This is a genomic window from Vibrio variabilis (assembly GCF_003263785.1).
Lineage (GTDB): Bacteria > Pseudomonadota > Gammaproteobacteria > Enterobacterales > Vibrionaceae > Vibrio > Vibrio variabilis.
The window spans coordinates 1-46,514 of the sequence record NZ_JYJK01000128.1 but is presented as its reverse complement, the minus strand read 5'-3'; the positions used below and the strand labels follow the sequence as shown (position 1 = coordinate 46,514).

Below are 46,514 nucleotides of genomic sequence, written 5' to 3'. Positions count from 1 at the left end.
CGGAACGGCTGTGCCAACGGCAGCGAGGTTGAGTATTGGTAGAGAAACGCTGGTGGAACAAACAGATCGACGATTCCATGCGAAGATCAGCAAGATCGAGGTAGAATCGCGGGAGATCGGCCGGCATACACAGACCTTTGTAGACGATCACCTGGGTCGACAAACTACAAATATAGAAATCTTCATCTTCCGTAATGCGCTTTTCAATGCGGCGCTTCGCGATGTAAAGACGCCTTTCTACATCTTGCTCACGCCATCCAGCGGGGCAGAGATAAAAACCTGAACAATATTGGGTAGCGAATTCAGCGCGATTGGGCCGAGTACGTCTTCATTGGTTGGCACGTCGCGCCAGCCAGAAATGGTGAGCGTTTCTTTAGACAGTTCTTGGTTGATGATGTCTTTTGCAGATTGGGCTTTAACCGGATCCTTGGAGAGAAACATCATGCCGACGGCATACTGCTTAGCCAAGTTCCATTGGTTTTCTTCTGCAATTAAGCGGAAATATGAATCGGGTTTTTGAAGTAGTAAGCCACAACCATCGCCGGTTTTTCCATCTGAGTTGATGCCGCCACGGTGAGTCATGCGGTCCAGTGCTGAGATTGCGGTGCGAACCAGTTTGTGACTGGGCTGACCTTGCATATGCGCAATCAGGCCAAATCCACAGTTGTCTTTTACAAGACTTGGATCGTAAAGAGCCATTGCCTTTCTCCCTTTGAGCTTGCTGTCATCCTGACAGTAAATTAATGCTTTTTAATGACTTTTTATTGTTATGTGAGTCAAATTTTTAACTGTTAGTTATTAACAAATTGCATTTATTTTATTTTCACGAACTTCACAACGTATAGCTTATGGCAAGAAAGGTCAAGTTTTCAGAAATTTGTTGTGTATGTCTCGAAAAAACAAACAAATAATCTAGTTACTTTACAGTTATTTGCGGTGAAAAAGGAGAGAAGGTTAACAGGTTGCGGGAGACTCATGGCTGCCGCCCGTCAATGATGTGCTTTGGTTGGGCTGGGTCATTGATAGAAAAAAGGCCAGCATAAAGCTGGCCAAATTAGGAAGGAATGCTGTTAGTTACTTATCCGTGTAACTAGACAGTTTGCCTTTAAGCGGAAAGCATCAACGAGTTGGCTTTCGCTTCTAGGTTAGTGTTGCCCATTAGGTATTCATCGATAGCTCGTGCACACTCACGGCCTTCGTTGATACAGCGTACAACCAAAGACTGGCCAGTACGCATGTCACCTGCGGCAAATACACCTTGTTGGTTTGTTTGGAAGTTCTCGGCAGCCACGTTGCCGCGCTCATCCAGTTTGATGTCAAGCTGAGCCAGAACGCCCGTTGGTTCTGGGTGAAGGAAGCCCATTGCTAGGAACGCCATGTCACATGGGATCACACGTTCAGAACCTGCTACTTCCTCAAAGCTTGGACGCTCACCAGGAGCGGCATCTTGCCAAACGATATCAGCGATACGAAGACCCGTGACTTGGCCTTCATCGTTACCGATAAACTCTTTGGTTAGGATGTTCCAATGACGATCACAGCCTTCTTCGTGAGAAGTTGTGGTCTTCATGATCATTGGGTACTGAGGCCATGGCATGTTAGCTGGACGCTTCTCTGGCGGAATCGGCATGATTTCTACCTGAGTAACGCTTGCAGCTTTGTGACGGTTAGAGGTACCTACACAGTCAGAGCCAGTATCACCACCACCGATCACCACAACATGCTTGTCTTTGGCGTGAATCTCTTTACCTTTCAGATCCATATCGTTTGCACGGCGGTTGTTTTGCGCTAGGAATTCCATCGCAAAGTGAACGCCGCTTAGCTCACGACCAGGAACCGGTAGGTCACGAGGCACGGTAGAGCACCTGTTAGCAGCACCACATCAAACTCTTGACGCAGCTGCGCAGCGTTTACGTCAACACCAATGTGTTGGTTAACCTTGAACTCAACGCCCGCTTCAGCCATTAGGTTGATTTTACGGTCAATGATGTCCATGCCTAGCTTGAAGTCAGGGATACCAAAGCGCAGTAGACCACCGACTTTCTCATCACGTTCGAATACCGTTACTGAGTGACCGGCGCTATTTAGTTGCTCGGCTGCAGATAGACCAGCAGGGCCTGAGCCGATAATAGCGACAGTTTTACCGGTGCGAGAGCGAGGTGTTTTTGGTTTCGCGTAGCCTTCACGGTAAGCCGTTTCAACAATGGTCTTCTCAATGTTACAGATGGTGATTGGGTCTTGGTTGATACCAAGTACACAAGCACTTTCACACGGAGCAGGACATACGCGACCTGTAAACTCAGGGAAGTTGTTGGTTGAGCTTAGGATGCGCCAAGCTTCTTCCCAGCTGTCACGGTAAACCGCGTCGTTAAACTCTGGGATGATGTTGCCGATTGGGCAACCGTTGTGACAGAAAGGTACGCCACAATCCATACAACGAGAAGCCTGAGTATTGATCTTATCGCCAAACTCTTCGTTAAGAACGAACTCTTTGTTGTTTTCAATACGAACCGCTGGGTCGAGCTTCCCCGGAAGCTCGCGACCATGTTCTAAAAATCCAGTAGGCTTACCCATTATACTGCCTCCACTTCTTCCGTTTGAGCTTGCTCAGCTTCTGCTTTGCGCTTTAGTAGCACTGCTTTGTAGTCTCGTGGCATTACTTTCACTAGTGATGCAATGCTTGCTTCAAAGTTGTCTAAGAACGACTGAGCGACTTCACTTCCTGTGAACTCCACATGCTTAGTCAGCATGTCTAGTAGTAGTTCGCGATCTTCTTGTTCGATTGGGTCTAGGTCGACCAATTCTGGGTTTAGCTTGGTTTCAAAGTCACCCGCTTTATCCCAAACATACGCCACACCGCCACTCATACCAGCAGCAAAGTTACGACCTGTTGAGCCTAGGATAACCGCTACACCGCCAGTCATGTATTCACAGCCGTGGTCACCCACGCCTTCAACCACAACCTTCGCGCCAGAGTTACGAACACAGAAGCGCTCACCAGCCATACCGCGGATGTAAGATTCACCAGACGTTGCACCGTAGAAACAAACGTTACCGACAACGATGTTATCTTCTGCAACGATGCTTGATTTCGCATCTGGGTACAGTACTAGCGTGCCGCCAGAGAGACCTTTACCCCAGTAATCGTTCGCATCACCTTCCACTTCGAACTTCACGCCCTTAGCTAGGAAAGCACCGAATGACTGACCGGCACTGCCGTTGAACTTCACGTTCATTGGCTTTGGTAGACCTTGGTCTTTGTAAACTTTAGAGATCTCGTTCGACAGCATGGTACCTGCAGAGCGATCCGTGTTGATGATTGGGAACTCAGCATTAACGGCTTCTCCCTTCTCAAGTGCTGGGATAGCCGCTTGAATCAATTTACGGTCCAGAACCTGTTCTAGGTTGTGGTTTTGCTCTGTTTGGTTGTAAACACCGTCTTCCTCGCGCGCTTGTTCGATGTGTAGAACTGGCGATAGGTCGAGGTTCTTGTATTTCCAGTGAGCGATGTCGTCGCGGATCTTCAGTTTCTGAGACTGACCCACCATCTCATCGATAGTGCGGAAGCCAAGCTCAGCCATGACTTCACGTAGCCTTCAGCCATATATTGGAAGAAGGTAACAACGTCTTCTACGCGGCCATCAAAGCGCTCACGTAGCGTTTTGTTTTGTGTTGCGATACCAACTGGACAGGTGTTCTTGTGACACTTACGCATCATGATACAGCCTTCAACAACCAGAGCGGCTGTTGCCACACCCCATTCCTCAGCACCTAGCAGAGTCGCAACGGCAAGGTCACGTGGCGTTTTCATCTGACCATCAGATTGAACCACGATACGGTTACGTAGGCCGTTCTTCAGAAGTGTTTGGTGTGTTTCTGCCAAACCTAGCTCCCAAGGAAGACCAGTGTGGCGGATTGAAGACATTGGTGATGCACCTGTACCACCATCAAAACCAGCGATAAGAACAACGTCCGCTTTCGCTTTCGCTACACCTGAGGCGATAGTACCAACGCCCGCTTCCGATACCAGTTTCACGTTGACGCGACCAGCACGGTTCGCATTCTTCAAGTCGTAGATCAGCTGAGCCAAATCTTCGATTGAGTAGATATCGTGGTGTGGCGGTGGAGAAATTAGACCAACGCTGGAGTGGAGTGACGAGTCGCACCGATCCAGTCATCAACTTTATCACCTGGTAGCTGACCACCTTCACCCGGCTTCGCACCCTGTGCCATTTTGATCTGAATTTCATCAGAGTTGGTTAGGTAGTAAGAAGTCACACCAAAGCGGCCTGATGCTACCTGCTTGATCGCAGAGCGTTCCCAATCACCGTTCTCTTTACGTTCGAAACGTGTTGGGTCTTCACCACCTTCGCCCGAGTTAGATTTCGCGCCAATGCGGTTCATTGCAACAGCTAGAGTCGAGTGAGCTTCGTACGAGATAGAACCGAACGACATTGCACCTGTTGCAAAACGCTTAAGGATGCTTTCGATTGGCTCAACTTCCTCTAGAGGAATAGAACCTGCTGGGTTCTTAACAAAGTCTAGCTGGCTACGCAGTGTTGCTGCGTTGTCGCCTTGGTCATCAACTGCTTTCGCGTATTGCTTAAACTGAGCGTAGTTTTTGTTGCGAGTCGATTCTTGCAGTAGTGAGATAGTTTCTGGGTTAAACAGGTGCTTCTCACCACGCTGTTTCCACTGGTAAACACCACCAACATCAAGAACTTGTACTGGGATCTCACGCGTTGGGAAGCCAACACGGTGACGGATCAGTACTTCTTTTGCGATGTCATCAATGGTTAGACCTTGGATACGAGAAACGGTACCCGTGAAGTATTTCTCTACGACAGATTTGCTGATACCCAGCGCTTCAAAGATTTGTGCACCGTGGTAAGACTGCAGCGTTGAGATACCCATCTTCGAGAAGATCTTCAGAAGACCGCCATTGATGGCTTTGCGGTAGTTCTCGAATAGCTCAGAGATGGTTGCTTCTGGATCCAGCTTCTTAGTGCGCTGCAATTCCACCATAGTTTCGATAACTAGGTATGGGTTAACCGCGTTAGCGCCGTAGCCCACTAGCGTCGCAAAGTGGTGCGTTTCACGAGCATCACCGGTTTCAACCACGATGTCACACTTAGCACGTAGACCCTTACGGATCAGGTGGTGGTGAACTGCGCCAACCGCCAGCATCGCAGGGATAGCTGCGTGGTTAGAGTTCACTGCACGGTCAGTGAGCAAGATGATGGAGTAACCATCGATAACTGCGTCTTCTGCGTATTGGCAGATACGTTTCAGTGCGCGCTCTAGCTTGCCTTCGTCTTCGCTTGCTTGGAATACGATATCCAGAGTCTTCGCTTGTAGGTGCTCATTATCGATAGCACGCAGTTTCTCAAGCTCAGAGTTAGATAGAACTGGAGACTCAAGCTCAACTTTTTGACAGTGCTCTGGCGATTCTGCTAGTAGGTTCTGATCTTTACCTAGGTAAGTGTTCAGAGACATAACCATGCGCTCACGAATCGGGTCGATTGGCGGGTTGGTTACCTGAGCAAACAGCTGCTTAAAGTAGTTGGATAGATGTTGTGACTGGTGCGAAAGAATCGCGAGTGGCCAGTCGGCACCCATTGCAGAAAGTGGCTCTTTGCCATCTTTTGCCATTGGCACAATGATCTCATTCACTTCTTCTGAGCTAACACCAAACGCTTGCTGTTTGTGCAGTAGCTTCTCTGGAGAAGGTTGGCTGAACTCGTTGCTCGCATCTGGCAGCTTCTTCAGGCTTAGTAGGTTCTCTTCCACCCATTTCTGGTATGGCTGAGCACTTGCAATACCATCTTTCACTTCTTCATCAGAGATGATGCGACCCTGTTCTAGGTCAGCAACGAAGATACGACCTGGCTGTAGACGACCTCGGAACTCAACGTTCTCTGGCTCAATGTCGACAACACCAGATTCTGATGCCATCACTAGGAAGTCATCTTTCGTCACAGTATAACGAGATGGACGCAGACCGTTACGGTCTAGCGTTGCACCTACCTGAACACCGTCAGTGAAACACACCGATGCTGGGCCATCCCATGGTTCCATAACGTTCGCGTGGTACTGGTAGAACGCACGACGGGTTGGATCCATGTTTTTGTTTTCTTGCCATGCTTCAGGAATCATCATCATTAGCGCATGTGGCAGGCTACGACCAGATAGAACTAGGAGCTCAAGTGCCATATCGAAGTTTGATGAATCCGAGCTTCCTTCTTGACAGATAGGAAGCAGCATGTCGATTTCTGCTTGTGTGAACAAGTCAGATTCGATGATAGCTTCACGAGCCTTCATCCAGTTCAAGTTACCGCGAACTGTGTTGATCTCACCGTTGTGGGCAATGTAACGGAAAGGCTGCGCTAGGCGCCATCTTGGGAAAGTATTGGTAGAGAAACGAGAGTGAACCAGCGCCAGTGCTGTCACCATCGTTGGATTTTGTAGATCGAGGAAGTATTGAGGCACTTGCTCTGTCGTTAGCTGACCTTTGTACACCAACGTCTTGTAAGACATAGAGTTGATGTAGAAGTCATCACCGATGTTTGACACGCTTTCTAGACATACACGAACCGTGTAGTTACGAAGAACGTAAAGCTTACGCTCAAGTTCTTCTGGTGTGCAGCCTGGGCCGCCGGTTACGAATACGTGTTCAAATTGAGGTTCTGTGCTTAGTGGGTCAGCACCAATCATAGAGTTATCGGTTGGCAGCACGCGGTAGCCAATCACTTCTAGATCTAGGCGCTGTGCATTGCGCTCTAGGATGTCACGACATTGTGCGCGTTTGTGTTCGTCTTTAGGGAACAACACAACACCTACACCGTACTTCTCAAACGATGGCAGCTTAATGCCAAGCTTCACGGTTTCTTCTAGCAGAAACTCGTGTGGCTTTTGAAGTAGGATACCTGCACCATCACCGCTGCATGGGTCACAACCTTGACCGCCACGGTGCTCCATTCGCGCTAGCATATCCAGGGCTTGAGTCACTACATCGTGAGATTTACGGTTTTTTAGGTGAGCAACAAAACCGATACCACAAGCGTCATGCTCCAATTCAGGAGTATACAGACCTTGTGTATTCTGCTCTCTATCTACCATAGATACTTCCTTCCAGTTAAATCTAGACGCAATTAGAGTGTGTGATTGCGTCTTGTCCTTTGTAATTTTGATTCTTGACTGCCAGAGGGGGCAGTGTTCGAGTCCATTCTGCATCTCGCAGGAAAAGTGTTGCGAGAAAAACATTCCGTGGTGATATTCAATGTCTTCATTCCACAATCTAGTGGAATCTGTTGGTGGGAGTAGAATATCGACCCTAATCAACCAATTCGTACTGTAATAAAAACGGCAAATACAGCAGAATTGTGTAAGTATCCTACAATTTTGTCCTCGTTAATTCCAACGAAACTTACGTCTGTTACACATTTTTTTTATCTTGTTTTGAATATATTTTATAACATCGATGCAACATTTCGGGTTTTCTGCTTGTTTTTCTGCATATTTATTGATTTTGATTAAGAGTGTTTAAAACGCCGATTGCTACTATTCATGGTTTTCTTTTGCAGGGATGTAATTTAGTTTCACAAATTAGAGTGAGATTCATTCTTATTAGTAGGTTTTTTGAACATGCAATTACATGAGTTAGTGAATACCATCGGCCAAGATCTGCAGCGCCGATATGGAGAAAAGGTTCACAAGCTAACCCTGCACGGCGGCTTTAGCTGCCCAAATCGCGATGGCACTATAGGCCGTGGTGGTTGTACATTCTGCAACGTGGCTTCTTTCGCAAGCGAAGAGACCCAGATCCAGTCGATTCACGAACAGCTTACCGACCGAGCGGGTGAGGTTAAGCGCGCTAAGAAGTATCTGGCGTACTTTCAGGCCTACACTAGTACCTACGCTGAAGTCCAAGTGTTGAAAAACATGTACGAAGAAGCGCTTAAATACGCGGATATCGTTGGCCTGTGTGTGGGAACGCGCCCAGACTGTGTGCCAGATTCGGTGTTAGAGTTACTTGCCGGTTATGTAGAGCAAGGCTATGAGATTTGGCTTGAGCTTGGTTTGCAAACGGCGAACGATCAAACTTTAAAGCGCATTAATCGTGGCCACGACTTTGCGGTTTACGATGAAATCACCAAGCGCGCTCGCGCTCTAGGCATTAAAGTGTGCACGCACTTGATTGTCGGCCTGCCAAACGAAACTAAGCAAGACAATCTACAGACGCTAGAAAAGGTGTTGGAAACGGGCACCGATGGTATCAAGCTGCATGGCCTTCATATTGTTGAGGGCAGTACCATGGCAAAGGCTTGGCGTGCAGGACGCTAGAGGCACCAACTTTAGAGTTCTACTTAGATGTCGCCAGTGAGATGATTCGCCGCACACCGGCCGAGATTGTTTATCACCGCGTTTCTTCATCGGCAAGACGCCCTACGCTGCTCTCACCACTATGGTGTGAGAACCGCTGGTTGGCGATGACCGAACTTGGCAGAACCCTAACGGCAGAAGGTGCTCAGGGAGCACTGACCGAGAATCCGTTTATTTATCACAAACCTGTTCTCAAATAATTCGCCTTCCGTGTGCAAACTTGGGCTTAGTGATAGACTTAGCCCAGTTGTAACGCACGGAGTGCTGAATGAAACCCATCAAAAATCTCGCGCAATACTATGTCGACCTATTGGTGAAACTCGGTATTGTGCGCTTCTCTATTATATTGGCGCTAGCTCTTGTCGCCCTGGCTGTTGTAGTTCAGGTCGGTATCACCTTGGTACTCAATGGGCGCGTTGATGATATCGACATTGTTCGTTCGGTGTTCTTTGGACTATTAATCACCCCTTGGGCGGTCTATTTCCTCTCCGTTGTGGTCGATCAGCTTGAAGAATCTCGTCAGCGTCTTGCTAAGATGGTGTCTAAGCTCAAGGAGATGCGCTCACGCGACCAAGATCTTAACCACAAACTTCAGCAGAACATTCGTAAGCTCAATCAAGAGATTGAAGAGCGTCAAAAAGCCGAAGAAGCACGTGAAGAGGCGATGAAAGATCTCGAGAACGAAGTCTTTCAACGTGAACGTACCCAGCTTGAACTTGCGGAACGAACCGCACTGCTGCGCTCGTTCATCGATGCCTCACCCGACCTTATTTACTATCGCAATGCAGAAGCGTGTTCTCAGGATGTAACAAGGCCATGGAGGAGCTTACTGGTCGTAAAGAGAAAGACTTGGTTGGTCTCACGCCATGGGATGTCTACTCAGAAGAAATCGCAAAGCAGGTTGTGGAAACTGATCACAAGGTAATGGGTGACAATCAGGCACTGACCTATGAGCAGTGGCTCGAATACCCCGATGGTAAAAAATGCTTCTACGAGCTTCGTAAAGTGCCGTTCTACAGTAAGGATGGTCGTCACCTTGGGTTGGTGGGCTTTGGCCGTGATATCACTGAGCGTAAGCGTCATGCGGAGTCATTGGAGAAGGCGAGCCGAGACAAGACCACGTTTATTTCAACCATCAGTCACGAGCTGCGCACGCCACTCAATGGCATTGTGGGCTTGAGCCGTATGCTCCTAGATGGGCAGTTAAATGGTGAGCAGCGTAAGCAGCTGCAAACGATCAATGTCAGCGCGATTACTCTTGGTCATATCTTTAACGACATTATCGACATGGACAAGTTTGATAGACGCAAGCTGGAGCTCTTCCCAGAGCCGTTAAACTTTGAAGATTTTGTCGCAGAGCTAGAAAGCATCTCAGGCTTAATGGCGGAGCAAAAAGGGCTGCGTTTTGATCTTGAGAGGCTGACCGATTTACCGGAAGGCGTTATCGTTGATGCAACACGTCTTCGTCAGGTCATTTGGAATTTGGTGAGCAATGCCATGAAATTCACCAAGCAAGGCGGGGTGGTAATGACCATCAGCGCGGATATTGAAGATGGCCGCGCGCACATCACGATCGAAATCGAAGATACCGGTATCGGCATTCCGCAAAAAGAGCTCGATAAGATCTTTGCGATGTACTACCAAGTGAAGTCGGGCAAAGACAATCTGCACGCCGTTGGTACTGGTATTGGCCTTGCGGTATCGAAACAGCTGATCCAAATGATGGATGGCGATATTACGGTGGACAGTGAAGAGGGATTCGGCAGTACGTTCACCGTGACCATCAATGTTCCATGCGCGGATGAAATGCAGCTTGCACCGGCTGAAGTGAAGCGACAAGGTAGCCTGCGTATCTTCTTACTGGAAGATATTGAACTTAACATCACCGTCGCACGTTCTTTGCTCGAGAGTCTTGGGCACAGCGTCGAAGTAGCCATGACGGGTGAGGAAGCGTTAGCGAACTTTTGATCCAGCAAGTTTTGATTTAGCGCTGCTGGATATTCAACTTCCAGACATGACGGGTTTTGATGTCGCCCAAGGGCTCAGAGAGCGTTATGCTGAACTGCCACCACTTGTGGCACTCACAGCCAATGTGCTTAAGGATAAGCAGGAGTATCTGACAAATGGCATGGACGACGCCATCAGCAAACCTCTGAGTGTCAAAGCATTGACTGAAGTGATCAATAAATTCCACGGCGATGATGTCATGGAAGAACCACAGCCAGAGGAGAAGGAAGTGACAGAGAACATCAACAGTGAAGTCTTTAATCGCTTGCTGGATCTCGACATGTTGGAGTCATACGTCGACATCGTTGGCAGTGCTCCTGTGCTCGATAGCATCAAGATGTTTGAGCAGATGATGCCAGACTATATCGATATCCTCGATTCAAATATGACAGCCAAAGATCAGCCGGGTATTGCCTCTGAAGCGCACAAGATAAAAGGGGCTGCAGGGTCGATTGGCCTTAAACGTATCCAGTCGATAGCACAAAAGGCGCAGTCTCCAGAGCTTCCAGCTTGGTGGGAGAATATTGAAGATTGGGTTGAAGAGATCAAAAACGAGTATCAGAATGATATTCAGATACTTAAATCGTGGTTGGAAGGTAGGGAATCAAAATGAAAAAAATAGTCTCAGCAGTCGCACTTTCTGTCGCTCTTATCGGTTGTGCGTCATCACCAACAGGAAATGCTATCTGGGCATCCAGCGATACTGTGATGGTTGAAAAAGAAGCCGTGCGTTTAGAGTCGACGCTTTGGATTGATATGATGCCCAAAGTAGGGGAAACGTCGGCGCTGTTAAAAGAGCAAAACCTCTATGGTGCACTTTATCTGCGTACCGACAAACAGTTGCCTGCAGGTATGGACGTGAGTAAAGTCGTACTCAAGCAAGACAATATGGTATGGGAATTCGAAGGTGATGATTTTGAGTTGAGAACTCAATCAGAAAGTCAGTGGGAAGTAGCGTTTAACTGGCAGCTTGAAGTCAACATCACCAAACCTATCGATGTGGCGGTGCAGCTTACCGATAGCGGCCGCGAAATCTGGGTGGTCAACGGCGAAGTGCCTGTGGATACCGTATACTAAGCTTTTCTATTGAATACTCAGAAAAAACAAAAAGGGACGCAAATGCGTCCCTTTTCGATTGTTAACAATCGATGGTCGATTACTCTTCTAGATCACCACAGAAGCGGTAACCTTCACCGTGAATCGTAGCGATGATCTCTGGCGTGCCAGATACTGATTCAAAGTGCTTACGAATACGACGAATCGTTACGTCTACAGTACGGTCATGTGGCTTAAGCTCACGACCAGTCATCTTCTTAAGAAGGTCGGCACGAGTTTGGATCTTGCCTGGGTTCTCACAGAAGTGTAGCAATGCACGGAACTCAGAGCGTGGCAGCTTGTAGCTGTCGCCGCTTGGGCTAACCAGTGAACGGCTATTGATGTCCAGAACCCAACCATTGAACTCGTATTTTTCAACGCTGCGTTTTTCTTCTGTCGCTGCGCCGCTGCTCATAGAGCGAGTTAGTAGGTTACGTGCACGGATAGTCAGTTCACGTGGGTTAAATGGTTTAGTGATGTAATCATCAGCACCAATCTCTAGACCAAGGATTTTATCCACTTCGTTGTCACGACCAGTTAGGAACATTAGAGCAACGTTAGCTTGCTCACGTAGTTCACGTGCTAGCAGTAGACCATTTTTACCAGGAAGGTTGATATCCATGATAACTAGGTTTACAGAGTTCTCTGACATCACCTGGTGCATTTCCTGACCGTCGCTGGCCTCGAATACAGCATATCCTTCTGCTTCAAAAATGCTTTTTAGGGTGTTACGGGTTACTTGCTCATCTTCAACAATAAGAATCTGCGGGCTTTGCATCGGCGGTACCTAAATTAAACTTGTGAAAATTCTGTCTGTAGTAGAATAAATTCTAGGCAAAAAGTTAACATATAGGTAATGTTTCTTGGAGCTTTTACTCACCATCACTGAAACAGTTACGTTTTACGTCGCCATCCATGATGTTGCCAAAAAACGAGAAATCCCTGTAATCTCTTATTATTCTGCTAGGTCATTGAGGCGAATTCTATAATGTTAACAGCATGCTAACAATGGTCAAATGTTAATTCCATGCAGTTTGTTGATTTAAATCAATAGGCGCTTTGTAACAAATATTAATAGTATTGGGCAGAGGCTAAATTTTAGATAGTATGAGTATCGATGCACAACTTTGGCGAGCTTATTCAAACATTGCGATGCGGTTTCTCACTGAGTGGGAATGCGATAGCTACGCTGTTATAACAGCTAGTAACCCACGAAGTCGTAAACTAAGTGATGAAGAAAACTGCATAAAAAACCGAGAGCTAGAACAAAATTTAGCAGATTTTCACCATGTAAGTGTAAACGTCGGCGATCCAAGCTTTGAGTGGGTGGAAGCGAGTTTTGCGGTGGATATCCCGTTTTCGCAAGCGTGTGAGTTAGCGCAAAAATATGAGCAAAATGCCATCTACTGGGTCGAAAATGGTGTACTGTTTCTGGTCTCTTGTGATGAAGATCAGACGAAAAAGAATTTAGGCTTGTTGAGTCAGTACGTGCGTCAATGACCGATTGGCTGGGCAAGTAAAAAGGGATTTTACTTTAATGCTCTCTAAAGGTGCGGCTGGTTTTTGCACCTATTGGGCTATTATCACGGAGGAAACATGAGAGATATCACACCTGATATTTGTGACCAACACGAAGACAAAGTGATGCTGCTGAACTTGCCGCTGCAAAACTTTGGTCAACGCGCCGCCTTTTGGGGCGAGATTGTCACGGTACGTTGCTACCACGACAATTCCATGGTGCGAGAAGTGCTCGGCCACGATGGTAAAGGGAAAGTACTCTTTGTTGATGGGAATGGCTCGTGTGCGAAAGCGCTTTTGGGCGACCAGTTGGCGATCATGGCCATTGAGAATGGCTGGGAAGGCGTCATTGTTAATGGTGCAATTCGCGATGTTGCTGCAATGTCGGAGATGGATCTTGGGGTGAAAGCACTCGCAGCGTGTCCATTTAAGACAGAAAAACGCGGAGCTGGGCAAATCAACGTCACACTGACCATGAACAATCAAATTGTTCAGCCAGGTCATTATGTGTACTCAGATTGGAATGGAGTGCTAATTAGTAAGGAAGCTCTGGAATTTTAGTCTGTGGGCGGTAATCGCTGTATTTACACACTCAACTAAAAACGGAAACCTAGACCGACTTCAACCCCTTGCTGAACTTTTTCAAAGTCAAAGGTGGCGTGAACGTCTAGGTTTTCTGTTAGCCTCATTCGGCTCGAAATCTCGGCCGCCATCGCGCCTTGCGTCTCGTTATTCTCTTCGTATTGATATCCACGCAGCGTACTCTTAACAGAGATACGATCAGACACCTGATAGTTAACGCCGCTCAGAAAACCACGGTCATTAGAAATGTCCGAATTGTTGAGGCGGGCACCAATGTATACGTCTAAAGATTCAAATACAGCGTAAGAGTAGCCGCTATCGACATTCCACACATCGAAAGCGTCTGCGCTGCTGGATTTACTACCAGAAGACAAGAAGAAACTGTGCGGTGATTGATTATGTTGAGAAGGGAGCGCAGGAAGCTCAACAGAGAGTGCTGAGGCGCTGAACAATAAACCACTACAAACCAATAACGCTAGGGCGCGTAAATACACTGCTCTCATGGCACCACTCCTTGGTTATCGTTTTTATAGTTTATTGATTTCTAATTAAAGCACAGAATCTAAGCAAAAAGTTGTAAAACTATATAGCATTTAGTTATGTATAAAGATCCCAACTGCATATAAATGCATTATTATCCTTTTTTATGCTTTTGATAAAAAACTGCTCGCCAAGCAACAAAAGTACAATTTTTGATTGACTAATCGCCAACAAATGCGGTACACGTATGGGTAAGCACATAACAGAATCTGAAGCACGACCTATTATGTTTAATCACCAGCACGTAGTAATGACCACCACCATTATTATTACCGACATTATCGTTGGGGCAGGCTGGTAGACGGAAGAAATTCAAAAACAAGGCCTGTATCACCAAGATACGGGCCTTTTTTTTACCTGTTTTGAGTATTTCGGGAGGAAAGGATGCGAGTACTAAAATTTGGAGGCTCATCGTTAGCCGATGCGGACCGTTTTTTACGAGCGGCGGACATCATCGCCAACAATGCCCAGCAAGAAGACTTAGCCGTGGTGCTATCAGCACCGGGCAAAACGACCAACAAACTAGTAGCGGTCATTGAAACTGCACTTAAGAACAATGAAGTTGAACTGCAAATCTCTGAACTAGAGACGTCATTCAACGAGCTGTTCTCCAACATTAAAAAAGTCCTCCCGAATATCGACAGCACAGATTTCGACAACCAAGTCAAAACGTCGCTGTTCCAACTTCACCAGTTCGTCCATGGTATTCGCCTTCTTGGCACTTGCCCTGACCATGTTAATGCTCGCATCATCTCTAAAGGTGAGCGCATCTCTATCCAGTTGATGAAAGCAGTGCTTATCGCGAAAGGCCAAGCAGCGGATCTTATCGACCCAGTGAAATACCTGTTTGCCAACGGCGACCACCTAGAAGCTATGGTGGACGTTGAAGTATCGACTCAAAACTTCCAAGCGAATCCGCTTGCTGAGGGTGTTGTACACATCATGCCAGGCTTCACTGCAGGCAATGCGAAAGGCGAATTAGTAACGCTAGGTCGTAATGGTTCGGACTATTCTGCAGCGGTACTGGCTGCGTGTTTGCGTGCGGATTGTTGTGAAATCTGGACCGACGTTGATGGTGTTTACAACTGTGACCCTCGATTGGTTGACGATGCGCGCCTTCTTAAGTCTCTTAGCTATCAAGAAGCGATGGAACTCTCTTACTTCGGTGCTTCGGTTCTTCACCCGAAAACCATCGCCCCAATTGCTCAGTTCCATATCCCTTGCCTTATCAAGAACTCCTTCAACCCACAGGGTGCCGGGACTTTGATCGGTCAAGATACTGGCGAAGACAACCTACCAATTAAAGGTATTACCACACTTTCTAACCTCATCATGGTTAACGTATCTGGCCCAGGCATGAAGGGCATGGTAGGTATGGCAAGTCGCGTATTTGGCGCCATGTCATCGGCAGGTGTCTCTATTGTTCTTATTACTCAATCTTCCTCAGAGTACAGCATCAGTTTCTGTATTGAAGAAGAAGACAAGCTCGAAGCTGAGCGTGCGCTTAGTGAAGCGTTCGAGCTTGAGTTGAAAAACGGTCTGCTTGAGCCTGTAGAGTTCATGGATGACGTTGCAATCGTAACGCTCGTCGGTGACGGTATGCGCACTTCTCGCGGCGTTGCCTCTCAGTTCTTCTCATCCCTTGCTGAAGTAAACGTGAACATTGTGGCTATTGCTCAGGGCTCATCAGAGCGCGCGATTTCGGCAGTTATTCCAGAAGATAAGATTTCCGAAGCGATCAAAGCCTGTCACGAAAACCTATTTAACTCCAAGCACTTCCTCGATGTGTTTGTCGTTGGTGTTGGCGGCGTAGGTGGCGAGCTGGTGGATCAAATCCAAAGACAGCAAGGGAAGCTGGCCGAGAAAGGTATCATTATCCGTGTTTGCGGCCTGGCAAACAGCAAAGGGGTATTGCTTGATGGAAATGGTTTACCGCTTGAGCAGTGGCGCGATCGCATGGGGGATGTCAGTGAGAAGTTCACCGTCTCTAGCCTGGCTGCACTGGTTCAACGTAATCACATCATCAACCCTGTGTTGGTTGACTGTACATCAAGCGAAGATATCGCGAATCAGTACGCTGAGTTTCTAGCCGCAGCTTCCACGTAGTGACGCCAAACAAGAAAGCGAACACAGCCAGCATGTCGTACTACCATCAGCTTCGCGATGTGGCTCGCAGCTCTCGCCGTAAGTTGATGTATGAAACGACGGTAGGTGCAGGCCTGCCAGTTATCGAAAACTTGCAGAACCTAATTGCTGCGGGTGATGAACTTGAGAAATTCAACGGCATCCTGTCTGGCTCTCTATCATTCATCTTCGGTAAGTTGGATGAAGGGCTAACGCTTAGCCAAGCAACCAATGTAGCCAAAGATAAAGGCTTTACTGAGCCAGACCCACGTGATGACCTTTCTGGTATGGACGTGGCGCGTAAGCTACTTATTCTGGCGCGTGAAGCGGGTATGGCGCTGGAGCTTGAAGATGTAGAAGTTGATCAAGCTCTACCACCTGGCTTTGATGATTCAGGCTCTATCGATGAGTTTATGGCTCGTCTACCGGAAGCCGACGCATACTTTAGCGAGTTGGTAGAAAACGCTGCGAAAGAGGGCAAAGTACTTCGTTATGTCGGTGAGATCGCCGATGGCAAGTGCCGCGTTCGCATAGCAGCTGTCGATGAAAACGACCCGATGTTTAAGATCAAAGACGGCGAGAACGCACTGGCCTTCTACAGCCGTTACTATCAGCCAATCCCACTGGTACTTCGCGGTTACGGTGCTGGTACAGAAGTCACTGCCGCGGGCGTCTTCTCAGACGTGATGCGTACGTTAGGCTGGAAACTAGGAGTATAAGATGAGTGATAGCGTTGTCGTTTATGCGCCTGCCTCGATTGGCAATGTGAGCGTTGGCTTTGATGTGTTGGGCGCGGCGGTGTCACCTGTTGATGGTACCCTGCTTGGCGATTGTGTTGAGGTGAGACTGGGCGACAAGCCGTTCGATCTAGCCACCAAAGGTAGCTTTGTTGATAAGCTGCCAAGCGATCCAAAAGAGAACATCGTTTACGATTGCTGGAAGGTTTACGCTCGTGAGCTAGACAAAAAAGGTGTGACACTCAAGCCTGTCTACATGACGCTTGAGAAGAACATGCCGATTGGCTCTGGACTCGGTTCTAGTGCCTGTTCTATTGTTGCTGCGCTCGACGCACTGAACCAGTTCCACGGTAATCCACTGAATGAAACTGAGCTTCTCGCGCTAATGGGTGAGATGGAAGGCCAAATTTCTGGTGGCATCCATTATGACAATGTGGCACCTTGCTACCTAGGCGGCGTGCAGTTGATGTTGGAAGAGCTCGGTATCATCAGCCAAGAAGTACCATGCTTTGATGAGTGGTACTGGGTTATGGCTTATCCGGGCATCAAGGTGTCGACTGCAGAAGCGCGTGAGATCCTACCATCTCAATATCGCAGACAAGATATCATTGCCCATGGTCGCCACTTAGCTGGGTTCATTCACGCTTGTCACTCTAATCAACCAGAGTTGGCAGCAAAGATGATCAAAGATGTCATCGCCGAACCTTATCGCGCTAAGTTATTACCAGGGTTTAGCAAAGCTCGTGAATACGCTGCGACAGCGGGTGCACTAGCAACAGGAATTTCAGGCAGCGGCCCAACGCTATTTAGCATCTGTAAAGACAAAGATGTCGCGGACAGAGTGGCTCGCTGGCTAGAAGAAAATTACGTACAAAATAACGAAGGATTCGTCCATGTTTGTCGCCTCGACAAGCAAGGCTCGAAGGTAACAGGAAGTAAGCTATGAAGCTGTACAACATCAAAGAGAACGACGAGCAAGTCTCGTTTGGCCAAGCCGTTCGCCAAGGCTTAGGTCGCAACCAAGGTCTATTTTTCCCATCTGAGCTGCCAAAGTTCGATGATGTAGACGCACTGTTGGCTGAAGACTTTGTCACGCGTAGCGCAAAAATTTTGTCTGCGCTGATCGGTGATGAGCTTCCAGCAGAGAAAGTGAATGAGTTGGTCGACAATGCATTCCAGTTCCCAGCGCCTATCAATCAGGTAAAAGATGGCGTATACGCACTTGAGCTTTTCCACGGTCCAACGCTAGCGTTCAAAGACTTCGGTGGCCGCTTCATGGCTCAGTCTTTGGCGGCTGTCTCTGATGGCGGTAAGATCACTATCCTTACCGCGACATCAGGTGATACGGGGGCGGCGGTTGCCCATGCGTTTTATGGCATGGAAGACATCAATGTTGTTATCCTTTATCCAAAAGGCAAGATCAGCCCGCTGCAAGAAAAACTATTCTGCACGCTAGGCAAAAACATCCATACTGTCGCGATTAACGGCGACTTCGATGCCTGTCAGGCGCTGGTTAAGCAAGCCTTTGATGATGCAGCACTGCGTGAAGAAATCGGCCTTAACTCGGCGAACTCAATCAACATCAGCCGTCTGATGGCGCAAATCTGTTACTACTTCGAAGCGGCATCTCAGATGTCGAAACAAGAGCGTGAGAATTTAGTCGTCTCGGTACCAAGTGGTAACTTTGGTAACCTAACGGCAGGTCTATTGGCAAAAGCACTAGGTCTTCCTATCAAGCGCTTCATTGCGGCAACCAACGCTAACGATACGGTACCTCGTTACCTAGAAACCGGTGAGTGGGATCCTAAGCCAACGGTTGCAACAACTTCAAATGCGATGGACGTAAGTCAGCCAAACAACTGGCCACGTATCGAAGAGCTATGTCAAATCAAAGGCTGGGGACTGGATACGCTGGGTAAAGGCATGGTGACGGATGAGCAAAGTGCGGAATCTGTGCGTGATCTTAACGCTAAAGGCTACCTGTGTGAGCCGCACGGTGCGATTGCCTACCGTTTGCTAGATGAGCAGCTGCAAGAAGGTGAAACAGGCCTATTCTTGTGTACCGCGCACCCAGCCAAGTTCAAAGAAGTGGTGGATGATATCCTTGAGTCAGACATCGACCTTCCAGGGCCTTTAGCTAAGCACGCAGCGATGGAGTTGTTATCTGAAGATCTTGATAACGACTTTGATGCACTGAAAGCCGTGTTACGTCGAGTTCAGTAATCAAGTGTCATAATTGCAATGCCCAAGTTCATAGTTAACTTGGGCATTTTTTGTTTTAAACAGCAATTTGCAGGCATAGCTCTTTGCGATGATGCCACAGCTTGTTTCGTCTTTATTCGCTAAGTGATTTACGAAGCCCGATACGGCTGTAGCCTTTTGGAAAATCATCAAAGCGCGTGAATTCCACAAATCCTAACTTTTGATAAAACACTGGTGCTTGCCAGCTTTGAGTCCACAACCAAAGCCCAGATAGCTTGTTTTCAATGGCATATTGTTCTGCGTGTTCCATCAGTTTACTGCCCATTCCCGTTCCTCGGCAGCGGTCATCAACCCAGAGTTCATCGATATACATCCAGTCCCAAAGAAGATCTGCGGTCAGTGCAGCAATGAGCTCACCATTGTCATCGCGAACTGTCCAATTGACATGCTGTTTGTCATAGTTTGGCGCTACCTGCATTTGACTATGAGACTCAAGACCGGCAGTGAGTTCATTTTGTGTCTCGTCATTCAGGCGACCTTGGGCGAATTCGATATTAGGCATTGTGCACCTCTGCTGCTTTATACGCGGGTAGGAAGATAGTGACCGCAAATAGTACTAGAGTTGGTTGGCTTTTCCTATGAGTGTGAAAAAGCCCTCAACAGATGTTGAGGGCTTCAGAGTGTTCAGCTCAATTTTGAGTTTAGTAGAGCTTAGCGTTTAGGGATAACTCACGCCGTCTCTGTTTCACCGGCAGGTTTCTCTTCATCTGCCAGGTCAGTTTCACCTTTACCTTTTGACTTCTTAATCACGTAGCCCGCGATAGAAAGTGAAGACACGATACCAAGGATGGTTGATAGCTGCATTGGCAGACCGAAGCCTAGTGTTGCGTTGTTCAGGATGAAGGTAATGACGACCGTTGTCATGAATACCGCTGGTACTGTGGTTACCCAGTGAAGCTTGTTATGGCGTAGTAGGTAAGCTGACGCAGTCCAAAGCATCATTACTGCCGTAGTTTGGTTCGCGAAACCGAAGTAGCGCCAGATAACACCAAAGTCTACTTGAGTTAGGATGCCACCGATAACGAACAGTGGGATAGCCATCATCAGGCGGTTACGCAGTGTCTTTTGCTCCATGTTGAAGTATTCAGCAAGGATAAGACGGCTTGAGCGGAATGCTGTGTCACCAGACGTAATCGGTAGAATAACCACACCTAGGAAAGCAAGCACACCACCAAACACACCTAGTAGACCAAATGACGCGCTGTAAACCACGTTACCAGGACCGCCGTTCTTCACGGCTTCCGCAAGAGAATCGATTGAGCCGAAGAAAGATAGCGCCAGTGCACACCAGATTAGCGCGATAACACCTTCACCAATCATTGCACCGTAGAATACGAAGCGACCATTCTTTTCATTTTCCATGCAGCGAGCCATCAGAGGAGACTGAGTCGCGTGGAAGCCAGAGATAGCACCACAAGCGATAGTGATGAATAGAGCAGGCCAAAGTGGCAGGTCATTTGGATTCATGTTGGTAAACATGTCACTGATTTCAAAGCCGCCCATGATTTGGTGCTCGCTTGACAGTGCCACCGCTGTGATAAGGCCAACAGACATGAAGATAAGCAGCGCGCCGAACAGTGGGTAGAAACGGCCGATGATTTTATCAACAGGAACAATGGTCGCGATGATGTAGTACGCGAAAATAATCACGACCATAGTGGTCATGCTCATCGACATGTCCATTTGGTCGTTCACTAGGTTAGTAATCATGCCAGCAGGCGCTGAAACGAAAACCACACCAACCAGTAGCAATAGGACGATGGCAAAAATGTTCATAAAGTGTTTGGCGCCATTGCCTAAGTAACGACCGGTAATAGTAGGGACAGATGCACCGCCATTGCGAACCGATAACATACCTGAGAAGTAATCGTGTACCGCACCTGCGAAGATACAGCCGATAACAATCCAAAGCATTGCTGCAGGACCATAAAGAGCACCCATGATTGGGCCAAAGATAGGGCCAACACCTGCGATGTTCAGTAGTTGAACCAAGTACACTTTCTTGGTCGACATTGGAACGTAATCCACACCGTCAGCTTTCGTATGAGCAGGGGTTTGACGTTTTTCGTTAATACCAAAGACCTTCTCGATGAAAGCCCCGTAGATAAAGTAGCCGCCAATCAAGGCTGCAACACAAGTTAAAAACCACAACATAACTGTTATCCCTAGTTTGTGATGACATTAATTTCTGGTAACCATTATAAAAATGATGAATTAACGCCACATTGGCTTATTCGGTTAGTGGCGAAATAGCTGATTAAGTGGTCAATAGCTAAGTTAAGTGGTTTTGCTGATAGCTAAGCGGTCGAATTTATCGGGTAAGTGGCAGAATAAAAGCGTGAAGTGAGTCACTTTCGCTGTTTGAGAGTGGCAAAACAGCGTGAGAACTGGCATTGTTATCGGCAGACATTTTATCGATCATAAAGGGAAATCATGAGAGCGCTAATCATCGTTGCGACCAGCTTGCTGGCATTCGGCTGTGCTAAGGGGGTGGACGATCTTGCCAAAGAAGGAAGCTGGGATCAGATCGGTTATCAAGATGGCGTGAGAGGGCAGCTTTCCCGCAGTTATTCGGATTTAAATAAGCTCGGTGAAGCGGTGCACTCTGAGTATGATGCGGGTTATCAGCGCGGTATTATCGAGTTTTGTGATGCTGATTTCGCATATCAAATTGGTTTGTCTGGGCAGTACTATACTGGCGCATGCGAAGGTTTGCCTGAAGCGCAACGTTTTCGAATGGAGTGGCAGCGAGGCTGGACGGATTACTCTCAGCAAAGCGGTTTTTAATCGCCTCTCAAAGGCAGTAAAAAAGGGTTAGCTTAGTGCTAACCCTTCTCGTTTTTACCGCTTTCCAAGCTAGATCGCGTTTAGCCGTCGCTGTTCTCGCTATCTACCGCTTTACGAAGAAATCCATCTTGCTTGGTAAGTTGCTTCTCGGCGCTGGCTTTGTCCAGGCCTGTTAGAATCATCAATATGGACAGCTTCACATCGTAGTCGGTCTGTTTGAGTGCTGTCGTCGCAGTCTCTTTGTTGCAGTCGGTTGCTTGCATCACGATGCGGGTTGCACGGGCAACCAATTTTGCGTTGGTTGCCTTCACATCCACCATCAGATTTTGATAGCTCTTGCCTAAGCGGATCATGCTCGCGGTGGTGAGCATGTTCAGAACCAGTTTTTGCGCAGTGCCCGACTTTAAACGCGTCGAGCCAGTGAGCGCTTCCGGCCCCACGACTGGACTAATGGCAATACTCGCTACGTTGGCAATATCGGAAGCTGGATTACACGATAGTGCCACCGACGTCGCGCCGACTTCATTGGCATACTCTAGAGCACCAATGACATAAGGCGTGCGACCGCTCGCAGCGATACCGACAACCACATCTTTGTCGGTCAGCGCGATATCCTTTAAGTCTTGTGCACCTAGAACAGGGTCATCCTCAGCCCCTTCTTTGGCTTTAAACATCGCCTCTTTACCGCCAGCAATAATACCTACCACCATTTCAGGGTCGGTACCAAAGGTAGGCGGGCACTCTGATGCGTCCAGCACTCCGAGGCGACCACTGGTTCCTGCGCCAACATAGAGTAAGCGCCCGCCATGCTGGAAGGCTTGAGTAATGGCATCAACCGCCGCAGCAATCTCAGGAATGACTTTTTCAACCGCTAGTGGAACCAAACTGTCTTGCTGATTCATACGCACTAGGATTTGCTCTGACGAGAGCAGGTCGATATCCATGGTTTCTGGATTGCGTCCTTCAGAGACGAGCTGGGAAAGCGCATTTAATAAAGCGTCGTTTGTCATAGTGAGTCCTAATCTGCAGGGTAAAAGACACCCAGTGGCACGGCTTTGCTAGCGCCGGTCACCGAGGGAAGATTGCTAGGTATTTTATGGATAAAACAGTGCGCCAGCCAAGCAAAAGCCATCGACTCCATGTAGTCACCACTGATCGCTTCGCTATCGGTAGAATCGACATGCCAGTTTGCCAGTAGTTCGCTAAGGCGACTCATGATAATCGGGTTGTTAGCGCCCCCGCCACAGACGAGCAGTTTTGGGCTGGCACCCACGCAGTATGGCTTGACCGCTTGGGCGATAGTTATGGCGGTAAACTCTGTCAGCGTGCGCAATATGTCGTGGCTGTCAACGGCGTTATCTAGTTTTTCTAGCTGAGCTTGCAACCACTCACCGTGATAATACTCGCGTCCGGTACTTTTAGGCGCGCTGCGCTTAAGGTAAGGGTCGGTGAGCATCTGTGCCAACAAGCTATCGTTGACATGTCCTTGTTTGGCAAGGTGTGCATCTTGATCAAAAGCTTGGGAGAACGCGTGGGTACACCAATGATCCAAAAGCACATTACCGGGGCCGGTATCAAACCCTACGACATCACCATTGGGTTGCAGGACGGATACATTGGCAATGCCGCCAATATTAAGGATCACTTGAGTCGATTCACTGTCGCCAAACAGGTAGCGATGAAATGCAGGCACCAACGGCGCTCCTTGACCACCTAGCGCCATGTCTTTACGCCGGAAATCACCGACAGTATTAATGCCTGTGAGCGCAGCAACTAGGTTGTTATCGCCAAGCTGAATAGTAAATGGCGTGTCACCATCTGGTTGGTGAAAAACCGTCTGGCCATGATTGCCGATTGCGGTGATTTCATCAGCGCTGTAGTTCGATTTTGCGAGTAGTGAGTCCACCGCATGCGCATAGAGTTTGCCAAGTTTATGGTCGAGCTCACCAATTTTTTTTAGGCTGGTGGGCTGTCCCTGGCATATCGCGAGTACCTCACTTTTTAGGTCGTCGGGATAGCTCAAGAAATCGCTGTCGACGAGACGAATCTGCTTATCCCTAATCGCAACAATGGCGGTGTCGATACCATCTAGGCTAGTGCCTGACATGATACCGATATACAACGCTTCCTTTGACATCATAAACTTACTCCGTTTTTACTCAGCTTTATTGTAAATCAAAAACAATAGGAATAACCTCTGGGGATGCCCATTTGATAATAAATTTGCAGAGGAGCAATTATGGGACCGCTATGGATTGATGTGGCAGGCTACGAACTGACTGCGGAAGATCGCGAAATTTTAGAGCACCCAACTGTCGGTGGCTTGATTCTGTTTGCCAGAAACTACCACGACTCCGAGCAGCTTATTGAACTCAATCGACAAATCCGTCAAGCGGCGAAAAAACCTATCGTTATTGGTGTCGATCAAGAGGGGGGCGAGTGCAGCGTTTCCGTGATGGGTTTACTCTGCTTCCGCCAGCGGCACGTTACGCCAAGCTTAAAGATGAAGCTTTGGCTCATCAAGCGGGCTGGTTGATGGCTGCAGAGCTGATTGCTCATGACATCGATTTAAGCTTTGCCCCTGTGCTTGACCAAGGAGAGCAAAGCAAAGCTATTGGTAATCGCGCCTTTGGTGATAACTTCCAGACTATCGTGCAATACACCACCGCTTTTATGGCGGGTATGAAGTCAGCAGGGATGGCGACAACCGGTAAGCACTTTCCTGGGCACGGTGGCGTAACCGCAGACTCGCACCTTGAAACACCCGTGGATAATCGAGACTCTATTTTTGAGGACGACATGCGCATCTTCCAGGCTCACATCAAGGCTGGCGTGCTTGATGCGATGATGCCAGCCCACGTAGTGTTCCCCCATTACGATGACAAACCTGCGAGCGGCTCAAACTACTGGTTAAAAGAGGTGCTTCGTAAACAGCTTGGCTTCAATGGCATTGTGTTTTCTGACGATCTTTCTATGGAGGGCGCAGCGATTATGGGCGGCCCCGCGGCACGCGCTCAGCAAGCACTCGATGCGGGCTGCGATACACTGTTAATGTGTAATAACCGCAACTCGACGATTGAGGTACTGGATAACCTGCCAATTACCAAAGTGAAGCAGGCAAGTCGCATGCTTAGAAAGAAAAACTTTGAGCTAGAAGAGCTTAAGAAAAGTGCTCAGTGGAAAGCGGCAAATAGTCAAGTTCTGTCGGCGCTGGAAGGCTAAAGGTAGAGACAAAAACAGCGAGCTTAGCTCGCTGTTTTTGTAGGTAAGTAAGAGTTTAGTGGAACCCTAGCGTCTCTTTAAGCGACTTCAAATACCGGCGGCTCACTGGTATTGGATGGTCGCTTTGGGTAATGATCTCCGCCAGCCCGTTCTCCAATAGCTTGATCTCTTTAATCGCCTTTACATTGACCAAAAACTGTCGATGACAGCGAATAAGCGACGTCTTATCTTCAATCACTTTCAGCGTTAATTGCGAGGTCGCTTTCTGGTTCGCTGTTTGTACGTGCACACCTGAAAGGTCACTATAAGCAAACTCTACATCTTTAGTGGCAATTATGACGATACGGTTGTGACCAGAACAGGGAATTTGGTCGAGTGCCTTTGGTGCGATGGGGTCAAAGTTTTCTGTTTGGGTTGTATCGCGTTTGTTTAGGCGCTTGACGGTTTTGGCTAAACGGCAAGGGTCGACGGGCTTAAGCAGATAATCGAACGCATTGTCCTCGAAAGCTTGGATTGCGTACTGGTCATACGCAGTGACAAATACGACATTCGGCATAGTATCTGGATCTAACATGCTCAAAAGCTCAATGCCAGTTATCTGCGGCATTTGAATATCGAGAAACACCACATCAGGTTTGTGCTGATTGATCTTCTTCAAACCTTCTATAGCGTTGCTGGCTTGATCGATGATCTCAATCTGCTCAAACTCAGATAAATGCTCAATAAGCTCCTCACGAGCATATAACTCATCATCAATTACTATTGCGGTTAACCGTGTCATGAAGCGATAGCCGTCCTTTTATCGTCTGAATTTACGGGCGCTGGAATAATAAAGCTCATCCGTGTGTATTGGTGGTTTTCTACTTCAATTTTTAGCGCTGAGTCACGTCCAAATTGATTGCGTAGGCGTTTATCTACTATCTGCATTCCTAAACCTTGATGACCAGGCTCAGGTGGCAGGTAGGTACCGGCGTTGTCTTCCACTGTGAGTCGGTAACCTTGTTCACAGCGTTCACTGAAAATTCGAATTGATCCACCTTCAAGAAGGTTAGAGATACCATGCTTAATGGCATTTTCAACTAATGGCTGCAAGGTAAAGCTAGGTACGGTTTGCTCGAGTAGTTTGGGGCTGATATCGATATCGACTTCTAAGCGGTCGGTAAATCGGGCTTTCTCTATGGTTAGGTAGGCATTGACGTGCGCGAGTTCTTCTTTAAGTGTCACCGTCTCGATGTTTTGTTTTAGGTTACTGCGGAAGAACTGTGACAAGTGCTGGATCAAACTGCGTGCTTTATCGGGGTCACGACGGGTAATCGCGCTAATGGTATTGAGAGCGTTAAACAGAAAGTGCGGATTGACCTGCGCATGCAGCAACTTGATTTCAGCTTGGTTAAGCAAGGTTTGCTTGTGGATGTAATCACCATGCAGGATCTGACTAGAGAGTAGCTGGGCAATCCCTTCGGCCATCGACATGTTAATGGTCGAGAACAGTTTCCGTTTCGGCTCGTACAGCTTTATGGTGCCAATCACTTCATCACCTGTACGTAGTGGAATGATCAGTGCTGAGCCGAGCTTACAGTCTTTGGAAATTGAGCACTGATAGGGGTTTTCCTTGCCGTCAAGGTAGATGATATCGTTGTTGTTCATCGAGTCGAGGGTGCTTTGCGATGAGATGGGACGGTTGAGTTTATGATGGTCTGCGCCAATACCAACAAACGCTAGAATCTTCTCTCGATCGGTAATGGCAACCGCGCGACGTTGGTTTCTTCATAGATAATACGTGCAATTTTACTGGCGTTGTCGGAGTTAAAACCGTGCACCAAAATCCCCACCGAGCGCTCCGCAATATTCAAAGCGCGACGTGAAAAGGTTGCCGAGTACTCTTCAAAGATGGTTTTGCGATCTTGCAGTATGCTCATAAACAGCGCAGCGCCCACCGAGTTGGCAATGATCATTGGTGCCGCGATATTGGAGACGAGTGCGTAAGCTTGATCGAACGGTTTGGCGACGATCAAGATAATCAGCATTTGTACCACTTCGGCGACAAAGGTCACATAGAACACCACTAATGGATTAAATAGTTGCTCTTTCTTGCCTTTATGAAGAAAGTAAAGGTGCATGATGCCACCAATGACCCCTTCAGCGGTGGTTGAGATAGCACAAGCGACATCTGTGAAGCCGCCCAACGTGTAGCGGTGCATCCCTCCAGTAAAGCCGACAGCAAAACCGACGACTGGTCCACCAAATAGTCCCCCCATGACCGCACCAATGGCTCGTGTATTGGCAATCGCATCGTCGATCTGCAGGCCAAAGTAAGTGCCAAGAATACAAAATGAAGAGAACAGCACGTAGATGCTGAATTTATGACTCAAGCGATTGGTCACGCTAAACAGCGGCAGGAACAGCGGCGTTTTGCTGAGCATATAAGCCAGCATCAGATACACGCACATCTGTTGCAGCAGAGAGATAATTAAGTCCATGGATACCACCTCAACCTCGATGGTTTTATTGTAACTCAAGTATGAGCAAAGAGGAGAGGCGGGTGTCGAAGCCTGATCACAGAGCGAAAGCTAACTAGAGATGAAGGTGTGTAAACTTTAATTTACGTTAGGTGTTTTTTTAAGTTTACGCTTGCATGTGTTTTTTATCTATGTATATTACCAATTAAAGCTTAGCCGAACACGGAAGTGATAAAAATTCTGTGTAAAAATAAATTTACAGGTGACGAGATGAAAAAGAGCGAACTCAGTAATATTAATATCAGTGACGAACAAGTACTGATCACGCCAGAACAGCTAAAACAAAAATTACCGCTTAGTGAAAAAGCGCGCAAGTTCATTCAAGACTCTCGTGAAACTATCGCCAACATCATCCATAAAAAAGACCACCGCTTATTGGTTGTGTGTGGCCCTTGTTCTATCCACGATGTGGATGCAGCAAAAGAATACGCTAAGCGTCTAAAAGCACTTTCAGAGCAGTTGAGTGATCAGCTTTACATCGTGATGCGAGTTTACTTTGAAAAGCCACGTACCACAGTGGGTTGGAAAGGTCTTATCAACGATCCTCAACTGGATGGTACGTTCGACATTGAGCATGGCCTGCATGTAGGTCGTGAGCTGCTGGTAGAACTGGCAGAAATGGACATCCCACTAGCGACAGAAGCGCTTGATCCAATCAGTCCACAATACCTAGCGGATACCTTCTCATGGGCAGCGATTGGTGCTCGTACCACAGAATCACAAACTCACCGCGAAATGGCGAGTGGTCTGTCTATGCCTATCGGCTTTAAAAACGGCACCGATGGCAGCCTAGCCACCGCAATTAATGCGATGCAAGCGGCGTCTTCAAGTCACCGCTTCATGGGTATTAACCGTGAAGGTCAGGTAGCACTATTGACGACCCAAGGTAACGCTAACGGTCACGTCATTTTGCGTGGCGGTAAACAAACCAACTACGATTCAGTGTCTGTGACGGAATGTGAGCAAGAGCTTGCCAAATCGAATTTAGATGCATCTCTAATGGTCGATTGTAGCCACGCGAACTCACGCAAAGACTACCGTCGTCAGCCTTTGGTTGCTGAAGATGTGATCCACCAAATCCGTGAAGGTAACAAGTCGATTATCGGTCTGATGATTGAAAGTCATCTCAACGAAGGTAACCAGAGCAGCGATATTCCTCTGAGCGAAATGCAATACGGCGTGTCTATCACCGATGCGTGTATCAATTGGGCTTCAACTGAGGCACTATTACGTCATGCTCATACTGAGCTGGTCCCATTCTTGGAAAATCGTATTAAGGAATAATGACATCCATGGCTGCTGAACTGAACGCATTGCGTGACCAAATCGATGACGTTGATAAGCAGATGCTTGAGCTTTTGGCAAAGCGTCTATCTCTTGTGGAGCAAGTTGGTGAAGTAAAGAGCCGACATGGCTTACCCATCTATGCCCCGGATAGAGAAGCAGCCATGCTGGCCTCTCGCCGCGAAGAAGCGGAGAAAAAGGGTGTGCCTCCTCAACTGATTGAGGACATCTTACGCCGCACCATGCGAGAGTCTTATGCTAGTGAAAAGGACTCGGGCTTTAAGTGTCTTAACCCGGAATTACGCTCGGTTGTGATTGTAGGTGGTAAAGGGCAGTTGGGTGGCTTGTTTGGTCGTATGTTTACCTTATCTGGTTATCAAGTCAAAGTTCTTGGTAGCCAAGACTGGGATCGCGCCGACGAGATCTTAGACAACGCTGGTCTTGTGGTTGTGACGGTGCCTATTCACCTAACAGAAGGGGTGATTGAGAAGCTTGGCAATCTGCCAGATGACTGCATTTTGTGTGATTTAACCTCTGTTAAATCTAAGCCACTCAATGCCATGCTTAACGTTCACCAAGGTCCTGTTGTCGGCCTGCACCCAATGTTTGGTCCTGACGTTCCAAGTCTTGCTAAGCAGGTTATTGTTTACTGTGATGGTAGACAACAAGCCGAATACCAATGGCTACTTGAACAGTTCAAGATTTGGGGCGCAAGTCTGTGTCAGATCTCTGCTGAGCAGCACGACAAAGGCATGACGCTTATTCAGGCGCTGCGTCACTTCACCTCGTTTGCCTACGGTCGCCACCTGAGTCAGCAAAACCCAGACCTTGATACGCTAGTTAAATTGAGTTCACCTATCTACCGTCTCGAGCTTGCAATGGTTGGCAGACTGTTTGCTCAAGACCCGGCGCTGTACGGTGATATTATTATGTCGTCGGATGAAAACATTGAGATGATCAAGTGTTTCCACAAACAGTTTGGCGAAGCGCTAGCGCTACTCGACAGCAAGGACAAAGCCAAGTTTGTCACTGAGTTTAATGAGGTCAGCGCTTGGTTTGGTGATTACTCACAACAGTTTATGTCTGAGAGTCAGAATCTGCTTAAACAGGCGAATGATGCGATTCATCGTGGTTAGTTGACGAAATACGTCGAGTAGCAATGAGATAAAAAACGCAGCGAGTTAGCTGCGTTTTTTTAGTTGGTTTGTTCGGTGTTTATCGCGTCGACTTCTTCATTACCTGCAGTCTTAATCGACGAATCCACATAAGGCGCATTGGTCAGATTAATCTGAAGCTTAACCACACTACTGACCAGCTCAATTAATGGTGCCCACTGGACTTTCTTCTCTTTTTCAAAGACATAATCGAAGTTTTCTGGACTCCAATCGATAAAGTACTGAGGGTTTAAAGTACGGCCCAAGAAGCGGATTTCATAGTGAAGGTGCGGGCCTGTTGAGGTCCCACTATTACCGCAGGTGGCAAGCACATCCCCTTTACTCACAAACTGGCCACTCTTTGCTTTGAACTTGTGTAGGTGAGCGTAAGAGCTCATAAAGCCAAAGGCGTGACGTACGGTGAGATAGTTACCATAGCCTTGGCGGCTAGGCCTTACTGTTTCAACGACGCCGTCTGCGGGCGCTAAGATCTGTTCACCAGTTTTACAGGTTAGGTCGATACCACTATGTACATGACGCTTGCCGGTAATCGGGTGCGTACGTCGACCATAAGAAGAAGAGATGCGCTGATAAGTCATCGGACTATCGTTGGGAATGAGTCTGAGCATGGTCGCGCGCACGGCTGAATCAATCGCTGCGGCGTCGATACGCTCTTCTAATGGCATCTCACTGTCGTACTGCTCTTCATCGACAAGACCAAGTACGGCTTCCACGTCGTTAACGCGTTTACCCAGCAGTTGCAATGAATCACGTTTCTCTTCGAGTTCTTGAGAGAGCGCGTGCATTTCATTGACTTGCTCTTCCAGCTTCGCCTCGAGCACCGCTTTTTCTTGATTAAGATTCGCCAATGAGCCTTCTGTCGAGGTCAGTTCAAGTTGAGATTGTTGATACGAATAGCCCACTAAGCCCAAGCCAACAGGAAAAGCCGCAGCAAGTAAGATCGCTGTATAGGTGCGCTTTTTCCCTAGGCGCAGCGTTCTCTTCTTTCCTTGTTGTGTCGGGATAACAACCCGGATCTTATTAGGCATAGTAACAGTTCGTAAAAGACAGTGTGTCTATAAAGTAAGGTGAATTTTCAGTAAATTTCGCTAATTTGTGGTACAAAATCACAAAAAAAGAGGGCGCCATTATCGGCGCCCTCTGGGAAAAAACAAGTTTATCTCAAATATGTATGATTATTTTGAGATACGCTTGTACTTGATGCGGTGTGGTTCAGCGGCTTCAGGACCCAGTGTCTTCTTCAACCATTCCATGTACTCAGTGTAGTTACCTTCGTAGAAGTTAACCTGACCTTCGTCACGGTAGTCGATGATGTGCGTTGCGATACGGTCTAGGAACCAACGGTCGTGCGAGATAACCATGGCACAGCCAGGGAATTCTAGAAGTGCTTCCTCTAGTGCACGTAGTGTTTCAACGTCAAGGTCGTTGGTTGGCTCATCGAGTAGCAGCATGTTACCGCCAGCTTTAAGAAGCTTAGCAAGGTGAACACGGTTACGCTCACCACCAGATAGCTCACCGATGATCTTCTGTTGGTCGCTGCCTTTGAAGTTAAAGCGCGAGCAGTAAGCACGAGCTGGGATCTCAAAGTTGTTGATCTTGATGATGTCAGCGCCTTCAGAGATCTCTTGGAATACCGTGTTACTGTCGTTCATTGAATCACGGAACTGCTCAACAGACGCAAGCTTAACAGTTTCACCTAGGTCGATCGTGCCTGAATCTGGCTGCTCAGTGCCGCTTAGCATCTTGAATAGCGTTGATTTACCTGCACCGTTGGCACCGATAATACCTACGATAGCGCCCTTAGGAATGCTGAATGATAGGTCATCGATAAGAACACGGCCGTCGAAAGACTTCGTTAGGTTGTTCACTTCAAGAACTTTGTCACCTAGACGCTCACCTGGCGGGATGAACAGCTCGTTAGTCTCGTTACGCTTCTGGTGATCGCCGCTTTGTAGCTCTTCAAAGCGTGCCATACGCGCTTTAGACTTCGCTTGACGACCTTTAGGGTTTTGACGAACCCATTCAAGTTCTTTCTCAATGGTCTTTTGACGAGCTTTTTCTTGAGACGCTTCTTGTTGCAGACGCGCATCTTTTTGCTCAAGCCAAGAGGTGTAGTTACCTTCCCATGGAATACCTTCACCACGGTCAAGTTCTAGGATCCAACCTGCTGCGTTATCTAGGAAGTAACGGTCGTGGGTAATCACCACAACGGTGCCAGTGTAATCAACAAGGAAGCGCTCTAGCCAAGCTACAGATTCAGCATCCAAGTGGTTGGTTGGTTCGTCAAGAAGCAGCATGTCTGGCTTCTCTAGAAGTAGGCGACAGATAGCAACACGGCGACGCTCACCACCAGATAGGTGTTGGATCTTCGCATCCCATTCCGGGAGACGAAGTGCATCTGCAGCGCGCTCTAGAGCGTTTTCTAGGTTATGACCTTCTTTCGCTTGAATTAGCGCTTCTAGTTCACCTTGTTCTTTTGCTAGCGCATCAAAGTCGGCATCTGGCTCTGCGTAAGCTGCGTAAACTTCGTCAAGACGCTTCATCGCGCCTGCAACGTCAGCAACGGCTTCTTCAACGATTTCGCGAACCGTTTTTGATTCGTCTAGTACTGGCTCCTGAGGTAGGTAACCTACGTTCAGGCCTGGTTGTGGGCGTGCTTCACCATCGATGTCAGTATCAATACCTGCCATGATGCGTAGAAGCGTTGATTTACCCGCGCCGTTAAGGCAAGTACACCGATTTTCGCGCCAGGGAAGAAGCTTAGAGAAATGTCCTTGAGGATCTGTCGCTTTGGTGGCACCACTTTGCTCACGCGCGACATAGTATAGACGTATTCAGCCATTGCCGATCGTTCCTAATTTTGAAGTCAATAAAGTTCCTATTTTACACCACCGAGCGGAATCCTTTCAATTTTACTTCGGAGATTCCTTCGGATAATGCGAACATCAATTAGACTACTTCTCCCCCTCATTGCGTAACAAACAGTCAGAAACAAATTCTTAATGACAAAGCCATTGGAAAGTTGACCTATTTGGTCTTAAATTGAAGTTTGACCATGCATTCAACACCGGCTGACACAGCGGTACAGAAAACAATAACAATACTTCTCTTGGTCAACTGTTACAGCATCGAAGGAACGGTTACATGAATTCTAAACAACGATACCGGAAGCCGCTCGTCAGCATTGCTTGCGGAGCTATCGTGACTCTGGCTTTACCGGCGCTAATGAGTAGCGCGATTGCCTCTGAAACTAATGCATCAGCCTCTGAGAGTAAGCTCGAGCGTCAGCGTGCGGCTTACGACATGGCGCAAGAGCTGATTGATAGTAGAAACGTCAACGGTTACAACAAAATCCGACCGCAAATCGCGGATTATCCTTTAACACCTTATGTCGATTATCGCGTATTTTCGCTGCAGTTAGCTGACAAATCTGTTTCGCAAGTGAATCGTTTCATCGAGAAACATCAGGCCTTTCCTTTTTCATCACGCATTCGAGCCCCTTTTGTAGACCAGCTCGCCAGACAAAAGCGTTGGGACGATCTGCTCTCGTTTCAAACCAGCTACCCAAGCGGTGAACGTTACCAATGTCACTACCATTATGCACAGTTAAAAACAGGCGACACGGATTCGGCCTATGAGGGCGCCAAAACGTTGTGGAAAAGTGGTGACAGTGTAGATAGTGCTTGTGATCCTCTGTTTGATTCGTGGAACAAGGCGGGGCTGCGCAGCGATGAACTGGTTATAGAGAGAATGACGCTGGCCTTTCAGCGTCGTAATGGCTCTTTAATTAACTATCTGAATAAACAGCTCAAAACGCTGAAAGGTAAACAGCAAGGTAAGCAGATCCAAAGTTTGTTTAAGTCACCCAAAACAGTGACCAAGTTTGCTACAAGCAGCTTTCCTGAACCCAATCGTTCCACTCTCACCGAGCTTGCTTTGCAAAAGCTCGCCCGCAGCGACAAAGATCTGGCTCGCATAGCGTTAGCTTCGCTTAATAAAAACAGTCAATTGACTCCAGAGCTCAAGCAGTCGATGAATGAGTACGTGGCAATGCGGTTTATTACTACCGACTCAGATAGCGAAGCCAAATGGCGCGACAGTATCTTGGTGAAATCCAGCAGCGATTCGTATTTAGAACGCCGCGCTCGACTAGCGGTGCAACAGGCCGATTGGAAGGGGCTAGAGCAATGGATTGGTAAGCTCAGTGATAAAACCAAGCAGAGCAGTCGCTGGCAGTATTGGCTTGCGAGAGCGGAGATCAGTCGTGGCGATAAAGCGCAGGGTGAAAAACGTTTGGAATCGATTGTCGGGCAGCGTAACTTCTATAGTGCAGCGGCGGCAGTTCAGCTCAAACATTCGATTGTTTATCCTATTTCCACCACCACGCTTGATAATGCCGCGATAGCGCCACACCAAACGAGCTTGATTCGTATAGAAGAGTTGATAGCGCGCGATAAAATTGCTGCAGCAAAATCTGAATGGCGCTTTTTGCTGTCCAGAGTATCCAGATCAGATAAAGAGATGTTGGCAGCGTATGCGGGCAAAAAGCGTTGGCATCATCTTACGGTGGTCGCAACCATTTCAGCCAAAATGTGGGACAACATGAGTCTTCGCTTTCCACAGGCACATGCATGGTGGTTTAACTTCTATGGCGACAAGCTTGGCTTAGATAAGGATCTTCTCATGTCTTTGGCAAGGCAGGAGAGTGCCATGGATGTGGAAGCTCGTTCACCTGTTGGCGCAAGAGGGGTAATGCAAATTATGCCCGCCACAGCTAAGTACACCGCTAAGAAGCATAAGATTAGCTATAAGCGTACCAGCGAACTATATCAAGTTGGCAAAAATATCGAGATAGGCTCACACTACTTGAATGAACTACTTGGAAATTACGACGATAACCGTATTTTTGCCTTGGCAGCTTACAACGCTGGACCCAATCGCGTTAAGCGCTGGCGTGAAGCATCGGGTGGCAACTTAGATGCCATCGCGTTTATCGAAGCGATACCGTTTAAAGAAACTCGTGGCTATATTCAGAACATTCTGATGTTTCAAGTGTATTACCGTGATCTGATGGGTGTTCAGGGAAGTTTCCTAACCGATGCTGAGGCGAAAAGGCGTTACTGACACCCTAGGCTAGGCATTGGCGCGAGCTTGGGGTTAGAATGGAGTATTGCAAGTATCTAATGGAATGATTCATGGAACCTCAATACCAAGACTGGCAACAAGTTCTCGACCTGATCCAACGCTCACAAAGTACAGAGCAGCAAGCGCAGTTAATGACTCTGCTACTGACGCCTGACGAACGTGAAGCGGTAACGGCTCGCGTTAATATTTTGTGTGAGCTGCTAAAAGGTGACTTATCTCAGCGTCAAATTAGCCAGATGTTGGGGTGGGTGTTGCCACAATTACTCGCGGCAGTGCGGAAGTGAAACGTCTTGAGGACGCCGACAAGAACGCGCTTAGCGACTTATTACTTAAATAGCGAGACCTTTGCGTCTCGCTCATTTTATTCGCGTTAAGCGATAGAAAGCAGGCGACTAGAAATGCTCAGGATTAACGAAAGGAATTAAAGCCAGTATTAACGCTTGATGATACACCGAGCTGCGAGTGAGCTGGTGCTGGGTGAGCAGCGCAATGGCTCCGCCTTTTTGTTTGATGTTGTCGGTGCCAAACGTTTTGTCCATCACATCCCCAAGCTCAACGGTGGGTGATAACTGCTCGACGACAGCGGGTGGTAGCATCAAGCTGGCGCTTCGCGATTCACCTATCAACCTTGTGATTCAATCACCATCCACGCGAATGTACAGCCTCCATCAAGTCCCGCTTCAATCCCCACGTAATAATCGCCATCTTGCTGTGCTCGCTTTGCGTTATTCACTCGATTGGCTGCGCCGCGATGTGTCTCTTCGTTGTCCATCGGTTGATCGGCTACGCCACTTGGAACACTGACGCCTCAAACTCGAAACTTTGGTTTGGAAACGCCGACTCAAAGGCGCTTTTCACAGCATTAATTTTGGCGGGGTTCAGCGAGGCGATGACAACCTTTTTCATGACAGATATATCCATGTAGAGAACGTAACAACCTAATTCTAACGTAAATCTTCCCTCGCCATGTCATTAAATTTTTCAATGTTCGTATGCTGCTATTGAACTCATTCGAAGTTCAGCGAGAAACGAAAATAATTTTTATAACGTGGTGTTCTGTTTTCTAAGTCAGAAACATCGACAAGAGACAATGGATATGAAATTAAAACAAGTAGTGGTGGCTTTAGGAATTATGACGCTGGCAGGTTGTCAGGCGACGCAGCGCCAAAATGCTACAACCGGTGAATATGAAACGAACTCTGCAACCAAAGGTGCCTTGATTGGTGCCATTGCAGGCACTGCTGTGGGTATCGCTTCCGGTGGTGATAGCAAAGGCATTTTGTTAGGTGCGGCCAGTGGTGCGGCTATTGGTGGCGGCGCGGGTTACTATTTCGATCAGCAGGAAAAAGCCCTTCGCCAAGAGCTATTAAATTCTGGTGTGCAAGTTGAACGTACGGGTGACAACCAGCTCGTACTTCGCCTTGAAAACGGTATTGGCTTTGCTAGCAACTCACACGCGTTAGATCGCAACATTCATAAAACGCTGCAAGGCGTGGCGCGTATTTTGGTGGAATACCCAGACACTAGCCTAGTGATTGATGGCTACACCGATAGCACGGGTAGCGCGAGTTACAACCAAGAGCTCTCAGAGAAGCGCGCAGAGCAAGTCCGTGCTTTCCTCGTTAGCCAAAATGTTGCCCCAGGCCGTGCGGTAGCGCGAGGAATGGGTGAGCGCTTTCCAATCTGCAGCAATGCGACGACGGAAGGCCGTCAATGCAATCGACGTGTAGAGATCAAAATCTTGCCTCTTACATAAGCAGTGCTCTCTAAATGACTAAAACAATCCCTAGGTCATGCCTAGGGATTGTTTGTATTAGTCTTTCTTATCAGTCAGGTCTGGAATGACCGGTTTGACATTGTCGATAGGGTAGCAGCCAAGTACTTTTAAGTGCTTAGTGATCTTCACTAACTCGTCCATCGCGCACTTCATTTCTTCTGAGTCTTTATGACCTTCCACATCGACATAAAACATCTCTTCCCATGGGTTACCATGATAGGACGTGACTCCAGCTTGGTCATGTTGATGCCATAGCGCTGCAGTACCAATAGGGTTTCAACCAATGAACCCGCTTCTTGTGACGTTGCCATAATGAAGGTGGTTTTCGCTGGAATTTGCGCAGACACTTCGACTGGCTTTCTCGCTACAATAATAAAGCGCGTATGGTTTTCGGTTTGGTTGGCAATGTTGCCTTGAATAGACTGCAGCCCATAAAGCTTACCGCTAGCGGCATGACCAATCGCTGCCACGTCATCGCGGTTTAGCTGTTGCACCTTTTGCATCGCATCGGCTGTGCTCGCACACGACTCTAATGTCACGCCTTTTAAACGGCTCAAAAACTCACTGCATTGCTGATGTGGCTGTGGGTGTGAATAGAGCGTTTTGATGTCTTCAAGACGAAGCTCTTTAGTGGCCACGAGACAATGTTCAATCGGTTGGGTGATCTCGCCCACGATGTGCAGTGTCGTGTGCTGCAGCAAATCGAACACTTCGTTGATAGAACCTGAACTCGTGTTCTCAATGGGAAGCACACCGTAATCTGCATGACCGGATTCAACGGTTTTGATGACTTCTTTAAACTGATCGCAGTTAAGCTCTACCAGTTCGGTGTTCTTACGCGAGAAGTAATCACGACTCGCCAAGTGCGAGTATGAGCCTTTCGCACCTAAGAATGCGACGCGTGCGACTGGCTTTCTGCTCTGGTCTGGGTTGGCGAGATTTTGCAGGTAGACTTGTTGAAGCAACACTGAGTCTTCAATGATAGTGTGAAAAATCTTGGTGATGTATGGCGCATCAAGCTCGTATTTATCTTTACCATTGTTAATCAGCTTAACGAGTAGCTGCTGCTCACGAGCGGCATCACGAACTGGTTTAGAAGTCTGTACCTTACTTTTAGCTACTTCAATGCTGAGCTTACGGCGCTCGGATAGCAGTTGCAGCAGGTTGTCATCTAACTCGTTGAGTCGCAGGCGAATATCGTCAAGAGAATACTTAGTGTCGGTCATCAAATAATCCTTATAAAAAAGCCTCCCGTTTGGGAGGCTTTCCGTTCGTTTTTGACTTTTCTTTCGAAAACGAAGAAGCCTCCAAGCCTAGTGGAGAAAAAAGAAGTCAAAAAAGAACAGAATAATTGGGCGCATAAATCGTTGTTTATCATTTTGTATTGGCTAAGCCCCACAATAAGCAAGGGAGCATGGAGCGTCAAGCAAAAAAATAGCGCCCGTAGGCGCTATATAATGATGACTAAATTGAATTGCTATTTGCTAAGACGACCGAATTATTCGACTTCTTCTACTTCAGCTAGCTCTGGCTTCTCTGTGCGGCGAGCTTCTGGTTTATGTCTTAGTTTGTTTAGCTGACGTTCTAGCTTCTGTTCAACCTCGTTAACGGCAGCGTATAAATCTTCATGAGTAGCGGAAGCGACAAGTTTGCCTTTGGGTACCGTAATGGCCGCTTCGAATTTCATCTGTTTGTTTGGCTCTTCGTTGAAAGCAGTTTGGCAGCTGATGATGTCCACTTGCCACTTTTCTAACTTCTTAAATTTGCTTTCGATATGCTCACGGATTGCAGAGGTGATCTCAATGTTTTTACCAGTGATGTTTACTCTCATATGTTTTTTCCTCTATTGCATCCCTCATGGGTTAACTCCAGATTACTCATTCAGACCGAAAAGAATGTGATCTCGATCACTCTTATGCGAGGGTTTTTGCCGTCCAAATCTAAATGTGATCTATCGCAAAACTTTGTATCGTTAACAGTAAAAAAGCCTTTTCTTTCCTCCAAAAGTCATTAATTTGAATAGAGTAGCGTTCTGAAAATTCCCCATTTTTGGCGACTTAGTACGACCTAAGAAAAGTCACTGTCTATTAAATGCACACTAATAAAATGTGATCTCCATCACTTCGTGGTTTCCTCTTTGCTTCCCCCTAAGATTCTGTAAAACTCAATGTCTTGGTTTTTGGCTTGTTGCTCTTCACGAATTTCTTGTAACGACTCTAACTGTTTGTAAATCACATAGTATCGGTTGATGTTGGCGACGTAGGTAACTGGCTCGGAGCTGATGTTTCGGCGCGCCATAAGCTCAACATGACCGAACCATTTGTTGGGGTCATAGCCGTGTTTTTCGGCCAAGCGTCTCATGCGTGATATGTTCCCAGGCCCAGCGTTATAAGCCGCCAACGACAGATAGACTTTGTCATCTTCGCTAATGGCATCATCACTAAAATAGCGATCACGGATAAAGCGTAAATATTTCACTCCGGCATGCACGTTGTTATCTATGTTATTGATGTTTTTTATGTTGACGTTCTGATCTCGTGCGGTACTTGGTAGCACTTGCATGATGCCCACCGCGCCTTTTGGGGAAACCTTGTTTTGATTGAGGCGTGATTCCTGAAATGCTTGTGCTGCAATCATGAGAAAATCGAAGTCGTATTGGTCGGCGTACTTTTTAAATAGTGACACCAGCTTCTCTAGTTGATCAATATTTTTAGGGTCAAGCGCTTTGGCAAACCAAGAAGTATTCTCTAAATATTTGTTATAGATAACATTACCAAGTAGCGTCCCTTCTTTCGCTGTTTTGATGTAAGCATTGACTTGTTCTGCAAGTTTCGGGCTACCTTTGCGCATCGCCCAAGCTATCTTTCCGCCACTGCGAAGTGGAATGCCACTGTGAATGTTCAAATCGTCAAAGGTTTTGTTCCAGAAGTAGGCTTTGTGGCTATCAAGAACCGTGGCGCTTACTAACCCTTGTTTGACCATCTCTACCAGTTCGTAATCTTGCAATGTTTCTTCTAGGTACTGAACTAATACAGGTGGACGTCCCTCTTCGGTGAGTGCTTTGTTGAGTTCTTGTAGGCTTTCAAAGTAGCTTGAACTGGCACGCACCCAGACTTCTTTGCCACTTAAGTCTTCGGTGTTCAAGAGAGTAGGGTAGTCGTCGCTGGTGATAATGAGCTCATCGATATTGTCAAGGATGGGGCGACTGAACTCAATGACGGCTTCACGAGCAGGGGTTACGGTAAGGTTAGCAACAATGAGGTCGCCGTAACCATTGACCAACGCAGGGATAAGATCGTCGCGCGGTACGGGGATGACTTGTACTTTGAGTTTGGGGAATCTTTTCTTTAGGTAATTTTCAAAGTGATAGAGTTGCTCGGCACCGATGCCTCTCGGTTGCCCTTTCTCTATGTAGTAAAAACCGAGATCGGCAGAGACTAATACGCGTAGTACTCGTTTTTTGGTGAGCGTATCTAAGTCCCCTGTGTACGGGGCGTTGCTCAATGGACTAAGCTCAAGTGCTCGCAGTGGTAGCGAGAAGACAACGAAAACAACAACCAGTAATAGTGCTTTCACTTCTATTCCTTTTTCACTACATACCTAATGATAACTATATAAATGAAAACGGATTTTCGCCAATTTAGACACAAAAAAAGCGCTGATAACACAGCGCTTTTGTAACGTATCTTACCGCTTATAACGGATTGAGCTCCATGAGTTTTTCAGTGCGCTCGACTTGTTCTTTCATGCCTAGCTCTTCATAGGCTTGTTTCTGAATGCTGAGTGACTTACGCGCAGCTTCAGTATCTGGATAGGTCTTTTGAAGCTCTTGTGTGCGATTAATCGCAGCGATCCAAGCTTCACGTCGCAGGTAAAAGTCTGCCGTTGCTAAATCGTAATTGGCGAGACGATTCTTCAGTGCACCATGCGTTTTGCAGCATCTTCGGCGTAGGCACTGTTCGGATAGCGTTTAAGCAAGCGGTCGAAATCTGCGAACGCTGCTTTTACTGGTTCAGGGTCACGGTCAGAGCGGTCGATACGAAAGATATCGTGCATAAAGTTACGATCTTGCGCCATATGGCTTAAGCCGCGCATATACAGAACCCAATCCGAACGCTCATGCGTAGGGTTTAAACGAGAAAAACGTTCGATGGTCGCAAGAGCTAGTGGCAGGTCATCGTTCTTATAGTAGGCATAGATGAGATCAAGTTGTACTTGCTCAGTGTAAGCACCAAATGGGTAACGAGAGTCTAGCGCTTCAAGGCGCTCAATGGCTGACGTCCAGTTACCACCTTGCAGTGACTCTTGAGCCTCTGAATACAACTGAGACGGCGGGACATCTGGGACGGTGACTTCTTTGTCAGCACAACCAAACAACAAAGCTATAGAAAGCAAGCCTGTTAGTTTAAGTAGTTTCATACGAGAACGAGTTTCCTTGACGTAAATATTTTTCCGCTTCCATTACTTTTCTTGCCAGTAACAGATACAATGATGGGCTATATTATCCACACTCGTGGTATTAGTCCCAAGGTTTTTTAAAAAGTTCGATATGGCTCAGCAGATTGAATTAACAAATACAGTAAAAGACAGCCAGTTAGGTCAACGTTTAGACCAAGCTGTAGCTGAACTCTTCGCAGATTTTTCTCGCTCACGCCTGAAAGAATGGCTACTTGACGGAAAAATTGCGGTTAACGGTGAAGTGGTTACCAAGCCTCGCACTAAGGTGATGGGCGGTGAACTGATTACCGTTCAAGCTGAACTAGAAGATGAAGAACGCTTCGAAGCGCAAGATATTCCTCTAAACATCGTTTACGAGGATGATGACATCATTGTTATCAATAAGCCAAGAGATTTCGTTGTCCATCCTGGAGCAGGGACACCAGATGGCACGGTTCTGAATGCGCTTTTGCATCACTACCCAGCTATCGCGGAAGTGCCACGTGCAGGTATCGTTCACCGTCTCGATAAGGACACCACAGGTTTGATGGTGGTGGCGAAGACGGTTCCATCGCAAACGCGTTTGGTTCGAGCTCTGCAAAAACGTAACATTACTCGTGAGTACGAAGCGATTGCGATCGGCAAAATGACCGCGGGTGGTATGGTGGACAAGCCAATTGGTCGCCATTCTACCAAACGTACGCTGATGGCGGTGAATGAACTCGGTAAGCCGGCGGTGACTCACTACCGTGTTGCGGAGCATTTCCGTGAGCATACTCGTATCAGGCTGCGTCTAGAAACGGGTCGTACTCACCAGATCCGTGTACACATGTCTTACCTACAGCACCCACTTCTCGGTGATACCGCTTACGGTGGTCGTGCACGTATCCCGCGCGGTGCGAGTGAAGAGCTAACGGATATGATCCGTAGTTTCGACCGTCAAGCACTGCACGCGGTAATGCTGAAGTTTGCTCACCCAGTGACTGGCGAAGAAATGGAGTTCCACGCACCAGTGCCTGACGATATGGTGGCAATGGCTGAAGCGCTGCGTGAAGACACGAAGCTGAATAAAGAAGAAGACTATTAATGTCGACTCTTAAGCCAAATTGGCACACAGCTCTGAATGTTAGTGCTGTGACGTCAACTCGAGAAGGCGGCGTATCGAAAGCGCCGTTTTCTGGGCTGAACCTAGGAATGCATGTTGGTGATGACCCAGCAGATGTTGAAGCGAATAGAGCTCAACTAGCTGTGTTAGCGAACATGCCATCCGCGCCAGTTTGGCTTAATCAAACCCACTCTACTGTCGTTGCCAATGTTTCGACTCCCACAGATGTCGTTATCGATGCCGATGCGAGTTTTACGACTCAGCCAAATGTTGTACTTAGTGCGATGACCGCAGACTGTTTGCCTATTCTGCTAGCGGCTAAAGACGGCACGGCCGTCTCTGCAGTTCATGCCGGCTGGCGTGGCCTTGCTGATGGCATTGTTGAAAATGCAGTGTCTCTATTCGAGCCTGATCTGCAAGCTTGGATTGGTCCTGCCATTGGCTTTGATAGTTTTGAGATCGGTGAAGATGTTCGTGAGGCATTTTGTGCAAATCACCCTGAATACGCTATCGCATTCAAATCACATCCGACATCGGGCAAGTGGCTCGCGGACTTAGCATCGATTGCCGAAATGAAGCTTAAGTCGCTTGGAGTAAATTCAGTCACTCAGAGCGGGCTATGTACTTTCGAGGATCCTACTCGTTTTTATTCTTATCGACGTGATGGGCAAACTGGCCGCATGGCGAGCTTTATTTGGATCAACGCCTGATTTTCCATCTCCTCTCTTGAAATCCTCACTATGAGTAACCATCTTATTTGCATATCAAGCCGTATGTAATTTAAGGGGGTTGCTGTGCGCTTAGATCGATTTACTAGCAAATTCCAAGTCGCTATTTCTGATGCTCAGTCTCTAGCTCTAGGGCGAGACCATCAATATATTGAACCTGTCCATCTCATGGTTGCTTTGCTCAATCAAGAGGGAAGTTCTATTCGTCCACTGCTGACAATGTTAAACGTCGATGTGGTTCATTTGCGTTCAAAACTGGCCGAGCTTTTGGATAAGTTACCGAAAGTGACGGGCGTCGGTGGTGACGTTCAGCTATCTAGTTCAATGGGGCAACTATTTAACTTATGCGATAAGGTGGCTCAAAAACGTCAAGATGCGTATATCTCCTCTGAGATTTTCTTGCTTGCGGCTATCGAAGACAAGGGCGCGTTAGGTCAACTACTTAAAGAGCAAGGCCTTACAGAAGCGAAGATCAACCAAGCCATTGAGCAGATCCGTGGCGGTCAAAAGGTTGATGATCCAAACGCAGAAGAAAAACGCCAAGCGCTAGAAAAGTTCACGATTGATCTGACCGAACGAGCAGAGCAGGGCAAACTTGACCCTGTGATTGGTCGCGACGATGAGATCCGTCGAACGATTCAAGTACTGCAGCGCCGTACCAAAAATAACCCGGTTATTATTGGCGAGCCTGGTGTGGGTAAAACCGCCATTGTTGAAGGGTTAGCTCAGCGCATTATCAATAATGAAGTGCCGGAAGGCTTACGTGGCCGCCGAGTTCTATCCCTTGATATGGGCTCTTTGGTCGCTGGCGCCAAATATCGTGGTGAATTTGAAGAACGTTTGAAATCGGTACTTAATGAGCTTGCTAAAGAAGAAGGCAACATCATTCTATTTATCGATGAACTGCACACCATGGTTGGGGCCGGTAAAGGTGAAGGCTCAATGGATGCCGGCAATATGCTCAAACCGGCACTTGCTCGAGGTGAACTGCATTGTGTTGGCGCGACGACTCTAGACGAATATCGTCAATATATAGAGAAAGATGCCGCGCTAGAAAGACGATTCCAAAAAGTGCTGGTGGATGAACCAAGTGTTGAAGACACGGTGGCGATTCTTCGTGGATTGAAAGAACGCTACGAATTGCATCATCATGTGGAGATCACGGATCCCGCGATTGTTGCGGCAGCCAGTCTTTCCCATCGTTATGTAACCGATAGACAGTTACCTGATAAGGCGATTGACCTTATTGACGAAGCTGCGTCTAGCATTCGTCTGCAAATTGATTCCAAGCCAGAGTCATTAGATAAGCTCGAGCGTAAAATCATCCAGCTTAAAATAGAGCAGCAAGCTCTGAAAAACGAGTCGGATGATGCAAGTAGTAAGCGCCTCTCTGCATTGAATGAAGAACTGCACACTAAAGAGCGTGACTATGCTGAGCTTGAAGAAGTATGGAATGCAGAAAAAGCGGCGTTATCGGGCACGCAACATATTAAAGCTGAGCTGGAACAAGCAAGATTAGATATGGATGTGGCAAGACGTGCAGGTGATCTAAACCGTATGTCCGAGCTTCAATACGGGCGTATCCCAGAACTTGAGAAACAGCTAGATCTAGCGACACAAGCTGAGATGCAAGAGATGAGCCTGCTTCGCAATAAAGTAACAGACGCTGAAATTGCAGAAGTGTTGTCGAAGCAAACCGGTATTCCAGTCTCTAAGATGCTAGAAGCAGAAAAAGACAAACTGCTTCGTATGGAAGAGGTTCTGCATAAACGCGTCATTGGTCAGGCGGAAGCAGTGGAAGTGGTTTCCGATGCGATCCGTCGTAGTCGTGCAGGCCTTGCCGATCCGAATAAGCCTATTGGTTCGTTCTTATTCTTAGGCCCAACCGGTGTGGGTAAAACCGAGCTGTGCAAAACGCTCGCCAACTTCATGTTCGACAGTGAAGATGCCATGGTGCGTATCGACATGTCTGAGTTCATGGAGAAGCATTCGGTGGCGCGCTTAGTCGGTGCTCCTCCTGGTTATGTTGGCTATGAAGAAGGTGGCTATTTAACAGAAGCGGTTAGACGTAAGCCATATTCGGTGATCTTACTTGATGAAGTAGAAAAAGCGCATCCAGATGTGTTTAATATTCTTCTACAAGTATTAGATGATGGTCGCCTTACTGATGGACAAGGTCGCACGGTGGATTTCAGAAACACGGTCGTCATCATGACCTCTAATTTGGGCTCATCTAGAATTCAAGAGAATTTCCAAGTTCTCGATTATGAGGGTATTAAGCGAGAAGTGATGGATGTAGTGACGTCTCACTTTAGACCTGAGTTCTTAAACCGTGTCGATGAGAGTGTGGTATTCCACCCACTAGGTCAGCAACACATTAAGTCGATTGCTAACATTCAGCTTGAGCGTTTAGGCAAACGAATGGAAGACAGTGGATATTCGTTGGTCGTGGCAGATGCGGCTCTCGATTACATTGCTAAAGTGGGTTATGACCCGGTATATGGAGCAAGACCTCTAAAACGAGCGATTCAGCAAAGTATAGAGAATCCACTCGCGAAAGAAATACTCGCTGGCAAGGTGGATCCAAGCAAACCCGTCAAACTTATCGTCAATAACGATAAAATTGCAGTAGGACAGTAGCTAAATACTAGCGAACAATCGCGTATAGGGGAGGGTTACTCCCCTTTTTTGTGTCTTTTTTGGACGTTCTGATTCATTTGTGTTCGAACGGAAAGAAAAAGTGAATTTAGTGCAATTTAGCGCTTGCCAAGTGCATGGCGATCTCTATAATGCCACCTCGCTGACACGGGAACGGAGAGATAAACCTCCAACGAGTCAGAAGGTCAAAAGCTTCTAAGGAAGCCAAGCAAAATAAGTTGAAAAAAGTGGTTGACACTAAAGCTTATCTCGCTAAAATGGCCATCCGTTTTGAGAGGGACGCTTAGTCTGAAGCTCGAAACAAGCTCTTTAACAATGTAAACCTATCAATCTGTGTGGGCACTCGTTGATGATAATCACTATTGGTTTTCACTTTTTTAAAAAAGTAAAATCAAAAATGGTTTCAATGAACTGAGTGACCAATCAAGTT

23 protein-coding genes, 14 pseudogenes and 1 other annotated feature are annotated in these 46,514 nt (G+C 47.4%); of the genes and pseudogenes, 19 read left to right on the top strand and 18 right to left on the bottom strand.

All coding sequences use genetic code 11. The annotated features are described in order from the left end of the window. The 3 pseudogenes from gltB (TZ48_RS21195) to gltB (TZ48_RS21185) all read right to left on the bottom strand — a co-directional run. Nucleotides 1–699: pseudogene (gene gltB, locus TZ48_RS21195) on the bottom strand (glutamate synthase large subunit); the annotation flags it as partial. A gap of 406 nt (nt 700–1,105) precedes the next feature. Next, a pseudogene (locus tag TZ48_RS21190) lies at nt 1,106–2,574 on the bottom strand (glutamate synthase subunit beta). Next, a pseudogene (gene gltB / locus TZ48_RS21185) lies at nt 2,574–7,119 on the bottom strand (glutamate synthase large subunit). Before gltB (TZ48_RS21185) ends, TZ48_RS21190 begins: the two co-directional pseudogenes overlap by 1 nt. A gap of 525 nt (nt 7,120–7,644) precedes the next feature. Here gltB (TZ48_RS21185) and mnmL point away from each other — a divergent pair. The 4 genes and pseudogenes from mnmL to TZ48_RS21170 all read left to right on the top strand — a co-directional run bounded on the left by mnmL (nt 7,645) and on the right by TZ48_RS21170 (nt 11,466). Then, nucleotides 7,645–8,582, top strand: a pseudogene (gene mnmL, locus TZ48_RS21180) (tRNA modification radical SAM protein MnmL/YtqA). 68 nt (nt 8,583–8,650) lie between these two features. Further along, nucleotides 8,651–10,574: pseudogene (gene arcB, locus TZ48_RS21175) on the top strand (aerobic respiration two-component sensor histidine kinase ArcB); the annotation flags it as partial. 77 nt (nt 10,575–10,651) lie between these two features. Then, nucleotides 10,652–11,002, top strand: a pseudogene (locus TZ48_RS26530) (Hpt domain-containing protein); the annotation flags it as partial. Next, nucleotides 10,999–11,466 carry a hypothetical protein gene (locus TZ48_RS21170; RefSeq protein ID WP_112480558.1) on the top strand — a complete coding sequence of 156 codons (468 nt, stop codon included), beginning with the start codon at nt 10,999–11,001 and terminating at the stop codon, nt 11,464–11,466. The pseudogene TZ48_RS26530 and the gene TZ48_RS21170, both read left to right, overlap by 4 nt. 79 nt (nt 11,467–11,545) lie before the next feature. On the opposite strand, the gene arcA is transcribed toward TZ48_RS21170, so the two are convergent. After that, nucleotides 11,546–12,262, bottom strand: coding sequence for a two-component system response regulator ArcA (gene arcA / locus TZ48_RS21165; protein ID WP_112459845.1), 717 nt, complete (start codon nt 12,260–12,262; stop codon nt 11,546–11,548). Nucleotides 12,263–12,591: 329 nt separating this feature from the next. Here arcA and TZ48_RS21160 point away from each other — a divergent pair, with 329 nt between their 5' ends. Both TZ48_RS21160 and TZ48_RS21155 read left to right on the top strand, forming a co-directional pair. Then, nucleotides 12,592–12,984 (top strand): DUF3293 domain-containing protein, encoded by a 393-nt coding sequence (locus TZ48_RS21160; RefSeq protein ID WP_239671020.1) that lies wholly within the window; start codon nt 12,592–12,594, stop codon nt 12,982–12,984. Nucleotides 12,985–13,080: 96 nt separating this feature from the next. Then, complete coding sequence (locus TZ48_RS21155; protein WP_042503035.1) at nt 13,081–13,563, top strand: putative 4-hydroxy-4-methyl-2-oxoglutarate aldolase; 483 nt, start codon at nt 13,081–13,083, stop codon at nt 13,561–13,563. A 35-nt stretch (nt 13,564–13,598) separates the two neighbouring features. On the opposite strand, the gene TZ48_RS21150 is transcribed toward TZ48_RS21155, so the two are convergent. Further along, the gene (locus TZ48_RS21150) at nt 13,599–14,087 is read right to left on the bottom strand and encodes a ribonuclease regulator (protein ID WP_239671019.1); all 489 of its coding nucleotides are present in this window, start codon (nt 14,085–14,087) and stop codon (nt 13,599–13,601) included. Between the two features lie 421 nt (nt 14,088–14,508). On the opposite strand from TZ48_RS21150, the pseudogene thrA reads away from it, so the two are divergent. The 3 genes and pseudogenes from thrA to thrC all read left to right on the top strand — a co-directional run bounded on the left by thrA (nt 14,509) and on the right by thrC (nt 19,208). Continuing rightward, a pseudogene (gene thrA, locus TZ48_RS21145) lies at nt 14,509–16,967 on the top strand (bifunctional aspartate kinase/homoserine dehydrogenase I). 1 nt (nt 16,968) lies between these two features. Beyond that, nucleotides 16,969–17,931 carry a homoserine kinase gene (gene thrB / locus TZ48_RS21140; protein ID WP_112480554.1) on the top strand — a complete coding sequence of 321 codons (963 nt, stop codon included), beginning with the start codon at nt 16,969–16,971 and terminating at the stop codon, nt 17,929–17,931. After that, nucleotides 17,928–19,208: a threonine synthase gene (gene thrC, locus TZ48_RS21135; protein WP_112480552.1), complete on the top strand. Its 1,281-nt coding sequence runs from the start codon at nt 17,928–17,930 to the stop codon at nt 19,206–19,208. The genes thrB and thrC overlap by 4 nt, the downstream gene beginning before the upstream one ends. A gap of 112 nt (nt 19,209–19,320) precedes the next feature. Here the strand turns inward: thrC and TZ48_RS21130 are convergent, their stop codons facing one another. Continuing rightward, nucleotides 19,321–19,749: a GNAT family N-acetyltransferase gene (locus TZ48_RS21130; RefSeq protein ID WP_112480550.1), complete on the bottom strand. Its 429-nt coding sequence runs from the start codon at nt 19,747–19,749 to the stop codon at nt 19,321–19,323. Between the two features lie 167 nt (nt 19,750–19,916). Beyond that, a complete protein-coding gene (locus TZ48_RS21125) occupies nt 19,917–21,401 on the bottom strand; it encodes a carbon starvation CstA family protein (protein WP_112480548.1) in 1,485 nt (494 codons plus the stop codon). A gap of 276 nt (nt 21,402–21,677) precedes the next feature. On the opposite strand from TZ48_RS21125, the gene TZ48_RS21120 reads away from it, so the two are divergent. Further along, nucleotides 21,678–22,034: a DUF2799 domain-containing protein gene (locus tag TZ48_RS21120; RefSeq protein ID WP_042476057.1), complete on the top strand. Its 357-nt coding sequence runs from the start codon at nt 21,678–21,680 to the stop codon at nt 22,032–22,034. An 80-nt stretch (nt 22,035–22,114) separates the two neighbouring features. On the opposite strand, the gene murQ is transcribed toward TZ48_RS21120, so the two are convergent. Together murQ and TZ48_RS21110 are read right to left on the bottom strand one after the other, a co-directional pair. Then, nucleotides 22,115–23,044 (bottom strand): N-acetylmuramic acid 6-phosphate etherase, encoded by a 930-nt coding sequence (murQ, locus tag TZ48_RS21115; RefSeq protein ID WP_112480546.1) that lies wholly within the window; start codon nt 23,042–23,044, stop codon nt 22,115–22,117. 8 nt (nt 23,045–23,052) lie between these two features. Continuing rightward, on the bottom strand, nt 23,053–24,171 hold the full coding sequence (locus TZ48_RS21110) for an anhydro-N-acetylmuramic acid kinase (RefSeq protein WP_112480562.1): 1,119 nt from the start codon (nt 24,169–24,171) through the stop codon (nt 23,053–23,055). A 186-nt stretch (nt 24,172–24,357) separates the two neighbouring features. Between TZ48_RS21110 and nagZ the strand changes: the two are divergent. Next, nucleotides 24,358–25,256 (top strand): annotated as a pseudogene (gene nagZ, locus TZ48_RS21105) (beta-N-acetylhexosaminidase). A 55-nt stretch (nt 25,257–25,311) separates the two neighbouring features. Here the strand turns inward: nagZ and btsR are convergent. Both btsR and TZ48_RS21095 read right to left on the bottom strand, forming a co-directional pair. Beyond that, a complete protein-coding gene (btsR, locus tag TZ48_RS21100) occupies nt 25,312–26,037 on the bottom strand; it encodes a two-component system response regulator BtsR (RefSeq protein WP_112480545.1) in 726 nt (241 codons plus the stop codon). Then, a pseudogene (locus TZ48_RS21095) lies at nt 26,034–27,736 on the bottom strand (LytS/YhcK type 5TM receptor domain-containing protein). Before TZ48_RS21095 ends, btsR begins: the two are co-directional and overlap by 4 nt. Nucleotides 27,737–27,985: 249 nt before the next feature. On the opposite strand from TZ48_RS21095, the gene TZ48_RS21090 reads away from it, so the two are divergent. Together TZ48_RS21090 and tyrA are read left to right on the top strand one after the other, a co-directional pair. Then, a complete protein-coding gene (locus TZ48_RS21090; RefSeq protein WP_112480543.1) occupies nt 27,986–29,059 on the top strand; it encodes a 3-deoxy-7-phosphoheptulonate synthase in 1,074 nt (357 codons plus the stop codon). 8 nt (nt 29,060–29,067) lie between these two features. After that, nucleotides 29,068–30,195 carry a bifunctional chorismate mutase/prephenate dehydrogenase gene (gene tyrA, locus TZ48_RS21085; RefSeq protein WP_112480560.1) on the top strand — a complete coding sequence of 376 codons (1,128 nt, stop codon included), beginning with the start codon at nt 29,068–29,070 and terminating at the stop codon, nt 30,193–30,195. 59 nt (nt 30,196–30,254) lie between these two features. On the opposite strand, the gene TZ48_RS21080 is transcribed toward tyrA, so the two are convergent. Both TZ48_RS21080 and ettA read right to left on the bottom strand, forming a co-directional pair. Beyond that, complete coding sequence (locus TZ48_RS21080) at nt 30,255–31,262, bottom strand: M23 family metallopeptidase (RefSeq protein WP_112480542.1); 1,008 nt, start codon at nt 31,260–31,262, stop codon at nt 30,255–30,257. A gap of 147 nt (nt 31,263–31,409) precedes the next feature. Beyond that, nucleotides 31,410–33,076, bottom strand: a pseudogene (gene ettA / locus TZ48_RS21075) (energy-dependent translational throttle protein EttA). Nucleotides 33,077–33,378: 302 nt separating this feature from the next. Between ettA and sltY the strand changes: the two are divergent. Both sltY and trpR read left to right on the top strand, forming a co-directional pair. After that, nucleotides 33,379–35,358 (top strand): murein transglycosylase, encoded by a 1,980-nt coding sequence (gene sltY, locus TZ48_RS21070; RefSeq protein ID WP_112480541.1) that lies wholly within the window; start codon nt 33,379–33,381, stop codon nt 35,356–35,358. A 71-nt stretch (nt 35,359–35,429) separates the two neighbouring features. Continuing rightward, nucleotides 35,430–35,716 (top strand): annotated as a pseudogene (gene trpR, locus TZ48_RS21065) (trp operon repressor). A 55-nt stretch (nt 35,717–35,771) separates the two neighbouring features. Here the strand turns inward: trpR and yjjX are convergent. Further along, nucleotides 35,772–36,285, bottom strand: a pseudogene (gene yjjX, locus TZ48_RS21060) (inosine/xanthosine triphosphatase). A 190-nt stretch (nt 36,286–36,475) separates the two neighbouring features. Between yjjX and TZ48_RS21055 the strand changes: the two are divergent. Further along, entirely contained in the window at nt 36,476–37,135 is a 660-nt protein-coding gene (locus TZ48_RS21055; RefSeq protein WP_112480540.1) for a YiaD family glycine zipper/OmpA-like lipoprotein, read from the top strand. A gap of 57 nt (nt 37,136–37,192) precedes the next feature. On the opposite strand, the pseudogene pheA reads toward TZ48_RS21055, so the two are convergent. The 4 genes and pseudogenes from pheA to bamD form a co-directional block, all read right to left on the bottom strand. Continuing rightward, nucleotides 37,193–38,382: pseudogene (gene pheA, locus TZ48_RS21050) on the bottom strand (prephenate dehydratase). Between the two features lie 11 nt (nt 38,383–38,393). Beyond that, nucleotides 38,394–38,515, bottom strand: a sequence feature (Phe leader region). A gap of 139 nt (nt 38,516–38,654) precedes the next feature. Then, nucleotides 38,655–38,987 carry a ribosome hibernation-promoting factor, HPF/YfiA family gene (gene hpf / locus TZ48_RS21045; RefSeq protein ID WP_112459827.1) on the bottom strand — a complete coding sequence of 111 codons (333 nt, stop codon included), beginning with the start codon at nt 38,985–38,987 and terminating at the stop codon, nt 38,655–38,657. 287 nt (nt 38,988–39,274) lie between these two features. Continuing rightward, the gene (locus TZ48_RS21040) at nt 39,275–40,738 is read right to left on the bottom strand and encodes an MltF family protein (protein ID WP_112480539.1); all 1,464 of its coding nucleotides are present in this window, start codon (nt 40,736–40,738) and stop codon (nt 39,275–39,277) included. Between the two features lie 112 nt (nt 40,739–40,850). Then, a pseudogene (gene bamD, locus TZ48_RS21035) lies at nt 40,851–41,575 on the bottom strand (outer membrane protein assembly factor BamD). A gap of 130 nt (nt 41,576–41,705) precedes the next feature. Here bamD and rluD point away from each other — a divergent pair. From rluD to clpB, 3 genes are all read left to right on the top strand, one after another. Next, nucleotides 41,706–42,680, top strand: coding sequence for a 23S rRNA pseudouridine(1911/1915/1917) synthase RluD (gene rluD / locus TZ48_RS21030; protein ID WP_042503070.1), 975 nt, complete (start codon nt 41,706–41,708; stop codon nt 42,678–42,680). Continuing rightward, nucleotides 42,680–43,408: a peptidoglycan editing factor PgeF gene (gene pgeF, locus TZ48_RS21025; RefSeq protein ID WP_112480538.1), complete on the top strand. Its 729-nt coding sequence runs from the start codon at nt 42,680–42,682 to the stop codon at nt 43,406–43,408. The genes rluD and pgeF overlap by 1 nt, the downstream gene beginning before the upstream one ends. Nucleotides 43,409–43,492: 84 nt before the next feature. Next, on the top strand, nt 43,493–46,066 hold the full coding sequence (clpB, locus tag TZ48_RS21020) for an ATP-dependent chaperone ClpB (protein WP_112480537.1): 2,574 nt from the start codon (nt 43,493–43,495) through the stop codon (nt 46,064–46,066). Nucleotides 46,067–46,514: the final 448 nt, after the last annotated feature.

Bases quoted from the DNA above. Each gene is read 5' to 3' on its own strand.
- murQ (WP_112480546.1), bottom strand. From the start codon at position 23,044: ATGACAAACGACGCTTTATTAAATGCGCTTTCCCAGCTCGTCTCTGAA.
- TZ48_RS21130 (WP_112480550.1), bottom strand. From the start codon at position 19,749: ATGCCTAATATCGAATTCGCCCAAGGTCGCCTGAATGACGAGACACAA.
- TZ48_RS21150 (WP_239671019.1), bottom strand. From the start codon at position 14,087: ATGAGAGCAGTGTATTTACGCGCCCTAGCGTTATTGGTTTGTAGTGGT.
- pgeF (WP_112480538.1), top strand. From the start codon at position 42,680: ATGTCGACTCTTAAGCCAAATTGGCACACAGCTCTGAATGTTAGTGCT.
- TZ48_RS21160 (WP_239671020.1), top strand. From the start codon at position 12,592: ATGAGTATCGATGCACAACTTTGGCGAGCTTATTCAAACATTGCGATG.
- thrB (WP_112480554.1), top strand. From the start codon at position 16,969: ATGAGTGATAGCGTTGTCGTTTATGCGCCTGCCTCGATTGGCAATGTG.
- TZ48_RS21090 (WP_112480543.1), top strand. From the start codon at position 27,986: ATGAAAAAGAGCGAACTCAGTAATATTAATATCAGTGACGAACAAGTA.
- TZ48_RS21080 (WP_112480542.1), bottom strand. From the start codon at position 31,262: ATGCCTAATAAGATCCGGGTTGTTATCCCGACACAACAAGGAAAGAAG.
- TZ48_RS21125 (WP_112480548.1), bottom strand. From the start codon at position 21,401: ATGTTGTGGTTTTTAACTTGTGTTGCAGCCTTGATTGGCGGCTACTTT.
- sltY (WP_112480541.1), top strand. From the start codon at position 33,379: ATGAATTCTAAACAACGATACCGGAAGCCGCTCGTCAGCATTGCTTGC.
- rluD (WP_042503070.1), top strand. From the start codon at position 41,706: ATGGCTCAGCAGATTGAATTAACAAATACAGTAAAAGACAGCCAGTTA.
- arcA (WP_112459845.1), bottom strand. From the start codon at position 12,262: ATGCAAAGCCCGCAGATTCTTATTGTTGAAGATGAGCAAGTAACCCGT.
- TZ48_RS21110 (WP_112480562.1), bottom strand. From the start codon at position 24,171: ATGTCAAAGGAAGCGTTGTATATCGGTATCATGTCAGGCACTAGCCTA.
- TZ48_RS21155 (WP_042503035.1), top strand. From the start codon at position 13,081: ATGAGAGATATCACACCTGATATTTGTGACCAACACGAAGACAAAGTG.
- thrC (WP_112480552.1), top strand. From the start codon at position 17,928: ATGAAGCTGTACAACATCAAAGAGAACGACGAGCAAGTCTCGTTTGGC.
- TZ48_RS21170 (WP_112480558.1), top strand. From the start codon at position 10,999: ATGAAAAAAATAGTCTCAGCAGTCGCACTTTCTGTCGCTCTTATCGGT.
- hpf (WP_112459827.1), bottom strand. From the start codon at position 38,987: ATGAGAGTAAACATCACTGGTAAAAACATTGAGATCACCTCTGCAATC.
- tyrA (WP_112480560.1), top strand. From the start codon at position 29,068: ATGGCTGCTGAACTGAACGCATTGCGTGACCAAATCGATGACGTTGAT.
- btsR (WP_112480545.1), bottom strand. From the start codon at position 26,037: ATGACACGGTTAACCGCAATAGTAATTGATGATGAGTTATATGCTCGT.
- TZ48_RS21055 (WP_112480540.1), top strand. From the start codon at position 36,476: ATGAAATTAAAACAAGTAGTGGTGGCTTTAGGAATTATGACGCTGGCA.